This window comes from Pseudomonas sp. TE3786, assembly GCF_054057335.1.
In genome coordinates this window covers 1-56,163 of record NZ_JBSRZF010000009.1, presented here as the reverse complement: position 1 = coordinate 56,163, position 56,163 = coordinate 1, and the positions used below count along the sequence as shown (strand labels likewise).

The window sequence follows — 56,163 nt, the reverse complement described above, 5'->3', positions numbered from 1 at the left end:
CAAAGGCAAAGACGTTACCCGCTACAGCACCTTGATCGGTCGTCTGGGCCTGCGTCGCTAATAGCGAAGCTGCTAGAGGTTGGTTGTTTGTCGTTATTGATTGGGTATGCTCACGCAGCCCGGTGATTAACGGCAGGCTTCCAGCCTCAAGTTTTATCTGCACCACCGGTTTTGTCTGTTTCACCCTGGACAGTGCTCGGGTCCGATTCCCGAAGTTGCCCAAGAATTCTGCAAGAACACGATTTCCCCAAGGCAAAAAGAAGGTAAATACACCGTGAACCCGGTAATCAAGAAATTCCAGTTCGGTCAATCGACCGTCACCCTCGAGACTGGCCGCATTGCCCGTCAGGCCTCCGGCGCAGTATTGGTCACCGTTGACGACGACGTCAGCGTATTGGTGACCGTGGTTGGCGCCAAGCAAGCCGACCCAAGCAAAGGCTTCTTCCCGCTGTCCGTTCACTACCAAGAAAAAACCTACGCTGCCGGCAAGATCCCTGGCGGCTTCTTCAAGCGTGAAGCGCGTCCTTCGGAAAAAGAGACCCTGACTTCCCGCCTGATCGACCGTCCGATCCGTCCTCTGTTCCCTGAAGGTTTCCTGAACGAAGTTCAGGTGATCTGCACCGTTGTTTCCACCAGCAAGAAAACCGATCCGGACATCGCTGCCATGATCGGTACCTCGGCTGCCCTGGCTATCTCCGGTATTCCTTTCGAAGGCCCGATCGGCGCTGCCCGCGTGGCCTTCCACGAAAGCACCGGCTACCTGCTGAACCCGACTTACGAGCAACTCAAGGCTTCCAGCCTGGACATGGTCGTAGCCGGTACCAAAGACGCCGTGCTGATGGTTGAATCCGAAGCCAAAGAGCTGACCGAAGACCAGATGCTGGGTGCCGTACTGTTCGCCCACGACGAATTCCAATCGGTGATCAAAGCCGTTGGTGAACTGGCTGCCGAAGTTGGCAAACCGACCTGGGCCTGGGCACCTGCTGCCAAGAACACCGTGCTGCTGGACGCTATCCGCGCCGAGTTCGGCGAAGCCATCTCCCAGGCTTACACCATCACCATCAAGCACGAGCGTTATGGCCGTCTGGGCGAATTGAAAGACCAGATCGTTGCCAAGTTCGCCGTTGAAGGCGGCCCGTCCGCTGGTGAAGTGAAAGACGCTTTCGGCGAAATCGAATACCGCACCGTTCGCGAAAACATCGTTAACGGCAAGCCGCGTATCGATGGCCGTGACACCCGCACCGTTCGCCCGCTGGCGATCGAAGTGGGCGTGTTGGGCAAAACCCACGGTTCGGCTCTGTTCACCCGTGGTGAAACTCAGGCGCTGGTCGTTGCCACTCTGGGTACCGCCCGCGACGCACAGCTGCTGGACACCCTCGAAGGCGAGCGCAAAGACCCCTTCATGCTGCACTACAACTTCCCTCCGTACTCGGTGGGCGAGTGTGGTCGCATGGGCGCTACCGGTCGCCGCGAAATCGGCCACGGCCGTCTCGCTCGCCGTTCGGTTCAGGCCATGCTGCCTGCTGCTGACGTGTTCCCATACACCATTCGTGTCGTATCGGAAATCACCGAATCCAACGGTTCCAGCTCCATGGCTTCCGTGTGCGGCGCTTCCCTGGCCCTGATGGACGCTGGTGTGCCGATGAAGGCACCGGTTGCTGGTATCGCCATGGGTCTGGTTAAAGAAGGCGAGAAGTTCGCCATCCTTACCGACATCCTCGGTGACGAAGACCACCTCGGCGACATGGACTTCAAAGTGGCCGGTACCGCCAAAGGTGTTACCGCGCTGCAGATGGACATCAAGATCAACGGCATCACCGAAGAAATCATGGAGATCGCCCTGGGCCAAGCCCTGGAAGCTCGCCTGAACATCCTCGGTCAGATGAACCAGGTGATCTCGACTTCCCGTAGCGAACTGTCGGCCAACGCACCGACCATGATCGCCATGAAAATCGATCAGGACAAAATCCGCGACGTCATCGGCAAAGGTGGTGCAACCATCCGCGCTATCTGCGAAGAAACCAAGGCTTCGATCGATATCGAAGACGACGGCTCGATCAAGATCTTCGGTGAAACCAAGGAAGCGGCAGAGGCCGCGCGTCAGCGCGTGCTGGGCATCACCGCAGAAGCTGAAATCGGCAAGATCTACGTCGGCAAGGTTGAGCGCATCGTCGACTTCGGCGCATTCGTCAACATCCTGCCGGGCAAAGACGGTCTGGTGCACATCTCGATGCTGAGCGATGCCCGCGTTGAGAAAGTGACTGACATTCTCAAAGAAGGTCAGGAAGTCGAAGTGCTGGTACTGGACGTGGACAACCGCGGCCGTATCAAACTGTCGATCAAAGACGTAGCAGCGGCCAAGGCTTCGGGCGTTTAATCCCGGCTTTAATCGCAGCTTGAGAAGAGGGCCCCTTGCGGGCCCTCTTTTTTTGCCTGGAGAATAGCCACCTCACCGGCCAAGACCTTACACGCGACAAGGAAGCTGCACCCATGGAAAAGAGTCTTTGCCACTACCACCCGGCGCAGCCCGCCACCTGGCTGTGCCACTCCTGTCCGCGGCACTACGGAGATTGCTGCACTCCGCTGAATGACGATGCTCCGCAAGAGCCGCCAACCTGCCCGTTGTGCGCCAGTCGCCTGGAGTTTCTTGGCGCGGCCAACACGGCCCAGCCCTTCTGGGAACGCATCCCGCAATTCTTCAGCTACGGCCTGCAAAGCGGGCCCTTGGCCTTTAGTGCGCTGATGGCCCTGGCCAGTCTGTTTATGCCTTCATACCTGGTGCTGTGGTTTCTGCTGTTCAGCGTCGCCACCAAGTACTTCTACAGCGTGATCGAAGCCACCAGCGAGGCGCAGAAGGAAGCGCCGAGCCTGGCAAGCGCCTTCACCGGTTCCGGTTTCGGGCTGTTCTTCAAGCAGATGGTGGTGATTGTTATCAGCGCGGTGGCGCTGTGGATTGCCGCCGACTTCGATAGCGAGGCGCTGTACTGGCTGGTGAATATCGCAGTGCAGTTGGTGATGCCCGCCAGCATCATCCGTCTGGCGCTGGACAAGTCCCTGAGCGCCGCCCTGAGCCCCGATGAAGTGGGGCAGGTGATCAAGGCCATGGGCTGGCGCTACCTGATCCTCTGCGCCTTTCTGTTTATCCTCTGGCAGTCGCCCAACTGGGTGCTGGTGATGCTCTCCCACGGATTGCCCAAGGTGGTTCTGTTTCCCGTGGCGGCCTTCCTGTTTACCTATTTCACCGTGGTTATGAGCGCGATGATGGGCTACGCGGTATTCCAGTATCAGGGTGCTCTGGGTTATGCGATTGCCGAGGAAGGCAGCCACAACGGCTTCCCGGTTGTCGAGTACCAGCGTCGCCGGGCTCTGGCCGAAGCGGAAATTCGCATCAAGGAAGGCCAGAGTCAGCAGGCCCTGGAAACCCTGACGGTGGCGCTGGAGCGCACTCCCGACGACCTCAAGCTCAACGAGCGCTTTCACCAGTTGCTGTTCAACCTCAATGCCCGCGAACGCTGCCTGCGGCACCTGGCGCATTACCTGCCGCTGGCGGCGCGGGTAAATCCTGCCCTGGCGGCCACAGCGCTGCTCAATGCACGCAAGCTGCAGGCGGACTATATGCCTGACGATGCCGTCGCCTGCGAACGCACTGCCAGCGCTTTGCTTGACCGCCACAAGATCCGCGAGGGCCTGAGCCTGCTGCGCAACCTGCATCAGCGCTTCCCCGACTACCCGCATATTCCCCGCGCCTACCTGCTCGCAGCACGTGGATTTGCCGAAGGCTTGGGCCAGGTGGAACCTGCGCAGAAGCTGCTGGCGTTCGTGCGTGGTCGCTACCCGCAATCGCCGTTGCTGGCTGAAGTGGATGCGTTGCAAGCGATCCTGGAACGGATGGCCAGCAAAAGCTGACTGTTCATGCAGATTGCATGTGAGCGAAGCGGCGAACTTGCAATCTGCACGATGCAGTGGGATGACGGTAATTTATAACCTATTGATAAATAAAGAATAAATAATCTTATTCAGGTTGGCACAGGCCTTGCGATATCTCCTATGAAACCGCAGCCAGGACAGGTGGCGGAATTTTCGAATGAACTAGGAGTGAGACGTTATGAACAAGCCTTTCAATAAGTTGGTTATTGCAGCTGCCACTGCTGGCGCACTGAGCCTGAGCATGACGCCTCTGGCTTTCGCCGATACCACTCACACCCAGACTGGTCCGCTGATGATGGCTGCCAGTGAAACCGTGGATAACGCTGAAGAAGCCGTGACCGATACCTGGATCACCAGCAAGGTCAAATCCACTTTCGTTGCCGACAGCGCCCTTAGCGCTCTGGACATCAAGGTTGAAACCAACAAAGGCGTGGTTTCCCTGTCCGGTGTAGTGAAAAGCGATGCCGAGCGTGATCTGGCTGTCGCCAAAACCAAGGGCATCAAAGGCGTGAAGGCGGTTTCCGCCGACGGCCTGAAATCGGCTGACTAATCAGCTGACCGCCTGACAGCATTCCCTCAGCTGTCACCCTCGACCGGTGGCAGCCGATTGGCCCAGACAAAGGAGGACTTCCCATGAATTCCGACGTGATCAAAGGCAAGTGGAAACAGCTCAATGGCAAGATCAAGGAACGTTGGGGCGACCTGACGGACGACGACTTGGATGTCGCCGAAGGGCATAGCGAGTACCTGGCAGGGAAACTTCAGGAGCGCTATGGATGGACCAAGGAGAAAGCTCAGGAAGAGCTTCACGACTTTCGAAGTAAGTTGTGAACACAAATAAAAAGACCCCGGAGTTAACCCTCCGGGGTCTTTTTATTTGTGTTCACAACTCATCGGCTTCCGGGGCGTCGGCCATGCTGCGTTGAAAGCCGACTTTCGCCTTGCCTGACCTTAGCCCCGAAACCCTCGACGGCTACTATCGCAACGGCGGCGCGCCCCCTGTAGGAGCGGCTTCAGCCGCGATTGGCCGGGCCTGAAAACGCAATAGCATCGCGCTGAAGCCGCGCCTACGGGGGCGTTAGCGCGCAATGTGCTGTTGGTAAATCGCCAGCTGCTGGGTCTGTTCGGCGTCGGGGTAGACGGCGCGGAGGAATTCGTTGAGTTCGCTGACGCTGCGGCGGTCGTCTTGTTGGCCGAGCTGTTTGGCCAGTTGCAGGGTCAGGGTGGGCAGCTGGGGCGGGCGGTTGCGGGTTTGGATCAGTTTGCGCCACGCGCCCAACGCGCGGCCGCCGTCGCGGGCTTGGAGTAGCCGTTGCAGTAGGTGCATTTGCACAGCGGGGTGTTGCAGCAGGGTGAACTGTGCGCTGTCGTCGGCCAGGCGTTGCAGCAGGGGCTGGTTGGCGATGGCGTGGGGCAGGGCGAACACTTGCTTGAGCACGGCGCTGAGCAGCACTTTGTCGTCGCGGCTTTTCGCTACGGGGTAGAGGCGCTCCAGAAGCAATAGGCGGTTGGGGTAGCGGTTGAGCAGGTCGATGCCGCGGGTGGCGGCCTGTTCCAGGTTGAAGCTGCCGATCAGATTGTCGAGGGAAGCCACTTCACGTTTGAATGGCGCGTCTGGGTCTTCCTTGTTCAGGTAGGCTTCGTCGACCTTCAGGCCGCCAATCTGTTTGGGTAGCCACACCGCCAGAAAGCCTGCGCCCATGCCGCCGAGGTGGGCGTAGTAGTTGACGTGGTCATTGGCCAACAGCAGGCCATACAGCTCTTTGCCCATCCATATCGGCAGAATCCACAAAGCCGGCGCGCGGAAGTAGCCGAACATCGGCCCCAGCCAGTAGAAGAAGTTGATCCGTCGCAGGCCGTAGATGCCCAGGTACATGCCCATCAGCCCGGCAATCGCGCCGGAAGCGCCGATACCGGTGGCCCACACCGGGTCCATCACCCACCACAACAGGTGCGAGGCCAGACCGCTGAGCAGATACAGGCCGATGTACACGGCAGCGCCGAGGGCGCGTTCGAGGGCGAAGCCGAAGATAAACAGAAACAGCATATTGCCGGCCAGGTGGCCGAAGTCGGCGTGCAGAAACATTGCGCCGAACAGGCCCTGCACCGTGAACTTGGCCGGGATAAAACCGAAGCGGAAGTTGCTCAGTTTGTCCCGCGCGGCTTCGGCCTTGGCGCGGGCTGCCTGCCAGGCGGGGTCGTCCTGGTAAGCGGGGTTGTAGTGCAGGGTGTTTTCGAACTGCAGGTCGGTGAGGATATATCGCGCTAACAGCACCCGCGGCGCGGCGGTGAAGGCCTTGCGGTGTTCCTTGTCGAGTTCGTTGCGGTCGCCGTAGGACTGGATAAACAGCGCCTTCTCGCGGTCAAGCAAACCGCCATCCAGGTAGGTTTTGACCGCCACTTCTTCACGCGCGCTGTCGCCGCCCTGGTAGGCGAAATAGATCAGGGTGTTGAGCAGAATCAGCAGCAGGGTCAGGACCGGCGGTTTTTTCCAGTCCAGCGGGTGTTCGGCGGGGATGATCAGCACGCGTTATCTTCCTTGAGCGGCGCAGTTTGATGAACAAAACGTAGGTTGGGCTTCGCTGCGCTGAGCCCAACCTACGGATCAACCGCGCTTACTATCGACACGGACTAACCGCCCGCCTTCAAAGCGCAAAAAATACATCATCCCGCCTTCGCGTGGGCCGTATACCCATTCCTGCACTTCTACTTCTGAGGTGCGGTTGCCGGTGCGGCTTTCGACATAGCCAACCACGTTGCTGCTGTTGGGCTCGCCACACTTGGTTTGCACTTCGATCTGTCGATCGCCTTCGCTGGCGATACCCTTGTCGCAACGCAGCGAGGCCTGGCTTTCGGCGGCCAGAAACAACAGGGGGAGGCAGAGTAGATACGACTTTTTCATGGCTGGGCATCCTGTCCAGTTTGTTTATTGATGGGGTGGTTAGCCGCCCCGTTTGGAATCGATATCGACCAGGCGATTGCCCTCGAAACGCAGGTAGTAGTACATGCCGTTGCGCGGGCCATAGGCCCATTCTTCAACCAGCACTTCGCTGCGTTCGCCGTAGTAGCCGTACACCACTTTGTTGCCCACCACGCTGCGGCTTAACGGTGCGCCGCATTTGTTTTCCACTTCGAGGGTACGGTCGTCCATGCTGACCAGGTTGCTGCCACAGCGCAGCGTCGCGGAGGCGAATACGTTGCCGCAGAGGGTAAGGCCAAGCAGGAAGATGGCGTAAAACGAGGAGGCTTTCACGGAGGCTGTCCGCAAGGAGTTTAGGCCATAGGCTACACCCGTGTATCGTCTCTGTCACACCGCAGACCCTCGCCGGAGCCCCTGTGTAGAGGCACCCGGCAGTGTGCTTTATTCGCTGTCGAGGTTCAGCGGCGATGCCACGCGGCCGTTACTTTCGGGCTCGCCGAGGCTGACATCGACCATATAGATACGCTCGTCCGCCAAGCCACCTTTGCTCACCAGGTAATGCTTGATGGCAGCGGCGCGGGCCTGGGCCAGTTTGCGTAGCAGCACCTCGTTGTTGCTCCAGTGGGCGAGGATATCGCCACGCAGCTTGGCGCTGCGTTCGTCGTCGCCGAGGTCCTTCCATTCCGCCGGCGGCTGCTTTTTCAGACGGGTGCGGTAGATGCCTTCGAGCATCGGTGCCTGTTCATCTTCCGGCACTTCCAGCAGCGCGGCCTTGGCGGGCACCTTGTCACCACGACGTTGCAGCATCTTGTAGTAGATGTACTGGTATTCGCGGTGCAGACGCTGCTCGGCCAGCAATGGACCATCGGCTTTCGCCGCGCTCAGGCCTTCCACTTCCAGGCGCAGGTTGGGGCGTTGCTGGAGTGCCTCGGCCAGGGTGTTCAGGCCGCTCTCGGCGCTGCCATCCAGGGTGCTGGTGCCGGCGGCGAACTGCACCGTGCTGATATCCACATCCGAACCACCGGCAACCAGCCCGGCAATAAACTTGAACGGTGCCGACACCGCACGCAGTACCAGATTGCGCAGGGTCTGCCAGACAATCGGCATCACGCTGAATTGCGGGTTATTGAGATCGCCGGAGACCGGCAGCTCGAGCTGGATCTTGCCGTCGGTATCCTTGAGCAGCGCCACCGCCAGGCGGATCGGCAGATCGACGGCGTCTGGGCTGTCCACCTGCTCACCCAGTTGCAGTTTCTCCACCACGAGCTTGTTCTCGGCGTTCAACTGGCCCTTTTCGATGCGGTAATGCAGGTCCAGATTGATCCGCCCCTTGCGGATGCGGTAGCCGGCGAACTTGCCGGAGTAGGGCGTCAGGGTAGTCAGCTCGACATGCTTGAAGCTGGTGGTCAGGTCCAGGGCATCCAGCGGCTCGAACGGGTTGAGGCTGCCGACAATGCTGACCGGCGCATAACGATCGACCTTGCCCTTGATATCCACATTGGCCGCCTGCGGCTTGCGGTTGTCGAGGGTGCCGATCTGGCCGTTGAGCTGTTGAATGGCGGTGCCGAAGTTCGGCTTCAGGCTGAAGTCAGCGAAGTTGGCCGAGCCGTCATCGATGGCGATGCCGCCGATATGAATGCCTAGCGGTTTACCGGCAGGTGTCGGTTTGGCGTTCGGGGCGGCCGGCTGCGCGATGACCAGGTCACTGACGTTGGTGCTGCGGTCCTCGTTGATCATAAACCGCGCATACGGCTGGACCAGGCTGACCTTGTCGATCGACAGGCTGTCCCCATGCCGGTAATTGAGGCCGTCGAGGGTCAGTTGCTTCCACTTCACAAAGTCGCGGCTTTTCAGGGTGTCCAGCGTGTGTAGCTGATCGACCTGGGCACGCCCGGTGATGCTGAAGGCCAGCGGCTCGGTACTCTTCAGGTCGACCGCCAGGTCGCTGCCGAGCAGACCGCTACGCAGTTCCAGACGCACAAAGGGCTCCAGATAGGACTGCGCCACGCGCAGGTCGATGTCCTGGGTGGTGACCTTGAGCTGCGCATTGACCGGGTTGAGATTGACCTGTCCGCTGGCGGTGATCTTGCCCTGTTTGCCCAGGCCGGTATCGAGCTTGAGGCGGAAAGGTGAGCCGTTGAGGCTGTCGAACTGTTCCAGGTCCAGATTCAGCGGGCCGATATCCAGCGCCACCGGATCTTTCGGTACCCGGTCGGCCAGGTGAATGCGGTAGCCACGCAGCTGGGTGTCTTGCAGCAGCACCTGCCAGGGTTTGCCTGGCTCGGTGGGTGCAGGTGCTTGTTTTGCAGCGACGGCGTTCGGGTCGGTGGGCGGCGTCGGCGCGGGTGCCTCGGTGCCTTCAGGTTGCGTGGCAACCGGCGTGGGTGCGGGTTCGACTTTGGCGGAGGCGGGCTTGCTGGCAAACAGCTTTTGCCAATCCAGTTCGCCGTCTTTTTCTCGCGCGGCCCAGGCCTGCAGATTCTGGCTGCGGATCTTGCCGACGGTTACCAACTGCTTGGCCAGGTCCACTGAGGTTTCGCTGATTTCCAGGCGTTCCAGGCTTACCAGCGGACGATCGTCGACGGTCTTAATGGCAAACGGGGCGACGGTCATCGCGGTGTTGCTCAGCAGCAGTTGGGTGCCCTGGCTCAGGTCCAAGGTGTAATCGGTGCTCAGACTGAGCATGCCTTTTTCCAACACCAGCGGTACCGCATCACGCACATAGGGCCAGAAGGCTTTCATATTGCCGTCGGTGATTTTCAGCTGACCGCTGGAGGTGATGGGTGCCAGGCTGACCTTGCCGATCCAGTCCACCTGCCCGCCGTACGGCCCTTTGGCCACCAGACTCATATCGGCGTTGTCTTCGGGCAGGGTGCTGAGGTGCTTGAGTTCCAGGTTCAGCGAGTCATAGACGAACTGCACCGGTTCGCTGGGGCGCAGGTCGGCAAATTGCAGTGCACCCTCGATCAGCTCCAGGCGATCCAGGCGCAGCGGGAAGGGTTTGGCGTCGGGCTCTTTGGGTTCCGGTTTTTCCGGCAGCTTGAACAGTTGGGTCAGGTTGAGGGTGCCGTCCTTGCTGAACTGCACCGCCGTTTGCGACTTTTCCAACTCGACGTCGGCCAAGTGCAGCGCGCCGGTCCACAGGCTATCCAGTTGCAGGTTGGCGTAGAGCCGCTGGAAACCAAGCTGGTCGGCGGCGGGCTCACCGATATGCAGACCCCACGCCGAGACTTCCAGACTGAATGGGTTGAGCTCCAGACGCTCAAGTTTGGCCGGCACTGTGGCCATGGCCGCCAACTGTTGGTTGGCGATACGCAGGGCAATACCCGGCAAAATCAGAAAACCCAGCAGGCTGTATAAACCGAGGGCAATCAGCAGGGCGCCAACGGCGCGTTTCAATCCTTTGGGCATGACGACGCTTCAACTTTCCTGGCAAGAAGTGGCTTGGAGTATGGCACGCGTCTGAGGTTCGGCACGTGCGCCAAGTTTCCTTTGTCGGGCGTGAAGAGCATCGCGGTTAAAACCGCTCCTACGGGCTGCACAATCCGTAGGAGCGGTTTTAACCGCGATGCTTTTAGAACTGCAGAATCAGCGTCTTAAGGGGCGGCCGGCCATCGCTGGAAGGGAAGTCTGCGGCCGGCGGCATCACCTGCCATTCGCGCACCGGTCGGCCCAGCTTGTCGGCACAGCGCAGCACCTGCTCACGCCAATCTTCCATGGCGACCTTTGCCAGGTTGTTGCAGCAAATCAGCACGCCGTCGTCGGCGGTGCTGAGGATCGCCGGCTTGAGCAGGCTCTGGTAATCCCGCAGCAAATCGACGGTGCCGAAAGCGCTTTTGGCCCAGGCCGGCGGGTCGAGCAATACCAGGTCGTACTGGCGCTGATCCAGGCGTACATAGCTGGGCAGTTTCTGACCGCGGCGTTGGGTAATCGACAAGCCGGCCAGTTGGCGAATGGCTGGGAAGTAGTCGGACTGGATGAACTGCATTGGCGCGAGTTCGGGGTTAAGTGCGCCGTTTTCCTTACCCACTGCCAGATTGCCCTCGGCGAAATCCAGATTGCAGACTTCACTGGCACCCCCAGCTGCGGCACTCAGACCGACGCCACAGGTATAGGCAAACAGGTTGAGCACGCTTTTGCCGGCGCTATGCGCTTTGACCCAGCCGCGCGCGTTGCGCAGGTCAAGAAACAGCAGCGGGTCCTGCCCGGCATGGCGACCGCGCACCCGGTAGTTCAGGCCCCATTCGTGGCCGACCATATCGACCAACGCCGCAGGCTCGGCCTGGTACACCGCGTCGCTACGGTCGATGCGCGAATTGGTGCCGGAGCGGTCGTTGTAGACCAGCAGCAGGTCGAGGCTCAGTTCGGCATTGATCAGCGCATGGGCGGCCAGCAAGGCATCGCGTTCCAGGGCCGTGTGGAAACTTTGCACCAGCAACTGAGGGCCGTAACGGTCGATGGTCAGGCCGGAAGCGCCTTCCTGACTGCCATGGAACAGGCGGTAGCAGTCGGTGCCTTGGCCGTGCAGTTCAGCCAGAAGCGGCTGACGATTGGCGAGGGCGGCGCGCAGCGCCTGATCGAGAGAAGACATGCGCCGCGGCTCGGAAATTAAGGGGCGCGCAGTTTAACACCGAGGCGTTAACGGTGAACCCGTAGGAGCGGCTTTAGCCGCGATTGGCCCGCGAATGTGCGCGCAGTTTTCGCGGCTAAAGCCGCTCCTACGAGGTCAACAGCGTTACGCGCGTTCCAGGGCCAGCGCCACGCCTTGCCCACCACCGATGCACAAGGTGGCGAGGCCTTTCTTGGCGTCCCGCTTGATCATCTCGTGCAGCAAGGTCACCAGCACACGGCAGCCTGATGCGCCGATGGGGTGGCCGATGGCGATGGCCCCGCCGTTGACGTTGACCTTGCTCGCGTCCCAACCCAGTTCCTTGCCCACCGACAACGCTTGTGCAGCGAAGGCTTCGTTGGCTTCGATCAGGTCCAGTTGGTCGAGGGTCCAGCCGGCTTTTTCCAGGCAGCGTTTGGTCGCCGACACCGGGCCGATGCCCATGATCGCCGGGTCTACCCCAGCGTTGGCGTAGGCGGCGATTTTCGCCAGCACCGGCAGACCCAGGGCCTTGGCTTTGGCGGCGCTCATCAGCAGCACGGCGGCAGCGCCATCGTTGAGGCTGGAGGCATTGCCAGCTGTCACGCTGCCGTCTTTTTTGAAGGCGGGTTTCAGTTTGGCCAACGCCTCGGCCGTGGTGCCGGCACGCGGTTGTTCGTCAGTGGCGAAGGCAACCGGGTCGCCCTTGCGCTGCGGAATCAGGATCGGCGTAATCTCATCCTTGAAGCGCCCGCCTTCGATGGCGGCCACGGCTTTCTGCTGAGAGCCGGCGGCGAAAGCGTCCTGGGCTTCGCGGCTGATCTCGTACTTATCCACAAGATTCTCGGCGGTAATGCCCATGTGGTAGTCGTTAAAGGCATCCCACAGGCCATCGGTAATCATGCTGTCGATCACTTGCGAGTGGCCCATGCGCAAGCCGGTGCGAGCACCCGGCATTACGTACGGCGACAGGCTCATGTTTTCCTGGCCACCGGCGATGATCACCTCGGCGTCGCCACAACGAATGGCCTGGGCACCCAGGTGCAAGGCTTTCAGACCGGAGCCGCAAACTTTATTCAGGGTCAGCGCTGGCACTGCTACGGGCAGGCCGGCCTTGATCGCAGCTTGTCGCGCGGGGTTCTGGCCGGCACCAGCGGTGAGCACCTGGCCGAGGATCACTTCATCCACTTCAGCGCCATTCAGGCCGGTTTGTTCCAGCAGGGCGCGGATTACGGCAGCGCCCAAATCAACGGCAGGAATACCGGCCAACGAGCCCTGGAAACTGCCGACGGCGGTACGGGTGGCGGCAACGATTACGACGTCTTGCATGGCGCAGTTCCTCATCATGGACAGGGGCGCGGGCATGCCGCGGCGGGCGGTTATGGTGGCACAGGGCAGGGGCTGCGACCACACGCAGGGCTGACTGGTGGGTCAGCGCAGCGCCGGTAAACCCATGCGTTTGCGCGCCCGGTGATAGGCACCGCTACGCACCGCCCAACGCAGCAATGGCGCGCTGCGTCTGACCCCGCTGCGTATCAACAGGCGCTGGCGCTCGGACAATTCCAAGCCCAGCATTTCGGCCGCCCAGCGCGGTAACAGGTCGACACCCGCACGCATCATCAGAGCACCGAAAGGCTTGGCGACGGCGCTGGGTGCTGGTGCGTTGAACAGCACGTCCATGATCTCGGCGCTGCGCTCGTCGCAGAGCAACTGCGGGCGAATGCCCTCCAGGTAATCGGCCACTTCCTGGCAACTGCGCGGCACGTTGGTGGCACCGAGGCGTTCGGCGATCAAGGCGATTTCCGCGTAGTAACGGTCTTGCTCGCTGACCGGCAGATCCGGGTTGCAGTAACGCAAATGGGCAGCCAGAAAACTGCTGACTTCGGCCACATGCACCCAGGTCAGTAGCGCCGGGTCGCTGGCGGAATAGGGGCGGCCGTCTTTGGCAGTGCCGGTAACCTGCAGGTGAATGGTGCGCACCTTGTCGATCAGCCAGTTGGCGTCTTTGCTCGAGCCATAGGTGGTGCCAGAGATAAATTGCCCGGTGCGGCGCAGGCGCCCGAGCAGGTCTTGACGAAAATTCGAGTGGTCCCACACGCCGGCCAACGCCAAGGGATGCAGGGCTTGTAACAGCAGGGCGCTGATGCCGCCGATCATCATGCTGGTGAAGTCGCCATGCACACGCCAGCACACCGCGTCGGGGCCAAACAGGCCAGGGTCGCCAGGCGGTTGTTCAAAGTCGATCTGGCCCAATGCCAAGCCCGTAAGGCTGATGACCTGGCGTTCGATACGTTGGCGAAGAAATTCCATAACTCACTTCGTAAGCAGGCCCGGCGCGGGTGCAACGCCGGGCGTTGCAGTTAGCGGTTGAGGCGGTTGTCGATCAGGCTGTCGACTACGGACGGGTCGGCCAGGGTCGAGGTGTCGCCCAGGCTGTCCAGTTCATTGCAGGCGATCTTGCGCAGAATGCGCCGCATGATTTTCCCCGAGCGGGTTTTTGGCAAGCCCGGTGCCCATTGCAGGAGTTCGGGTTTGGCGAAGCTGCCGATCTCCTTGCTGACCATTGCCAGCAATTCCTTCTGCAGTTCGTCGCTGACCTCCACGCCCTGCATCAGGGTGACAAAGGCATAGATGCCTTGGCCTTTGAGGTCATGGGGATAACCGACCACCGCCGCTTCGGCCACGGCATCGTGCAGCACCAGAGCGCTTTCCACTTCGGCGGTGCCAATGCGGTGGCCGGAAACGTTGATCACGTCGTCGATGCGCCCGGTGATCCAGTAATCACCATCGGCATCACGGCGCGCGCCATCACCGGAGAAGTAGTAACCGGGGTAGGGCTTGAAGTAGGTATCGATCATCCGCTGGTGGTCGCCGTATACGCTACGGATCTGGCTAGGCCAGCTGGCTTTGATCACCAGCACGCCGGAGCCGGCACCTTGAATTTCCTTGCCCTGTTCATCCAGCAACGCCGGCTGCACGCCGAAGAAGGGTTGGGTCGCCGAGCCTGGTTTCAGCAGGGTGGCACCGGGCAGCGGGGTGAGCATGATGCCGCCGGTTTCGGTCTGCCACCAGGTATCGACGATGGGGCAGCGGCACTCGCCGACCACATTGAAATACCATTCCCAGGCTTCCGGGTTGATCGGCTCGCCGACGCTACCGAGCAGGCGCAGGCTGGCGCGCGAGGTTTTTTCCACCGGGCCTGCGCCTTCACGCATCAGGGCACGCAGCGCAGTGGGGGCGGTGTAGAAAATATTCACTTCGTGCTTGTCGATCACCTGCCAGAAGCGCGAGCTGTCCGGGTAGTTCGGCACGCCTTCGAACACCAGGGTGGTGGCACCATTGGCCAGCGGCCCGTAGACGATATAGCTGTGGCCGGTCACCCAGCCGACGTCGGCGGTGCACCAGTAGATATCGCCGTCGTGGTAGTCGAACACGTACTTGTGGCTCATCGCCGCCACCAGCAGGTAGCCGCCGGTGGTGTGCAGCACGCCCTTGGGTTTGCCGGTGGAGCCGGAGGTGTAGAGAATAAACAGCGGGTCTTCGGCGTCCATTGGCTCTGGCGGGCAGTCGCCTTCGGCGGCGCTTACCGCCTCGTGGTACCAGAGATCGCGGCCTTCTTTCCACGCCACCTCGCCCTCGGTGCGTTGCACGACCACCACGGTGGACACCGCCGGGCAACTTTCCAGGGCCTTGTCGACGTTCTTTTTCAGAGGGATGTATTTGCCGCCGCGCACGCCTTCGTCGGCGGTGATCACGGTGCGGCAGTCGGCATCCAGAATGCGGTCACGCAGGGCATCCGGGGAGAAGCCGCCGAACACCACCGAATGCACCGCGCCGATCCGTGCACAGGCGAGCATGGCGTAGGTCGCTTCCGGCACCATCGGCATATAGATGCACACCCGGTCGCCTTTCTGCACGCCACGGCTTTTCAGCACATTGGCCAGGCGGCTGACATGGTGATGGAGTTTTTTATAGGTGATATGCGCTGATTCGCTGGGGTTGTCGCCTTCCCAGATGATCGCCACCTGGTCGCCACGTTTCTCGAGGTGGCGGTCGATGCAGTTGTAGCTGACGTTGAGTTTGCCGTCCTTGAACCAGGTGGCGTGGCCAGTGCGCATATCGCCGTGGTACACGCTGCGCCAGGGCTGGAACCAATCGAGAAAGGCCTTGGCCTGCTCACCCCAGAATTGCTCGGGCTGCTCGATGGATTGCTGGTACAGACGCTGGTAAGCCGCGTTGTCGAGCCAGGCGCGCTCACGCACGGCATCGGCTACCGGGTGGTCGGAGATCTTGAACATGGCGGAGTCCTTGTTTTTGTATGGCCGCAGTGCGGGTAAGGGTGCACCCAAGCGCTTGTCCGGTTCAAGCGCGCAGCGCCCAGCCTGGTTTTTTGAGGCCGCTTTCCCGTCATTGGTTCAGGTCGCTGGGGTACTCCAACTGTTGCGCCACCAGCCTGGCAGTCGCCACGCCATAACGCTCGGCGATGGCGTTCAGACTGCCTTGTAACTGCTCGATGGCAGTGCCGTTGCTGGTGCCCAGCGGCACGCTATCGGCGGCACTGGTGCTGTCGGGTAACAGCAGCAAGCCATGGCGGGTACGCAGCGGCCCGGCCTGACCGGCGACGGCAACGACCTCACTGCGAAAGGTCCTCGACCAGGCATCGGCGCGCAGGGCCAGGGCAACTTCATCGACGTCGGGTTGCACGGCGATGCTCAGGCGCTCATGGCCCCATACGGCCAGCAGGTTGCCGGCGGCGGTCGCGTAGTCGCCGGTGTGCAGGGCAAAGGCGCTGCTGTCGTGGTGCGCGGACCAGTCGCGGATGCCCAACTGCGCCGCCACCGCCTTGGCCCGCGCCGGCCCGGCAAGCGCCTCGATCAGGGCCAGTGATACCGGCAACGCCGCAGTAACACCGGCCGTGGTGATGACCTTGCCGTCGCTGATGTAACGGCGGTCGCGCAGCCAGCGGGTGTCGGGGAATTCGTCCTGGCGCTGGCCCTCGGAATACCAATGCCCGGTCGCCTGTTTGCCGTGCAACAGGCCGGCATGGCCCAACACCAGAACACCGTCACACACGCCGACCACGGTGGCACCTTTGCGCGCCTGCGCTGCCACCCACTGCACCAGGCGGGCATCGTCGGCGTGGTGCACGGCGGGCACGATCAGGTAGTCGGCACCTTGCGGGTACTGGCGGTCGAAGTTTGCGGTGGTTTGCTCGGCCTGGATGCGCAGCGCCGGCATCATCTGCATCGGACCTTCGTCGAGGGCCACGCTCACTACGTCGGCGATGTCGGCTTGCTGGAGCACGCCATAGGGCACGACAAAATCCACCAGCTCGGTCATGCGGTTGTCGCCTATCACCGCAATCAGCGGGCGCTGACGCTGCCCTTGGTAGAAAGGGATTGGCTCCGGCGCGGCGGATGCGTGGAAGGCGGATAACAACAGGCAGGCTGCAATAAAACGGAACATGGGGCGGACTCCAGAAATGGCAGTGGTTGCAGTCTGTGCGCGCCGCCATTGGCGTATGTGACGTCGATGGTTGAAAATCTGCCAAGTGTTTTGCTTGGAGCGCGAGATGCCCGCCTTATCAGATGTCGCGACACCTGTTACCCGTACCGTGGTGCTGGTGGTGTTCGCGGATTTCCAGTTGCTCGATGCCACCGGCCCGGCCGAGGTGTTTGCCGCTGCACGTGAACCATTCTCTGCCTCGGTTGCGCCGCCGCCCTATGTGCTGCGTACGGTGTCGGTCAGTGGTGGGCTGGTGCGCTCATCCACCGGCCTGGAACTGCATAGCGAACCGTTACCCGATCCTGCCAGCCTGAGCGGATGCACGGTGTTGGTGGCCGGCGGCCATGGCGTGCAGCAGGCCATGGCCGCCGGCCACCTGGCGCGCTGGATAGCGCAGGTGGCGGTGGTGTGCGAGCGCTGCTGTTCGGTGTGTACCGGGGCTTTTCTGCTGGCGCAGGCCGGGGTGTTGGATGGGCGCCAAGTGGTGACCCACTGGCGTTACGCCGGGCTGCTGGCGCGGCTGTTTCCCAAGTTGCAGGTGCTCGATGACGCGCTGTATGTGCGCGATCAGCAGGTGTATAGCTCGGCCGGGGTTACGGCCGGTATCGACCTGTGCCTGAGCCTGGTGGAGGAAGACTGCGGCCGTGAGCTGTCGTTGCAGGTGGCCAAGGGGCTGGTGGTGTATCTGCGTCGGCCGGGCGGGCAACGCCAGTTCAGCGCCGAACTACTGATGCAGCAGGCACCGGCCAACAGCTTGTCCGAACGCCTGGCGCAGTGGCTGCGCGATCATCTGGCCGACACCCTCGACATCGAGGTCATGGCGCAGGCGCTGCTGGTGTCGCCGCGCACCCTGCACCGGCATTGCCAGGCTGAGCTGGGCCTGAGCCCGAGCAAGCTGGTGACGCAGTTGCGTCTGGAGCTGGCCTGCCGGCTGCTGGAGGCCGGAACGCCGTCGCTGAAACGGATTGCCCAGCGCAGCGGCTTTATCAGCGAGTACAACTTGCGGCGCGCCTTTGTGCAGGCGCTGGGGGTAACACCAGGCGACTATCGGCTGCGCTTTTGCCGCTAGGTAAATGACGGGCATAAAAAAGCCGGCCTGGTGTTAGCCGGCCGGCTCTTCAGCGCTGAGCAATCAGCCGCGGTGACGGGCGCGGAAGTAATCGATCAGGCCCTGGGTGGACGCATCTTCGGCCGGCTGTTCATTGCCACCGGTCAGGCGCTGATAAACGCCTTTGCCCAGCTCCTTGCCCAGCTCCACACCCCACTGGTCAAAGGCGTTGATGCCCCAGACCACGCTTTGCACAAATACTTTGTGCTCATACAGCGCCACCAGGGCACCGAGGCGACGGGGGCTGATGCGCTCCATGGCCAGGGTGTTGCTCGGGCGGTTGCCGGGAATGACTTTGTGCGGCGCGAGGCGCTCGACTTCCTCTTCCGGCAGGCCTTTGCTGCGCAGTTCGGCTTCGGCTTCTTCGCGGGTTTTACCCAGCATCAGTGCCTGGCTCTGCGACAGACAGTTGGCGTACAGCCATTGGTGGTGGTCGGCCACCGGGTTGAAGGTGACCACCGGCACGATAAAGTCGGCCGGGATCAGCTGGGTGCCTTGGTGCAGTAACTGGTGGTAGGCGTGCTGGCCGTTACAGCCCACGCCACCCCAGATCACCGGGCCGGTTTCGCAGGTCACGGCGCTGCCGTCCTGGCGTACGCTCTTGCCGTTGGATTCCATATCCAGCTGCTGCAGGTGCTTGGTGATATTTCGCAGGTAGTGGTCGTACGGCAGGATCGCGTGGCTTTGCGCGTCCCAGAAATTGCCGTACCAGACGCCGAGAAGGGCCAGCAGCACCGGCATATTGCGTTCGAACGGCGCGGTCTGGAAATGCTGGTCCATGCTGTAGGCACCGGACAGCAGCTCCTTGAAGTTGGCCATGCCGATGGCCAGGGCAATGGGCAGGCCGATGGCCGACCACAGCGAGTAGCGACCGCCTACCCAGTCCCACATCGGGAAGATGTTTTCTTCGCGGATACCGAAGGCCACGGCGGCCTCGCGGTTACTTGAAACGGCGATGAAGTGTTTATACAGATCGCCTTCCGAACCACCCTGGGCCAGGTACCAGCTGCGCGCGGCCTGCGCGTTCTTTAGAGTTTCCAGGGTGTTGAAGGATTTCGACGAGACGATAAACAGAGTGGTCTCGGCCTTCAGGCTTTCCGACAGCTCATGGAATTCACTGCCGTCGATGTTCGCCAGATAGTGGCAGCGCACGCCACGCTGGGCGTAGGGCAGCAGGGCTTCGGAGACCAGCTGCGGGCCGAGGAAGGAGCCACCGATACCGATGTTCACCACGTCGGTGATCGGCTTCTCGGTATAGCCACGCCACAGGCCGTTGTGAATGCGGGTGACCAACTCGGTCATCTGGTTGAGCACGCGGTGTACGTCGGGCATCACGTTGATGCCGTTTACCGACAGACGTTCGCCCACGGGGCGCCGCAGGGCGGTGTGCAGGGCCGGGCGGCCTTCGGAGGCGTTGACCAGGGTGCCGTTGACCATTTCGCCGATGGCCTCCTTGAGGCCGACTTCTTCGGCCAGGGCTACCAGCAGGTCGCGGGTTTCGGTGGTGATCAGGTTTTTCGAGTAGTCCAGGAACAGACCGCAACTGCTCAGCGAGAATTGGGCGAAGCGCTGGTCATCGGAGTTGAAGGCTTCGCGCATGCTGAAGTTCTGCATGGCTTCGCGGTGCTGGCGCAATGCTTGCCAAGCGGGCAAGGAGGTAACGTCGAGAGGGTGTTGGTAGTACGCCATAGCCTGCAAATTCCTTTCTGACTAACGTGAGAAACCTATGACCATTAAAAAGCCCGGACGGCTCCGGGCTTTCATCTTAGCGGGTAACGCCGCCATTGCCGTCACGTAGGGTCACAGCGGCTTTCATGCCAATTGCTGGCATCTGCGGCGACCTTCTGCAGCGGCGCATGATAGCGACCTCGTTACGCGACTTGAACAGGTATGGCATCGCTGGTGTGACTGAGTTCATTACCGGGTGCCATATACAGCATCTTCGGTTTGAAATTCAGCAGCTCGGCCTCGCTGTAATGGGCGTAGGCACAGATGATCACACGGTGGCCAACCTGGGCCTTGTGGGCCGCCGCACCGTTCACCGAAATGATGCGCGAGCCTTCCTCGCCACGGATGGCGTAGGTGGTGAAGCGTTCGCCGTTGTCGACGTTATAGATCTGAATCTGCTCGTACTCACGAATACCGGCGAGGTCCAGCCACTCGCCGTCGATGGCACAGGAGCCTTCGTAATCGAGTACCGCGTGGGTCACTTCGGCGCGGTGCAGTTTGGCCTTGAGCATAATGGCGTGCATGGCACTTGTTCCTTTCTATAGAGCCTTGGCAGGGCTTTCTTGTTAGGGCTGAGCTGCGTGCTTGCCGGCACCGCAGCTCAAAGGGTTCAGGTGCCTTCGGGCAGGTCGAAGGCGATATTGTCGATCAGGCGGGTGGTGCCGACGAAGACGGCAACCAGAATCACCAGATGACGATCTTCCTCGGTGGCAGGGCGCAGGTTGTCGGCGCGGCGCACTTCCAGGTAGTCCATACGAAAACCGGCGGCTTCTAGCTGTTGCTGACCCTGGGCAATCAACGCGGCGAAATCCCGGGCACCGGCCTTGATGACCGTGGCCAACTGTTGCAGGCACTGATAGATGGCGGGAACGCTGCTGCGTTGGGCCTCGTCGAGGTAGCCGTTGCGCGAAGACAGCGCCAGGCCATCGTCAGCCCGCACGGTGGGCTCGCCGATGATCTGGATGGGCATATTGAGGTCGCGCACCAGAGTGCGGATCACGGCCAGTTGCTGGTAGTCCTTCTGGCCGAAAACAGCGATATCCGGCTGGACCATCTGGAACAGCTTGGTTACCACGGTCGACACGCCATCGAAATGCCCAGGACGGCTGCCGCCACACAGGCCTTCGGAAACACCGGAGACATGCACGATGGTTTGCGCGGCCATGCCGTCGGGGTACATCTCTTCCACGCTGGGGGCGAACAGCAATTGGCAGCCGGCCTGGATCAGGCGTTCCTTGTCGGCCGCCAGGGTGCGCGGGTAGCTGGCCAGATCTTCTTTAGGACCGAACTGCAGCGGATTGACGAAAATGCTGGCGACCACAAAGTCGACGCGCTGGGCGGCTTTTTCCACCAGCGCGGCATGGCCGGCGTGCAGATTGCCCATGGTCGGCACCAGGCCGATATCTTTGCCCTCGGCACGCGCCTGGGCGACAGCGGCGCGTAGCTCGCGGACGGTGGTAACCGTGTTCATGCAGAGAATCCGTGTTCAACGCCGGGGAATGAGGAGTCTTTGACCGCCGCGACATAGGCGCTGATGGCACCGTCGATGCTGGTCTGGTCTTGCATAAAGTTCTTCACGAACTTCGGCGTGCGGCCCGTCAGGGACATACCGAGCATGTCGTGCAACACCAGTACCTGTCCGTCGGTGGCGTTACCGGCACCAATGCCGATGACCGGGATTTTCACCGCATCGGTGATTTCCGCAGCCAGTTCGCTGGGCACGCATTCCAGCAGCAGCATGGCGGCACCGGCTTGCTCCAGGGCCAGGGCATCGCTGCGCAGCTGGCGGGCCTGGGCCTCGTTACGGCCCTGCACTTTATAGCCGCCGAGCACATTCACCGATTGCGGCGTCAGGCCCATGTGGATGCAGGTAGGCACGCCGTTCTCAGCCAGGCGGCGAACGATATCAGTGAGGAACGCGCCGCCTTCGAGCTTGACCATATGGGCGCCGGCTTGCATCACGGTCGCGCTGTTGGTCAGGGCTTGTTCGAGGGTGGCGTAAGCCATGAAAGGCAGGTCGGTAACAATGAACGCACCTGCATTGCCGCGCTTTACGCAGGCGGTGTGGTAAGCCATATCGGCAGTGCTGACCGGCAGGGTGCTGTCATGGCCTTGCACGACCATGCCCAGGGAATCACCCACCAGCAGAACCTCCACGCCTGCCTTGGCGGCGGCGGAGGCGAAAGTGGCATCGTAGGCAGTGAGCATGACGATTTTCTCGCCTTTCTGATTCAGCTCTTGCAGGGTGCTCAGGGTAACGTCAGGCATCATATTGGTCCTCTTAGAGCCTCGCGCGCACCGGCGCGGGGCAACGGGACGCCTATAGTCGTGATGCGAAAGGGCGAAGTCAATTGCAGGTGTTACCGACTTGTTACTGGCGTTACCGCCAATGCGGCGCTTGTAGTTTTACTACCTGAACCCAGCAACCATGCCGGTTACAGCGAAGCGGGCAAGCGCTCCAGGCCTTCGAAGGGGCAGGCCAGTAGCAAGTCGGGCAGGCGACGACCATCGGCCAGGGTCAGTTCGGGGGCCAGTTCGGCCAGCGGGTAGAGGACGAACGGCCGTGCATGCATATGGTAGTGCGGCACTTGCAGGCGGGGTTCGTTGAGCAGGCGTTGGCCAAAGGCGAGGATATCCAGATCCAGCGTGCGTGGGCCCCAGCGTTCGGCTTTGCGTTCGCGGCCTTGTTCCAGTTCGATGGTCTGCAAGGCGTCGAGCAATTGCAGCGGTTCGAGGCTGGTATCCAGCGCTGCAACGGCATTCACATAGCGCGGCTGGTCGGCGGGGCCGAGGGGGTCGCTGCTATAGAAGGAGGACTGCTGCGCGAGGGTGGTGTGCGGCAACTGCGCCAGCGCCGCCAGGGCACCGCGCAGTTGTTGCAGAGGTTCGGCCAGGTTGCTGCCCAGGCCGATATACACGCGTTCCATCAGTCTTGCGCCGGGCTCGGCGTCGCACCGCGTTTGCGGTTGCCGCCACGCCGGCGTTTGCGCGGAGCGCTGCCGGTTTCGTCCGGGTTGGCCGCCAGTTCGCGAATCATCGCGCGGCGTTCGCTGTCGGTGCAGTCCTGGTAGTCCGTCCACCAGTCGCCCAGGCCATTGGTCTTCTCGCCGGCGCTTTCACGCAGCAGCAGAAAGTCGTAGCCGGCACGGAAGCGTGGATTTTCCAGGAGCAGGTCGGCGCGTTTGCCGCTGCGGCGTGGCAGGCGCTCCTGCATATCCCAGATTTCGCGAATCGGAATGGTGAAACGTTTTGGCACGGCAATGCGTTGGCATTGCTCGGCGATCAGCTCGTGGGCGGCTTCCTGCATCGCCGGAATCGGCGGCATGCCGCGGTCTTGCAGCTTGATCACGCGGGCCGGCAGCGCAGGCCAGAGCAGGGCGGCGAAGAGGAAGGCCGGGGTGACCGGCTTGCCGTCTTCAATACGCTGGTCGGTGTTGATCAGCGCCTGGCTGATCAGGTTGTAGGTGTACTCCGGGCTCTGCTTGAGCGCGGCGGCACTGGCCGGGAACAGCGGTTCGAACAGGTCGTACTCGAGCAGCAGCTCGAACACATGCTCGGCGTAGCCGGAGAGGAACAGCTTGAGCACTTCGTCGAACAGGCGCGCCGAAGGGATATCCCGCAGCATCTTGGCCAGGCGTGGAATCGGCTCGGCGCTATGGCTTTCGATCTCGAAATCGAGCTTGGCGGCGAAGCGCACCGCACGCAGCATGCGCACCGGGTCTTCGAGGTAACGTTTTTCCGGGTCGCCAATCAGGCGCACCTGGCGGTTGCGGATGTCGTGCATACCGCGGGCGTAGTCGAGGATGCGTTCGCCGGTAACGTCGAAGTACAGGGCATTGATAGTGAAGTCGCGGCGCTGGGCGTCGTCCTCCAGGCTGCCGTACACATTGTCACGCAGAATGCGCCCGCTCTCGTTGCGCGAAGACTGGTTGCTGTCTTCGTCTTCCTCGCTGACCGGGTGGTTGGCGCGGAAGGTGGCGACTTCAATGATCTCGCGGCCGAAATGCACATGGACCAGCTTGAAACGGCGGCCGATCACCCGCGCATTGCGGAACTCGGCGCGGACCTGTTCGGGGGTGGCGCTGGTGGCGACGTCGAAGTCTTTCGGTTCGATATCCAGCAGCAGGTCACGTACGCAACCGCCCACCAGATAGGCCTGGTAACCGGCATTCTGCAGACGCTCGACAATGCTTACCGCATAGCGACTGATATGCGCGCGGCGCAGCGGGTGCTGGTGACTGGTCACCACTTCGGGGGTGCTGCGCGGATGCTGCTTGGCGCGGCGCAAGGGGGAACGTAAGGACTGGAACAGCTTTTTCAGCATGGGATGCACTGTTTGACGGGATGACCGGCCAGAATTGGAAATGACCGCATGATGGCTGCGGATTCTAGCATTGTGTCGGGGGATGGTGTAGGACGCTTAGAAAGCGAGGTAAAGCAGGCTTTGCAAGGGGTGTAGCAGAAGGGGGGAGTTGCCGGAGGGTTGTAGCGAAAGCTACTGGGGGAGCCGAAGCTCCCCCCCAAGTAGGTGCGTGCTTTATTTTTATTATTATGTCGGGCTTGTTGTTTTTGTTTGTTGACCCGTTCCATCGGCCTAGTGGCTTCAGGAAAAACCCCCAATTCGGAGGTTAATAGACAACGGATTGCTTTGGATGCTGATGTAGCCATGATCATTCGATCCAACCAGTTCGGGCTCTGCCTAGTAGCAGTTTTGTTGTTCTCAGCCTGGTCGCGGGGCGAACCCCAAAAGCCATTCCTCTCCAAAAGAATCAGTTAGCTGCGCCTCCCGCGATTTTGTTTTTGTTGTGCTGGAGTCGGTACGTCTTATTTTTATTGTCTTTGGTGGTGCTTGTTATTGTTGTTGTACCAAACATATAGCAGGAGCCGTGCCAGTTTTTATGAATCCTTGTAAAACAAGGGCTTAGCTAAATTCACTGTGTCAGAACAGGCACAAAAAAGCCGGGTTTCCGTTACCGTAAGACCCGGCTTTTGTTACGCGATATTGAAGCGGTAACAAAGTGTGGCGAGTGGGCGCGCACATCGGTTGTTACCGTCACGCTGTCAACCCTCGAGCGCCGCGCCGGTTTTGCGCCGTGGAATGCCCAGGCGCTGACGACGCTCCCATAGACATTTGCGGCTGATGCCCAATTTGCGCGCCAGCTCGGTTTCGGTCATGTGGTCCTGGTGCTCGAGTACGAAATGCTGGAAGTAGTCTTCCAGGGACAGATCTTCGGTGGGCTCGTGGGCGTTGTTACTGGTGTGGGTGAGGGGGGCACCGAGGAAATCACCGTCCTCCAGATCGTCCAGCTCGACGTCGATGCCCAGTAGCTCTGCGGAAATATCCGAGCCCTCGCAGAGGATTACGGCACGCTCGATGGCGTTTTCCAGCTCACGCACGTTACCCGGCCAGGTGTAATGGCGGATCGCCTGTTCGGCATCTGCGGCAAAGCGCAGGTCGCTGCGGCCCATCTTGGCCGACTGGCGAGCCAGGAACAGGGCGGCGATTTCGCTGACATCCGCGCCACGTTCACGCAGCGCCGGAAGTTTCAGGGCGATTACGTGCAGGCGGTAGAACAGGTCTTCACGGAACTGGCCGGTTTTGGCCAAGGTTTTCAGGTCCCGGTGGGTTGCGGCGATCAGGCGCACGTCGACCTTCTGCGACTGCACCGAGCCGACGCGGCGAATCTCGCCTTCCTGCAGCACGCGTAGCAGGCGCGCCTGGGCTTCCAGTGGCAGCTCGCCGATTTCATCGAGAAACAGGGTGCCGCCATCGGCCGCTTCCACCAGGCCGGCTCGGCCGGCGCTGGCACCAGTGAACGCACCTTTTTCGTGGCCGAACAGTTCGGACTCGATCAGGGTTTCCGGAATGGCCGCGCAGTTCACCGAGATCATCGGCGCTTTGGCGCGTTTCGACAGGTTGTGCAGAGCACGCGCCACCAGTTCTTTACCGGTGCCGGACTCGCCTTGAATCAGCACGGTGGAGTCGGTGGGGGAGACTTTGCGGATCTTGCTGTACAGCTCCTGCATCGAGGGGCTGGAGCCGATGATACCGATCTCGCCGTTACTGTTACCGGCGGCGGCTTTGTCAGCAGCGCGGCTGCCATTGCTGGTGCTGGCTGCGGCGGTAGCGGGTTTGTTGTCCTGACGGTCGCGCAGAATGCGCGCCACGGCCTGGAGCATTTCGTCATGGTCGAAGGGTTTGGCGATGTAGTCCACCGCGCCCATCTTCATGGAGTCGACCGCTGAACGCAGGCTGGCGTAGCTGGTCATGATCAACACCGGTATGCCCTGGCCCAGCTTGATCAGCTCGGTACCCGGGGCCCCTGGCAGACGCAGATCGCTGACGATCAGGTCAAAGCTGGGGATGCTGAACCGTTCCTGAGCCTCTTGCACGGAGCCGGCTTCGCTAACTTCGTACTGGTTGCGCTCCAACAGGCGGCGCAGGGCGGAACGGATAATGGTCTCGTCTTCGACGATCAGAATATGTGGCATGAATTCAGCTCTCTCGACGATCTCTGGTCACTACGGACGTCGCTTCGACATGTCGCGGTAACGTTACCCGAATCCGGGTTCCGCGTTGTAGCTCCGGGTCTGCCGGGCTGTCGATGGTTATTTGCCCATAATGCTCTTCCACGATGGAATAGACCAGAGCGAGGCCCAGGCCGGTTCCCTCACCGGGGTCTTTGGTAGTAAAGAAGGGTTCGAACAGGCGGTCCATGATCGCTTTGGGAATACCGGTACCTTCGTCTTCGACGATCAGATCCACGGTCTGTTCGCTGGCCTCGCTCTTCACCCGGATGGCACCGCGCGGTGGCGAGGCATCACGGGCATTGGACAGCAGGTTGATCAGCACCTGGGCCAGCCGTTGCGGATCGCCGACGGCCCAGTGCTCCGGGTCGCACAGGTTGAAGAACTGCACTTCGATGCTGCGCCGGTTCAGGGCCAGCAACCCAATGGCGTCCTGCGCCACTTCGGCCAGGCACACCGGCTCTTCGGCCTGTTGTCTGGCTCCGGCGTGGGCAAAGCTCATCAGCGACTGCACGATGCGCGATACGCGTTTGGTCTGTTCGATGATCTGGCTGCTGATTTCCGCCAGCTCTGGGTCGGTTTCCCGTTCTTCGCGCAGGTTCTGCGCCAGGCAGGCGATGCCGGTGATCGGGTTGCCGATTTCGTGAGCCACCCCGGCGGCCAGGCGGCCAATGCTGGCCAGACGCTCGGAGTGCACCAGTTTGTCTTCGAGCATCTGGGTTTCGGTGAGGTCTTCGACCAGTAACACCAGGCCGGTGTTACCGGGAGCCAGTGGCTCATCGATGGCGGCTTTGTGCAGGTTCAGCCAGCGGATCTGCCCATCCAGGGCCAGGCGTTGTTTATGCTGGTGTTCGTCGGGCAGGTTGATAAAGCCTTCAAGCAATGCCTTCCACGGCTCGCCAATAGTAGACAGCCGCGAGCCGACCACCCGGTGGGCGACGATCCCGGTGAGGTCCTCCATGGCGCGGTTCCACATCAGGATTTCCTGGTCCTTGGCCAGCGAGCACACGCCCATCGGCAATTCCTGCAGGGTCTGGCGGTGGTAGCGGCGCAGGGCATCGAGCTCGGCAGCCAGGCCGGTGAGGCGCGAGTGGTAGTCTTCCAGGCGGTTTTCGATGAAGTGGATGTCTTCGGTCACATAGCTTTCACTGCCGGATTTATACGGCAGGAAGGTCTCGACGATGTCCTGTGCCACGCTTGGCCCCATCAGGCCGGAGAGGTTGGCTTCGATACGGTCGCGCAGACGGCGCAGGGCATACGGCCGGTTTTCATCGAAGGGCAGGTGCAGATCGCGCAACGCCTGTTCCACTTCCCGTTGCGCGGTCTTGGCACCCAGGGGTTTGGCCAGTTGGGTAGCGAACTCCTGCGGCGAGGTGGCCAACAGTTCGCGGCGCTGCGGGCGGCGCACATTGTCGACGGCGCAGGCCTCGGCGGCGCTTTCTTCTTCCGGGCTGGACTCGGTAAATAGCGACACCAGAGTAAACACCAGCACGTTGGCGGCCAGCGAAGCGATGGCTGCCAGGTGCCAGCTGGTGTCGTCGAGCACGTAGACAAAGTTGAACAGCGGAATGTAGATGCCCTGCACGTTACCGATCAGGGGTAACAGCATGCTCGCCATCCACACCGCGATCCCGACCAGCAGACCGGCGATAAAACCTTTGCGGTTGGCGGTCGGCCAGTACAGCACCGACAGCACGCCCGGCAGGAACTGCAAGGTGGCGACGAAGGCGACGATGCCCAGGTTGGCCAGGTCCTGCTCGGCACCGAGCAATAGATAGAAGCCGTAGCCGGCGGCGATGATCGCAATGATCAGGGCGCGGCGCGTCCACTTCAGCCAGCGGTAGATATTGCCCTGGGCCGGTGGTTGATACAGCGGTAACACCAGGTGATTGAGTGCCATGCCCGACAGCGCCAGGGTGGTGACGATGATCAGGCCGCTGGAGGCCGACAGCCCGCCGACATAGGCGAGCAGCGCCAGGGTGTCGTTGTTGACCGCGATGCCGATGCCGAGGGTGAAGTATTCCGGGTTGGTGGTGGCCCCCAGTTTCAGCCCGGCCCAGAGAATCAGTGGCACGGTCAGGCTGAGCAGCAACAGGAACAGCGGCAGGCCCCAGCTGGCGCTGACCATGGCCCGCGGGTTGAGGTTCTCGGTGAAGGTCATGTGGTACATGTGCGGCATGACGATGGCCGAGGCGAAGAAGATCAGCAGCAGCGTGCGCCACGGGCCTTCCTGCAATGGTGTGTGCAGCGCGGCCAGGGTCGCCTGGTTCTGCAATAGCCACACTTCCAGTTCATGGGGACCGCCGAATACGCCGTACAGGGCATATAGGGCGATGCCGCCGAGGGCGACCATTTTCACGACCGATTCGAAGGCAATGGCGAATACCAGCCCCTCGTTTTTGCCGCGGGTGGCGATATGCCGGGCACCGAACAGAATGGTAAACAGGGTGATCAGCGCGCAGTAACTCAGCGCCACCCGCTCGTGCACCGGTTCGCGGGTGAGAATGCCGATGGAGTCGGCCACCGCCTGGAATTGCAGGGCCAGCAGCGGTAACACACCAATCAGCATAAACAGCGTGGTCAGCGCGCCGGCCCAGGTGCTGCGAAAGCGGAAGGCAAACAGGTCGGCCAGGGACGACAGTTGATAGGTCCGGGTGATACGCAGGATCGGGTAGAGCAGCACTGGCGCCAACAAGAACGCGCCTGACACCCCGAGGTAGCTGGCAAGAAAGCCGAAGCCGTACTGATAGGCCAGGCCGACGGTGCCATAAAAGGCCCAGGCGCTGGCGTAGACGCCGAGGGACAAGGTGTAGGTCAGCGGGTGCGAGACGATCCAGCGCGGAATGATGCCGCGCTCGCTGATCCAGGCCACGCCGAACAGTACAAGAAGGTAGGCAGCGCTGATCAGGATCAGCTGACTCAGGCTAAAGCTCGTCAGCATCACGTCCGCTCTGCAAGATAAAGGTCACCACGATAAGGATCAGCCACAGCAGGTACGGGCGATACCAAGCCCCGGTCGGGTCGATCCACCAGTCCATGATGGCGGGGGAGAAGAGGTAAATCCCCACCACCAGAAGTAAGACCAATCGGTAGATGTACATGCCGTTTCTCGTGGTTGGCGAGCGGCGATGGTAACGGAATGGCAACAAGGGCTGGAAGCGTTGGCGAAGGTAATACCGCCAAATTGTGGGGCCTTCACGAGTCTGGATCCCTGCGCAGGCAGGGATCCAGAATGCTGGCTAGCGCAGCTGCGATTCAGCCAAGGTCAACGTGCGCGGAATCCGCGTCGCATCCCAATGCCGAACGCCCCAGGCCAGCAACTCAGCGGGCGTGGCGTCATCCAGCTCCGGCGCGACCGGCTGCCCTAGCGCCCGCAACGCGCGTAACAACAACTGCGCCGCCTCATGAGACTCCAGCGGCGGCGAGCGGTACGACTTGCCCAGCTTGTGCCCATCCGGCTGGATAATCAGCGGCACATGCAGATAACGCGGTTGCGGCAGGCCGAGCAGTTCCTGCAGGTACAGCTGGCGCGGGGTGGAGTCGAGCAGGTCGGCACCGCGGACGATATCGGTAACCCCCTGCCAGGCGTCATCCAACACCACCGCCAGTTGATAGGCGTACAACCCGTCGCGGCGGCGAATCACGAAGTCGCCCACCTCGCGGCCCAGGTGTTGGCGGTATTCGCCTTGTACGCGGTCGGTAAAGTGGTAGTCCAGTTCCGGCACGCGCAAGCGAATGGCCGCACCTTGCTGGTCATGCCCGGCATTGCGGCATAAACCCGGATACACACCTTGGTAGGCTTCCAGCTGTTTGCGCGAGCAGGTACAGGCATAGGCCAGGCCCTGGCTGAACAGGCGCTGCACCAGGTTTTCATAGGCGTCGTGACGCTCGCTCTGGCGCACCAGTTCGCCGTCCCATTGAAAACCGTAGCTTTCCAGGGTGTGCAGAATTGCGCTTTGAGCGCCGGCCACTTCGCGGGGTGGGTCGATATCTTCCATGCGCAGCAGCCAGGTGCCGCCGCAGGCTTTGGCGTCGAGGTAGGAGGCAAGCGCCGCCACCAGGGAACCGAAGTGCAGGTAGCCGCTGGGGGTCGGGGCAAAGCGCCCGATGTAGGCTTTGGTGGTCATACGCGAAGAAATAGGCATGGCAGAAATGAAGCGGGGCGCCTAAGCGCCCCGTTCTCAGATCAGGAACCGATCTGCTTTTCTTTGATTTCCGCCAGGGTTTTGCAATCGATGCAAAGCGTGGCGGTAGGGCGGGCTTCGAGACGGCGGATGCCGATTTCGACGCCGCAGGAATCGCACCAGCCGTAGTCGTTGTCTTCGATCAGTTGCAGGGTCTGGTCAATTTTCTTGATCAGCTTGCGTTCACGATCACGGGCACGCAGTTCCAGGCTGAATTCTTCTTCCTGGCTGGCACGGTCGGCTGGATCGGGGAAGTTGGCTGCTTCGTCCTGCATGTGATGCACAGTCCGATCGACTTCCTGCATCAGCTCAAGCTTCCACTTGCCAAGGATATTGGTGAAGTGCGCACGCATTGGCTCACTCATGTACTCCTCGCCCTTGGTTTCTTTGTAGGGTTCGAAGCCGCGGTTGAGCGGGTCGTTCTTTGCTTTTGCTTTGGTGGGCATGGATGACCGCCTCTTAATCTCTCTAATCCACTGCGCAGGATTACTGTCCATTGCCGTCATTTATGCCGGCCCTGCGGCTGCAAGCGGGCGAACTTACCAGATCGCCCTCGGGTATGCCACTCCCGGTTGTCATCGTGCTGCTGTTTAGCCAACTGGTTGGGTAGAATCGCCGCCTGAACCTATATAAAGGAAGGCCGATGACTTCGCTCTACAGTGCTCGCAGCCGCGCCATCGAGCCTTTTCATGTGATGGCGCTGCTGGCCCGGGCCAATCAATTGCAGGCCGACGGCCATGATGTGATCCACCTGGAGATAGGTGAGCCGGACTTCACCACCGCCGCGCCGATCATCGAAGCCGGTCAGGCAGCCTTGGCCAGCGGCCACACACGCTATACCGCGGCGCGTGGGTTACCGGCCCTGCGTGAGGCGATTGCGAGTTTCTACGCCCAACGTTACCGATTGAGCATAGACCCCGAACGCATCCTGATTACGCCCGGCGGATCGGGCGCATTGTTGTTGGCCACCGCCTTGTTGGTCGACCCTGGCAAGCACTGGTTGCTCGCCGATCCCGGCTACCCCTGCAACCGCCACTTCCTACGTCTGGTCGAGGGTGCCGCGCAGCTGGTGCCGGTCGGTCCGGAGGTGCGTTATCAGCTGACCCCGGAACTGGTCGACCGCCATTGGGACCGCGACAGCGTCGGCGCGCTGGTCGCTTCGCCGGCCAACCCCACGGGCACGCTGTTATCCCGCGACGAACTCAGCGGTCTGTCCAGGGCGCTGAAAGCCCATGGCGGTCACTTGGTGGTGGATGAGATCTACCACGGCCTGACGTATGGCACCGATGCCGCCAGCGTCTTGGAAGTGGACGACGACGCCTTTGTGCTGAACAGTTTCTCCAAGTACTTCGGCATGACCGGCTGGCGCCTGGGTTGGCTGGTGGCACCGCCGCAGGCGGTGGGCGAACTGGAGAAGCTGGCGCAGAACCTCTATATCAGTGCGCCGAGCATGGCCCAGCATGCGGCGCTGGCCTGTTTTGAGCCGGGCACCCTGGCGATTCTGGAAGAGCGTCGTGGCGAATTCGCCCGTCGTCGCGACTTCCTGCTGCCGGCCTTGCGTGAGCTGGGCTTTGGTATCGCCGTAGAGCCGGAAGGTGCCTTCTATTTATATGCAGACATCAGCGCCTTCGGCGGCGACGCCTTTGCCTTCTGTCAGCACTTTCTGGAAACCGAGCATGTGGCCTTTACCCCGGGTCTGGATTTCGGTCGCTATCAGGCCGGGCACCACGTGCGCTTTGCCTACACGCAAAGCCTGCCGCGTCTACAGGAAGCGGTGGAGCGTATTGCCCGTGGCCTGAAAACCTGGCGGCCCTGATGCAGTTCAATCCACCTTTGGAACAAGGCCGCCTGCTTCGCCGCTACAAACGCTTTCTCGCCGATATCGAAACCAGCAGCGGCGAACTGCTGACCATCCACTGCCCGAACACCGGCTCGATGTTCAACTGCATGGTCGAGGGCGGTGCGGTGTGGTTTAGCCGCTGCAGCGACCCGAAACGCAAACTGCCCGGCACCTGGGAGCTGGCGGAAACGCCGCAGGGTCGCTGGGCCTGCGTGAACACCGCACGAGCCAACCAGTTGGTGGAGGAAGCGCTGCGCGAAGGGGTGATCAGCGAGCTGGCCGGTTTCACCACGCTGAAGCGCGAAGTGCCCTACGGCGAAGAAAACAGCCGCATCGACTTTCGCCTGGAATACCCCGGTGGCCCGGCCTATGTCGAAGTGAAAAGCGTGACCCTGGGTTTTGACGGCACGGCAGTCGCCGCCTTTCCCGACGCCAAGACCCAGCGCGGTGCCAAGCATCTGCGTGAACTTGCCAGCCTGGCGCGTCAGGGTATTCGTGCGGTGCAGCTGTATTGCGTGAACCTTTCCGGTATCGACGCCGTGCGCCCGGCCGAGGAGATCGACGCGGCCTATGCGGCAGCGCTGCGTGAAGCGAAATTGGCGGGGGTGGAAGTGCTGGCGTATGGCGCGGAGCTGACGCCAACGGAGATTCGTCTGACCCGGCGGCTGTCTGTCGAGCTGTAATCCCTAGCCCGGCAAGGTGACCCAGATACCACTGCCATCTTCGCGGCAGGGCAGGGCGGTGAGCGAGTCGCCCTCGCAGGGCCCCGTTACACACTCTCCGGAGTCGATCAGAAATAACGCGCCATGCCGCGCGCACTGGATCAGGCTGCGGCTGCTGTCGAGAAATTCGTCCGCCTGCCATTCCAATGGCACGCCCTTGTGCGGGCAGCGGTTGAGATAGGCATACACCTGACCTGCTTTGCGCACGGCCAAGAGCTTTATCCCGCCCAATAAAAAGCCCCGGCTCTGACCTTCGGCCAGAAATTCCGGGGCGCAGAGAAACTGCATAGTCGCCTCCAGGTGAGCGGGGATTATCCCGCGCGCCTGGGATGGGCGATAGTCAGATTTCCCAGATGAAATTCACGGCGGCGTGACGGCCAGGCTGGGAGTAGCGGTCCAGGCCGGTGTTCAGTGAGCTCAGGCCTTGAACGTCGCCCCATTGCCAGTATTCCTTGTCACCGAGGTTGTACAGACCGGCATTTACCGAGAACTCTTGGGTGACTTGCCACCAGCCGTTCAGGTCGAGCAGACCGTAGCCGGAGGGTTCGTACTGATCAGGAGTGCCTTCTTCCTCAGCAGAACCGTTGTTAACGCGGTCCTTGGCTGCGACCAGCGTCCAGTTCAGGCTGCCACCAAACTTGCCGTTTGGCTCGGCATAGCCCAGACCGAATACACCTTTGAGCGGGTCTACGCTGTTGATCGGTTGGCCAGTTCCTTCATCCTTACCGCGAGCGTAGGCAACCGAGCCGATGGCTTTCCAGCCGCTTGGCAGCAAGCCCAGTTGATCCAGGAACAGCTCGCCTTTGGCCTCGGCACCACGAATGGTGACGCGGTCTCTGTTGACGTATTGGAAGTCGTACAGATAGCCGGCGACGGCGGACGGGGAGGTTTGCTGTTGGTCGATAAAGTCTTTGTAGCGGTTATAGAACAGGGCTGCGCCGAAGCTACCCACGCTGTATTTGCCACGCAGACCGAATTCATAGCTGTCGCTGGTTTCCGCTTTCAACTTGGTGTTGGCCAAGGTGCGGTAGAGGCCAGGGTTGGCAAACTCGCCGAACATTTCTACCGCTTGCGGCGCGCGGAAACCTGCGGCGTATTGGCCATAGACGCTGTGCTCGTCGTTTAGCTGGTAGGTCACGCCGAGTTTCGGGGAAACATGCTCGTCCTTGGTGTCGTCCGGATTGGCATCGGTCGCGCGGCTGTTCAGGTATTCCTGAGTCACGTGCGGCTTCATTTCGAAGCGGTCATAACGTAGGCCCGGCAGGATGCTCCAGCGGCCAACGGTCATGTCGTTCTGGGCGAACAGTGCGTATTCCTTGGTGGTTGGATCCGGGAAATCGCTAACCGGGAATACATCTCCGCCGAAGCCGACAGGAACGCTAGCGCCTGTGGCGCGGATGGTTTCGGCACCACGACGCAGGTCGCTGTTTTCCAGACGTTTGACATCGAAGCCGTAAATCAGCTGATGGTTTACCGGGCCAGTTGCGAAGGCTTTGTCGAATTTGGCGTTCAGTGCCCAGAGTTTCTCTTCGTAGCTGGAGTCACGGTAGCGGTCGCGCAAAGCGCTGGAAACAAAGCGTTCCTGTTCGGTGCGCTGGCGAATCTGGCTTTCCTGATAGTCCAGATGCCAGTCGACTTTATCCACCAACAGGCTGTTGAGCTCGAACGTGTGCTGCAGGCTGTAGCGCTCGCGGTCAGTACTGTCGATGGCGTCCGAGGTGCGGATGGTCGCCGTGTTGCTGTACTCGCTGAGTACCTCGGTGTCGGTGTCAACCGAGTAGCGTTCATAGGTCAACTGCAGGCGATCGTTAGCGTAGTAATTCCAGCCACCCTTGAGCAGCAGGTTCTCGGCGCTGTAATCCTGCGGGTTGGCTTCGCCACGGCTGGCACCGATACCGTCGTTGCCGCCGAAGGAGTCGACTTCCTGGCCATTGCGGTGGCCGATATGCACCACGCCATCCACATCGCCCAGACGGCCGGCGACAGTGGCACTGCGCATAAAGCTGTCATCGGAGCTGTCGAAGCCGGTTTTCAGGCGGGCGTAGGCGTCATCGCCTTCTTCCAGGTAGTCCGCCGCATCCTTGGTCAGGAAGCTTACGGCACCGCCGATGGCGTCGCTGCCGTACAGCGACGAGGCTGGGCCGCGGATGATTTCTACCTGCTTCATGGTGTCGGGATCGATGTAGTCGCGACGGGCTTCCATAAACGGTCCAAACGCGAACGCATCCGGAACCGCCACGCCGTCCACCTGCGTCAGCACACGGTTGCCACCGATACCGCGGATGGTGAAGCCCGACAGCCCGAAACGGCTGCCAGTCCCGCCGACCGAAACCCCTGGCTCATAACGCACCAGATCCTTGATGTCTTTGACGTTGTTCTGGTCGATGTCGCGCTCGGTCTGCACCGATACCGTGCTAGGCACCTCGTCGAGCTTTTGCTCGGTACGGGTCGCGGTCACGGTAACTGTGTCGAATTGTGTCGGAGTCTTTTCGGCGTTGTCAGCGGCGCAGGCCAGCGACGGCGAGAGCAATAGCAAGACCAGCCAAGGCTTGTGGGCGAAGGGCGGACGAAGGGGCATGGATCTACTCCTAGATCGTTAACGTCGGGTGGCTGCATTGGCCACCGGTTTGATATCGGGGCGGAACGTTAGCGATCTTGACATGCAAATGCAAACAATTATCAAATAGATTCAAGTTTGGTTGGTGTTGGCATCCAATGCTGCGTTTTTCGGCGTATTTCCTGGTTTCGCTGGTGCTGCACGCACTGGCGAGTTTGTTTCTGCGCGAGTCCGTCGTAGAGGCGGGGCGTGCTCAGGATTTGGCTAAACAGCCGGCGGTGATGCTGATCCAACTGCCGCCCGCGCCCGCGCCCGCTCCAGCAACCGTGGCAATGACACAACCGGTTGCCGTCGAGCCGGCCAAACCGGTGGTGGAACCGGTTGTTGCGCCAGCGCCGACGGTGGTCAAGCCGCTGCTCGTTGAGCGCAAGGTCGAGCCACGGCCGCTGGCGAAATTGACGCCGCAGAAAACCCAGCCGCAGAAAGCCACGCCGCCAAAACCGGTCGAGCCCAAAGCCGCTCCCGGCCCGGACTTGGCGAAAGTGGAGTTGCCGAGCGCAGCTACGTCCGCCGGCCAGACGGCACCGACGCCTGCGCCGGTGATGAAGGAAGTGTTCAGCCGCCAACCGAGTTATCTGCAACCGCCCACGCAGCCGCATTACCCGAACCTGGCCAAGCGCCGTAATCAGCAGGGCGTGGTGCTGGTGGAGGTGCGCCTGGATGAGCGTGGCCGGCAGCGGGCCTTGCAAATCGTGCGTTCTTCCGGGGTTGAAAGCCTGGACGAAGCCGCACTGGAGGCGGTGGCCGATTGGCAGTTCCGCCCGGAAACCGTGGACGGACGTGCTGTACCGAGCCGCGTGCAAATACCTATTGAGTTCGCCCTGACGGCGAGCCGTTGATTGTGATCGAGGAGTTGTCCATGACTAGCCAAATTCAGGCTGCAAACCCTAACGCCGCTACCAGCGACCTGTACCAGGCCTGGCAGACCCTGCGCGGCGAACAGCCAAAAATGCGTGCCCGCGATGCCGCTGCGCATCTGGCCGTAAGCGAAGGCGAACTGGTTGCCAGCCGCCTGGGCGTCGACACCGTGCGCCTCAACCCGGAGTGGGCCACGCTGCTGCCGGCCCTCGGCGAGCTGGGCTACATCATGGCCCTGACCCGTAACGAAGATTGCGTGCATGAGCGCAAAGGCTACTACCGCGACGTTACCGTTATGGCCAATGGGCAGATGGGCCTGGTGGTTTCCCCGGACATCGACCTGCGCCTGTTCCTCGGCGGTTGGGCCAGCGTGTTCGCCATCGCCGAAGAAACGGCCATAGGCACCCAGCGCAGCATCCAGGTGTTCGACCACCAGGGCGTCGCCGTACATAAAGTGTTCCTCACCGAAGACAGCACCGAAGCTGCTTGGGTGCCGCTGGTTGAACGTTTCCGCGCTGAAGAGCAAACGTCGGTTATGGAGCTGAAGCCAATGCCAGCCCCTGTAGTGGCCAAGCCGGACAGCGAAATCGACGTCGAGTCGCTGCGTGCCGGTTGGTCGACCCTGAAAGACACCCACCACTTTTTCGCCCTGCTGAAAAAGCACGAAACCACCCGCACCCAGGCCCTGCGTCTGGCCGGTCGTGAGTGGGCTGAACCGTTGGCTCCGGCGGAGCTGCAGAAGCTGATGGAAACCGCGGGCACTACCGAAGTGCCGTTGATGGTGTTTGTCGGCAACCGCCACTGCATCCAGATTCACAGCGGCCTGGTGAAAAACCTGCGCTGGATGGACACCTGGTTCAACGTGCTCGACCCCGAGTTCAACCTGCACCTCAAGAGCCACTCGGTGACCGAGTTGTGGCGCGTGCGCAAGCCCAGCAGCGACGGGGTGATCACCAGTTTCGAAGCCTTCGATGCCCACGGTGAACTGATCGTGCAACTGTTCGGCGCGCGCAAACCCGGCGTGCCGGAACTGACTGAATGGCGTGACCTGGCCGAGGCGGCTCCAGCACTGGAAGCCTGATCCCGTCGTCAGCTACCCCCGCAACCAGCCTGCACCTTCTATTTATAGGTACAGGCTGGTTTTTTACTGTTTACGCTTCCCCCAAGAATTAAAAGGAGCCTTTCATGCGTGTGACTGCCCGAGTTGCCAGCCTGTGCTGCGCTGTTCTCGTTAGCCAATCGGTACTTGCCGACGACGTCCGGCCGCAGCGCTGGGTGAGTGCCGGTGGTTCGATCACCGAATGGGTGGTCGCGCTGGGAGGCCAGAGCAAACTGGTGGGCGTGGATACCACCAGCCTGCATCCGCTTGAGTTGAAGCAACTGCCGAGTATTGGCTATCAACGCCAACTGGCCGCAGAGGGCATCTTGAGCCTGAAGCCGGACTTGCTGCTGGGCAGTGAGGAAATGGGCCCTCCGCCGGTGCTGGCGCAAGTCAAAAGCGCCGGGGTGACGATCGAGGCGTTGTCGACCAAAGCCGACGTGCCGACCCTGGAGCACAATCTTGCCCGTATCGGTGCGCTGCTTGGCGATGAGCCGCGTGCGGCGAAAACACTGGCCGACTACAAGCAGCGTCTGCACGCCCAGGCGCAATGGGTAAGCGCCGCCCAGGCTGGCAAACCTGCCCCCACTGTTTTGCTGCTGCTGTCCCATTCCGGCAGCAGCCCGATGGCCGCCGGCCAGGACACTATCGGTGCCTGGCTGATCACCCAGGCCGGTGGTCGCAGCATCACCACCCACACCAGCTACAAGGCGCTGTCCACCGAAGCCCTGCTGGCGCTGGACCCGGAAGTAATCATCTTCGCTGACCGCAGCATTGCCGGGCCGCAAGCCAAAGCGGCCTTGCTCAAGCAGAACCCGGCGCTGGCCGCCACACGCGCAGCGAAAAATGATCGCCTGTTGGCGCTTGATCCGACCTTGCTGGTGGGCGGTCTCGGCCCGCGCATTCCGGATGCACTGGCGGTGCTCGGTGCAGCCTTCTATCCTGCCGCGCAACCCCTGACTGCCGACGCTAAGCCGCAACCATGAATCCAGTTGTTCTTCCGCGCTCACTGTTTATTGCACTGGGCCTGTTGCTCGCGCTGGCGCTGCTGTTGTCGCTGGCGCTCGGCCCGGTCAGCCTGCCGTGGCTCGATACGTTGAAAGCCGCGATGCGGGTGTTTGGCGCGCCGATTGGCGGTGCCGAGCTGGACCAGGCCGAGCTGATTATTGGCCAGATCCGCATGCCGCGGACTTTGCTGGGTTTGGCGGTTGGTGCCGTGCTGGCGTTGTCCGGTGTGGCGATGCAGGGGCTGTTCCGTAACCCCTTGGCGGACCCCGGTCTGGTCGGTGTTTCCAGCGGTGCGGCGCTTGGCGCGGCGATTGCCATCGTCGGCGGCACCTCCCTGGGCGGCTTGCCGGACGCCATCGCCCCCTATCTGTTGTCGGCCAGCGCGTTCGCTGGCGGCTTGGTCGTGACGGCGTTGGTGTATCGCCTGGGCAGTCGTAACGGCCAGACCAGTGTGTCGACCATGCTTCTGGCCGGTATCGCGTTAACCGCATTAGCGGGTGCGGCGATTGGTCTGTTCACCTACCTGGCCGATGACGCCACCCTGCGTACGTTGACGTTCTGGAACCTCGGCAGCCTCAATGGTGCCAGCTATTCGCGCCTCTGGCCGCTGCTGGTGGTGACCGTGGCGGTCGGCCTGTGGCTGCCCAAACGCGCCAAGGCGCTGAATGCTCTGCTACTCGGCGAGTCGGAGGCGCGGCACCTGGGGTTTGATGTCGAGCGGGTCAAGCGCGAGCTGGTGTTCTGCACGGCCCTGGGCGTCGGTGCGGCGGTGGCGGCGGCCGGCATGATCGGTTTTATCGGTTTGGTGGTGCCGCACCTGGTGCGTCTGCTGGTAGGGCCGGACCATCGCGTGTTGCTGCCGGCTTCGGCGTTGGCGGGCGCTGCCTTGCTGCTGTTCGCTGATGTGGCGGCTCGCCTGATATTGGCGCCAGCGGAACTGCCAATCGGCATCGTCACGGCGCTGATCGGTGCGCCGTTCTTTCTATATCTGTTGCTGCGAGGTCGTGCCTGATGCTGCGTGCAGAAAATCTGGCCGTTCAGCGCGGCAGCAAGCTGGTGCTGAGCGGTATCGATCTGAGCCTGCAGCCGGGCGAAGTACTCGGCGTGCTGGGCCCCAATGGCGCGGGCAAAAGCACCTTGCTCGATGCCTTGAGTGGCGAGCTGAAACCGAGCGAGGGGCAGGTGACGCTCGACGGCAAGCTTTTGTCGGCTTGGGTCGGTCCCGAGCGCGCGCAGCGTCTGGCGATCCTGCCGCAGACCTCGACCCTGAACTTCGCTTTCCGTGTTGAGGATGTCGTTGGCATGGGCCGTCTGCCCCACGCCACCGGGCGTCTGCGTGATCAGGAAATCATCGCCGAGGCGTTAGGGGCTGCGGACGCAGGCCACTTGGCGGGCCGCAACTATTTGGAATTGTCCGGCGGTGAGCGCCAACGCGTGCACCTGGCGCGGGTACTGGCGCAGCTGTGGCCGGGCACTAGTGGGCAGACGTTGTTGCTCGATGAGCCCACGTCGATGCTTGACCCGCTGCACCAACACACCACCTTGCAGGCCACGCGCAATATCGCCGCCAGTGGCGTGGCGGTGCTGGTGATTCTGCATGACCTGAACCTGGCGGCGCGTTACTGCGACCGCGTGTTGTTGCTGCAGGGCGGCCGTCCCCATGCCCTGGGCACGCCCCACGAGGTGCTGCAGGCTGAGCCGCTGCAAGCGGTGTTCGATCTGGAAGTGCTGGTGCAGAACCATCCCGAGCGCGGACATCCGCTGATCATTGCCCGTTAAGGCCTGTTTTTAAGGATCTGCCATGCGTTTTGCTTTGCTGTTTTGTGTGTTTCTGACTGGCTGCCAAGCGCTGCCACCCCTGCCAATCTGGCAAGCGCCGAATGGTCGTGAACATGCCGATCTCGGTGTGATTCGCGATCTGAGTACCGGCGAGCAACTGACGCCCGAGCAGCTGGTTGAGCGTCTGGCACCTGCGGCTCGCGTGCTGGTGGGCGAACAGCACGACAATCCCGATCACCATGCTCTGGAGCTTTGGCTGCTGCAGGCGCTGGAGCAAAAGCGCGCGCAGGGCAGTGTGCTGATGGAAATGCTCACCCCGGACCAGCAGGCCAAGGTCGATCAGGCCCGGGGGCACGAGGTGACAGACCTGCCCGCCGCTTTGGCCTGGCAGAAGAACTGGGAATGGTCGATGTATGGGCCGATTGTGCGTCACGCCCTGTCGCAGCCCTATCCACTGCTGGCTGCCAACCTGGATCGCAGCGAGATCATGACGATCTACAAAGCCCGCCCCGTTTTGCAAGGCTCTGCCTCGACAGCGAAAAGCGTGCAGGAACCGCTGTTAGAGCAGATTCGCGAATCCCACTGCGGTTTGCTGCCGGAGGAGCAATTGCCAGCGATGCTGGCCGTGCAGCAGCAACGTGATCGGCGCATGGCCGAGCGTCTACTGGCCGCACCGCAGCCGGCGTTGTTGTTTGCTGGGGCCTTCCATGCGCGTCGCGACTTGGGTGTGCCGTTGCACCTTGGGGATCTGGGGGCCGGGCAGGGCACTATCAGCCTGGTATTGGCTGAGGTGGGTAAGCGGGTGCCGGCGAGCACGGCGGATTTCGTTTGGTACACCCCAGCACTGCCGGAGCAGGACCATTGCGCGGAGCTGCGCAAATAAGGTCGTTGTATACCGTTTCACTGAAACCCGCTTCGGCGGGTTTTTTATTGGCCGTGGGCGGCCCTTTTTCGCAGGCGCTTTTTTCCAGGTAAAAAAAGACCCGGCAAGAGCCGGGTCAAAAACCGTGATTAGCCTGATGAGGAGATAATCTGAAAAGTCCGACTGAAGGTCTCTCAGAATATCGACTGATCTCGCGACCAGTTGCGATAATAATAACAATTCTCATTTCTAAGTCAACACCCCTTCCTGATCTTTTTTCCGTCTGCCGAAAACGCCTGCTGCAGAAACACAAAACCCGGCACCAGGCCGGGTTTTGTAAGGGTTTGCGGCTCACTCGGCAGAGGGGAGACGCAGCTGCGTGACTTCCTTGTTCAGCAAGTCGATGCGGCGCGCCATGCTCTCGATCAGGCTGTGGGCGATGCGTGGATTGCTTTGGGTGAGGCTGAGGAACTGTTCTTTCGGGATCACCATCACGGTGCAAGGCTCGCTGGCCAATACGGTGGCGCTGCGCTTCTCGCGGGTGAAAACGGCCATGGCACCGAAGATTTCGTCCTTCTGTACATCGCCGACTTTATGCCCGTCGACATACGCCTCGGCATGCCCTTCGATGATGATAAATACGTGGTCGGCTTCGTCGCCCTGGTGAATCAGTTCTTCACCCGCAGCAAAGTGCTGGAAGCCGGTAGCCGGGCGGATCTCCGGTTGCTTCAGGCGCGCCAGGGCGTCCGAGAGCAGGGCGGTGTGGCCAATCAGGTACTGCACGAACAGTTCCAGGCGCACTTCGCTGGCGTAGATATGTTTGAACACTTCAGTGCGTGAGTAGGGCACCAGGCTCAGCGGCTCTTCGCTGCTGTAACGGCAGGTGGGGAACTCGATACCCTGGCGCAGGCCGAACAGATCGCCCTCCTGCAGGTAGAACAGCGGACGCTCATCGACCAACGCATGCAGCAAACCATTCTCGATGATAAACAACTGGTTGCCCGGCAGTTCCTGGGCCAGATCGTCAGTTCGCTCCAGGCGCAGTGTGGTGCCCGAAGGCGCAAGCCCTTCCAGCAGTTGCGTGGGGATGCCTTGCAGTCGGTTGATCAGCTGGTCGGCGTAGGCCGGTTGCTCCCCGAGTAGGTACATACAGTAATTCCTTGAACTGGCTGGGCTTACGAGAACGCACGAACGTCCCTGAAACAATAGTGCGCGCCTGCCCTGGCGTAAATCGTTGAGCGTGGAGGATGTGAGCTAGCTCTTATTGTTGGGTGGCATGGCGTCAAGTTGGCCATTCAACTCTGCTTTATGGGCCGGTGGCAACTCATTCCAATGTACATCCAGCAATGCGCCCTCAATGGCGTACAGCAAAACCTTGGAGGCTCTGAAACCACGGGCCTGCACAGCGCGATAGGCACCCACTGCCCCCAGGCGGCGTAGGTCGGTGGCGCTATGGATGCCGACGGCATGCAGCCATTGCGATGAGGTTTTCCCCAGGTTTTTCAGGTGTTGCAGTTCGTCGTTCATCGCGCCTCCTTGGCTGCCGTGCGTAGCCCGCAGTTACTTGTGCTGCGGGGACCCTGCAAGGAAGTGTAGCGGCCAGTTGATAAAACGTGGCTGTTTGATATCTCCCCAGGCTTGTTGCAGCTCCTCAGCCATTTCGCTGACCGGATCATGGCCATTTTTTCGCTCCCAGAGTTGGCAGGCCGACCAGGTACGCAAGTAGCCCAGCAGGTGGTCGAAATCCCATCGCGCCTGCATGGCGAATGCGGGCACGGCTACGCTTGGAAATGGCCGGGAAATATCGCTGTAACCCTCATCGATACTGGCACGCCCGCTAGGCCAGTAGCCGCCGAGGGTTTGCCAGTAAAAGGCATTGATCACGCGGTCGACCGTTTCATCAATACGCATCAGGCCATAGCACCAGGCGCAAAACAGGCCGCGTGGTTTCAGCAGGCGTTGCACCTCATCGAAAAAGCTCGGCGCGGCAAACCAGTGCAGCGCCTGGGCGACGATGATCAGATCCAGACTTTGGTTGGCCAAGGGTAACGCCTGAGCATCGGCAGCAAAGCGCTGGATGCCGGCGAGATCACTGCTGGCGGTAAGTTGCTCGAGGCTGGCATCGCAGGCCAGGACCTGCTGGAAATGCTCCAGCAGTGGCAGACTGGCCTGGCCGGAGCCGCAGGCGATATCCAGCGCCCGTTCGGTAGAGGGGCTGTTCGCTGCCAACCAGCTGAACAGTTCGGCGGGGTAGTGCGGACGGAAACTCGCATAAGCACCGGCACGAGCGCCGAACAGCTGGGAGATTTCACTCATTTGTCACTCGGCCGGTAGCGCATTCGGGTGCCGAAATTCAATGACATCAGAATTTCATCGGCGCTCAGCTCAACGGGGAAATACGCTCCGGATATCTGCGCGTGGGCAATGCTCGCGCCTTCCATCTGTGTGCTGCGCAGATCCAGGCCGCGCAGGTCGGCACCGCGGAAATAGCCGTTGGTGAAGTTGACGCCGTCAGCATCCAACTGGCGCAGGTCGAGGCCACGAAAGTCGCCATCGGTGAGGTTGGTATCGCCACCTTGGGCTTTCAGTGCGTTGAAGCCGGTTATGTCTTCGTTATGCAGCAGGGTGTAAAGCGGGCTATCCAGTTGCAGCGGCTTGGTCATGGCGGGTTTCCGGTGAGAGGTTCACCGGCAGTATAGGAAGCCGTGTCCAGCTCTGCTCGCTGGCTGGACGCGGCCTTTGCAGAGGCGCTTAGAGGCCAGGCAGGCGCTGACGGATGCGCTCGATCAGGGAGTCCAGGCTGGCGCTTTCATGGGTGTCTACCCGTTTGGTGTGCGCAAGCTCTTCGGCATCCAGCGGTTCGCGGCTGGCTTGTTGCGCCTGCACCACTTCCAGGGTTGCATCGGAAGGGTCCTGAGCGGCGGCCTGGCGCTGTGCCAACCAGCTGGCGATGACGGCCTCGGGTGCCTGGCAATCCAGAATCAGGAACGGTGCCCCGGTTTCCTGGGCGACATCCCTGGCCGCATGACGCTGGGCATGTTTGAGGTACGTGGCGTCGATCACCACCGGGAAGCCGGCGTGCAACGCGGCGTCAGCCAGTTGGTGCAGGCGTTGGTAGGTGGCGACGCTGGCGTCCTGGCTGTAGATGCCGGCAGTCAGTTGGCCTTGGTCAGTGCTTTTCTGCTCACCGAACAGCCGCTTGCGCTCAACATCCGAGCGCAGGCGGATAGCGCCGAGGGCCTCCACCAGGCGCATGGCAACATGGCTTTTACCCACCGCCGAAACGCCGTGGGTGATTGCCAGCAAGCGCGAAGGAATGGCGCTGTAGCTTTCCGCCAGGGTGGCGTAGCTGCGGTACTGACGCAGGATCACTGCGCGTTGCACCGGGTTTTCTTCCTGGCCGAGGCGGAACAGGCCGACCTTGCCGCGCACCATGGCGCGGTAGGCTTTGAAGAAATTGAGAATTTCCAGGGCGTCGTAGTCGCCGGTCTGCTCCAGCCAGCCGCTGATAAAACGTCGAGCCAGTGGTTTGAGGTTGCGGTCTTCAAGGTCCATGGCCAGGAACGCGGCATCGGCGGTCACATCGGTCAGGCGGAACGGTTCGTTGAACTCGATGCAGTCGAACAGCACCACCTTGCCGTCCAGAATGGTCGCGTTGCCCAAGTGAATGTCGCCGTGGCATTCGCGGATAAAACCTTCAATGCGGCGACGTTCGAACAGCGGCTGCAGGCGCTCGAAGCTGGCTTCGGCCCAGGCTTGCAGGGCGTCCAGTTGCACCAGGTCGGCTTTCTCGGACAGCATCGGGCGGATCTGTTCGAAGTTTTGTGTCACCGGCGCCATGATGGCCGCGGCGCTGGCCAGCGGGTGCTCGGGGGCAACCCGTGGCGCGTTGAGATGGAAGTGCGCGATCTGGCTGGCCAGTGCGTCGATATGGTCGGTGGTCAGTTCGCCACGGTTCTGCACTTCGGCCAGCAACTGGCTTTGTGGGAACTGACGCATCTTCAAGGCGTATTCGAATACCGCGCCGCTGCCGTTCAATTCTGGCGCTTCGGCGCTGCCAGTGATCGGCAGTACCTCAAGGTACAGGCCTTCGGTCAGGCGCTGGTTGAGGCGCAGCTCTTCGTTGCAGAAGTGCTTGCGGTCATCGAGGCCGGTGAAGTCGAGAAAACCGAAATTCACCGGCTTTTTGATTTTGTAGGCGAAGGGACCGGTCAACACCACCCAGGAAATGTGCGTTTCAATGACCTGGAAACTCTCCACCGGATGGGGGTAGAGGGCCGGGTTCTGCAGGGCAGCAATCAGGGTTTGGCTCACGGTCTTTCCTTGAATAACGGGCAGGATTCAGGTCGCCATTATGGCGGCTGTGAGCAAGTGTGCAAACCGCTGGCAGGCGTCTGTCTGGCCTAGGCAAAGTGCGTATAATGCGCCGCCATGACACGTACCCGATCTTCTCGCCCCTCTCGTTCGCGCCCTAAATCCCGTTCTGGTGGCATGCGCCCCTGGCTGGGCTGGCTGCTCAAACTCAGTCTTGTCGGCCTGGTGGTGGTGGCGGGTTTCGCTGTCTACCTGGATGCCGTGGTGCAGGAGAAATTCTCCGGCAAGCGCTGGACCATCCCCGCCAAGGTGTATGCCCGGCCGCTGGAGTTGTTTGTTGGTCAGAAGCTGGCCAAGGACGATTTCCTCACCGAGCTCGACGCCCTCGGTTACCGCCGCGAAACCACAGTGACCGGCCCTGGTGCGGCGGTGGTGGGTGGCAATACCATCGACCTGAATACCCGCGGCTTCCAGTTCTATGAAGGTGCCGAGCCCGCCCAACGCATTCGAGTCAAATTTTCCGGTGATTACGTAGCCGGGCTGAACCAGGCCAGCGGCCAGGATCTGGCGGTCGCGCGCCTGGAGCCGCTGCTGATTGGCGGCCTGTATCCGGCGCACAACGAAGACCGCATTCTGATCAAGCTCGACCAGGTGCCGCCTTACCTGGTGGAAACCCTGGTCGCAGTGGAAGACCGCGAGTTTTTCCACCATTTCGGTGTGTCGCCAAAATCCATCGCCCGAGCCTTCTGGGTCAACGCCAGCGCCGGCCAGATGCGCCAAGGCGGCAGTACCCTGACCCAGCAGTTGGTGAAGAACTTCTTCCTGACCAGCGAGCGCAGTCTGACCCGTAAGGCCACCGAAGCAATGATGGCGGTGCTGCTGGAGGTGCATTACAGCAAGCAGGAAATCCTCGAGGCCTACCTCAACGAAGTGTTCCTGGGGCAAGACGGTCAACGTGCGGTGCACGGCTTTGGCCTGGCCAGTCAATACTTTTTCAGTCAGCCCTTGGCTGAGCTGAAGCTGCATCAAGTGGCCTTGCTGGTCGGGATGGTGAAAGGTCCGACCTTCTACAACCCACGCCGCAATCCTGATCGGGCCCTCGAGCGCCGCAACCTGGTGCTCGACCTGTTGGCCGCGCAGAACGTGGTGACGGTAGAGCAGGCTGAAGCTGCGAAGAAAATGCCCCTGGGCGTGACCAAGCGCGGCAGCATGGCGGACAGTTCCTACCCAGCCTTCCTCGATCTGGTCAAACGCCAGCTGCGTCAGGACTACCGCGACGAAGACTTGACCGAAGAAGGCCTGCGGATTTTCACCAGCTTCGACCCGATTCTGCAGCAGAAAGCCGAAACTGCTCTGCGCACCACTTTGACGGGCTTCAAAGGCCGCAAGGGGGTGGATGAAGTGGAGGCGGCAATGGTGGTAACCAATCCGGAAAGCGGTGAGATCCAGGCCATGCTGGGCAGTCGCCAGCCGCGCTTCGCCGGCTTCAACCGGGCGCTGGATGCCGTGCGGCCAATCGGTTCGCTGGTTAAACCGGCGGTTTATCTGACGGCCCTCGAACGTCCAAGTCAGTACACCCTGACCAGTTGGCTGGAAGACGAGCCGTTCTCGGTGAAAGGCAAGGATGGTCAGGTCTGGACCCCGCAAAACTACGATCGCAAGGCCCACGGCACCATCTACCTGTACCAGGGCCTGGCGAACTCCTACAACTTGTCGACCGCCAAACTCGGCCTTGAGCTGGGCGTGCCCAACGTGCTGAAAACCCTTGAGCGCCTGGGTGTGTCGCGTGAGTTCCCAGCATTTCCATCGATGCTGCTGGGGGCGGGTGCGCTCAGCCCGATCGAAGTGGCCGGGATGTACCAGACCATCGCCAATGGCGGATTCAACACTCCGCTTCGCGGTATTCGCAGCGTGTTGACGGCCGAAGGGGAACCTCTCAAGCGCTATCCGTTCCAGATTCAGCAGCGCTTCGATCCCGGTGCCATCTACCTGGTGCAGAACGCCATGCAGCGAGTGATGCGCGAAGGCACTGGGCGTTCGGTTTATAGCCAGTTGCCGTCCTCGCTCAACCTGGCTGGCAAGACCGGTACCAGTAACGACTCGCGTGACAGCTGGTTCGCGGGTTTCAGCCAGGACCTGCTGGCCGTGGTGTGGATGGGCCGTGATGACAATGGCGGCACGCCATTCACCGGTGCCACCGGGGCGCTGCAGGTATGGACCGGGTTTATGAAGCAGGCTGACCCGCTGCCGTTGAACATGCCACTGCCGGATAACGTGGTGCAGGTGTGGGTCGATGCCAACAACGGTCAGGGCTCCGATGCGAGCTGCCCGAATGCCGTGCAGATGCCGTATATTCGCGGCAGCGAGCCGGCAGCCGGCTCCGCATGTGGTGGGCAGGCGCCTGCCGGTGAAGTGATGGACTGGGTGCGCGGTTGGATGAATTAAGTGATGAGGTGCTCAGTGAATAAGTGGTTGATTCCCGTATTAATGGCCACCAGCGTGCTGACCGGTTGTGCCAGCGTTCAGCGCGGCTCGATTCCCGTCGTCGACTCCGGTGCGCCGCTCTCCAATGATCGTCCTCCGGCCAATGGTCGTGCCTCCACCGGCGGCTACGCCCAAGCACCGGCTCAGTCGCAAAGCCAGGCGGTGCCGCAGGATTCCGGCGTGGTGGTGATGGTGCCGGGTCAAGGTAAGGTGGCGACGCCTATTCAGACCTATCCGGCCGGTGGCTCGGCAGTGGGTAGTTCGCCCATTACCCCGGGCGGTATTACCCCCGGGCCGATCACTACGGGGCCGATTACACCGGGAGCCGCCAGCACCTATAACGCGCCGACGGCGCCGAGCGGTATTCCGTCGGCGGGCGGTCTGGCTGCCGATGAGCAACTGGACGGCCCGGTGCTGGCCCTGTTGACCACCGCGCAGCAACAGCAGAGCAGCGGTGATCTGAATGGCGCTTCGTCGAGTCTGGAGCGTGCCCAGCGTATTGCCCCCAGCGAACCACAGGTGCTTTACCGCCTGGCGCAAGTGCGTCTGGCCCAGGGCGACGCCGCTCAGGCGGAACAGGTGGCACAGCGCGGTCTGACCTATGCCAGCGGCCGTCCCACCTTGCAGGCCAGCCTTTGGGGGCTGATTGCCCAGGCTCGGGAAAAACAAGGCAATGCCTCCGGTGCCGCACAGGCGCGCCAACGGGCTCAGGTAAACCTTTGATGGATCGGCGTCTGCCCGCGCTGGCCGATCATCTGCTGCTGATCGAGCGCGAGTTGCGCGCACAGGGCTGGTGGTCGGCAACCCCGCCTTCGGCCGAGGCGCTGGCCAGTGTCGAGCCATTCTGCGTCGATAGCCTGGCGTTCGAGGAGTGGCTGCAGTGGATCTTTGTGCCGCGTATGAAGCTGATCATCGAAAGCGGGCAACCGTTGCCATCGGTGTCCGGCATTCGGCCGATGGCGGAAATGGTCTACAGCGCCAACCTCGGCAAGGCCAAGGGGCTGTTGGTGTTGCTGGGGGAGTTTGACGGCTTGATTGGCGCCGCCAAGGCCTGAATTAGCTGGATGAAGCGACGCGCAACGCCAGGTTGCGCGCTTCGATCACTTGCAGTTTTCGGCGATACCTTTCTGGCTTTCGGCGATTCTGGTCTGGCGTTCTTCTTCCGTAAGGCGACGGGTTTCGCCATTCACTTCGGCCGACAGGCGCGGGTTGTTCTGCAACTGGGCCAGATTTGTCCGAGTGCCTTCGCAGTACTTCTGCCTCTGCTCTTCGCGCTCAGCGACTTCTTTCTTGACCTTCTCATCGATGGCCTTTTGCGCCGGATCGTCGGCCGAACCCGACGTTGGCAGGGTAGGGAGCGGCTGTGGGGCCGGCTTGGGTTGGGCGACACCGGTATTGATCGGGGTGGCGTCCTGACCTTGCGGCGGTTGGGCACCGAAGTGGGTATTACCCTGTGCATCGACCCATTTAAAAACCTGGCTGGCCGAGGCGGTGGCGCTCAAGGCAAGCAGCAGGCTGCCGGTGATAATCATGCGTCGCATGCTGTGTCCTTCTGATTAGCGGCGGAACTTGCTGCTAACTATAACCAAATCCAGCCACTCGTCACCCTGCGCCATGTCACAGCTGCAAATCGAAGAAAGCACAACGGATGACTTGACTTGAGTGCCCTGAATCCGAACAATTCGACGTTCGCTGTAGTGGAGTCGGCCGCAAGCAGGCTTTAGCTCAGCAGACATGAGGCGCATACCCGTGCCGACCTGTTACACCCGCAACGCGTTACCTCGCGCTGGGTGGGAAAACCCCGAAACACTTAGGGGCGTTCCCAATACTTGCTCAAGTAGTAGCTGGCGTAGTCGGCGACCACCGTCGCTCATGCTCTGCTTGGCGGTAAACCTATTCGGACCCGTTCGTTTGTGAGCGGTTCTCTAAGCGTTTTAGAGGTGAACAACGTGGAGCTTTTATCTGGCGCTGAAATGGTCGTCCGCTTTTTGCGTGACGAAGGCGTTAAGAATATCTACGGGTACCCAGGTGGTGCTCTTCTGCATATTTACGATGCCCTGTTCAAAGAACCGGAAGTGAATCACATCCTGGTTCGTCACGAGCAAGCCGCAACCCATATGGCTGACGGTTACGCTCGAGCAACCGGCAAGGCTGGTGTCGTACTGGTGACCTCGGGTCCTGGTGCGACCAACGCCATTACCGGTATCGCTACGGCCTACATGGACTCGATCCCCATGGTCATTCTGTCCGGCCAGGTGCCGAGCACCATGGTGGGCACCGATGCGTTCCAGGAAACCGACATGATCGGTATCTCCCGGCCGATCGTGAAGCACAGCTTTATGATCAAGCACGCTTCGGAAATCCCGGAAGTCATGAAGAAGGCTTTCTATATCGCTCAGTCCGGCCGCCCAGGCCCGGTTGTGGTCGATATCCCGAAAGACATGACCAACCCGGCTGAAAAGTTCGAATACGTCTACCCGAAGAAAGCCAAGCTGCGCTCTTACAGCCCTGCCGTACGTGGCCATTCCGGGCAGATTCGCAAAGCGGCCGAAATGCTGCTGGCCGCCAAGCGCCCGGTTCTGTACTCCGGTGGTGGCGTGATCATGGGCAATGCCGCCGAGCCGCTCACCGAGCTGGCGAAAATGCTCAATCTGCCAGTGACCAACACCCTGATGGGCCTGGGTGGTTTCCCAGGTACCGATCGCCAGTTTGTCGGCATGCTGGGTATGCACGGCAGCTACACCGCCAACCTGGCGATGCACCATGCGGACGTGATTCTCGCCGTCGGCGCGCGCTTCGATGACCGTGTTATCAACGGTGCCTCGAAGTTCTGCCCGAACGCCAAGATCATCCATATCGATATCGACCCGGCTTCTATCTCCAAGACCATCAAGGCCGACGTGCCTATCGTTGGCCCGGTGGATAGCGTGCTGACCGAGATGGTCGCAATCCTCAAGGAAATCGGCGAAACCCCGAACAAAGATGCGGTGGCCAGCTGGTGGAAACAGGTTGATGAGTGGCGTGCCGGTGGCGATCTGTTCCCCTACGAAAAGGGTGACGGTTCCATCATCAAGCCACAGACCGTGATCGAGACCCTGAGTGAAGTAACTGGCGGCAACGCCTTTGTGACTTCCGACGTGGGTCAGCATCAAATGTTCGCTGCACAGTACTACCGCTTCAACAAGCCTAACCGTTGGATCAACTCCGGCGGCCTGGGCACCATGGGTTTCGGTTTCCCGGCGGCCATGGGCGTCAAGCTGAGCTTCCCGGATGACGACGTTGCCTGCGTAACCGGCGAAGGCAGCATTCAGATGAACATTCAGGAACTGTCCACCTGCCTGCAGTACGGCTTGCCGGTGAAGATCGTCAACCTGAACAACGGTGTACTGGGCATGGTTCGCCAGTGGCAGGACATGAGCTACAGCGGTCGTCACTCGCACTCCTACATGGAGTCGTTGCCAGATTTCGTCAAATTGGTCGAAGCTTATGGCCACGTGGGTATGAAGATCACCGATCTGAAAGACCTGAAGCCGAAGATGGCCGAAGCGTTCGCGATGAAAGATCGTCTGGTGTTCCTCGATATCCAGGTCGATACCAGCGAGCACGTTTATCCGATGCAGATCAAAGACGGCTCCATGCGTGACATGTGGCTCAGCAAGACGGAGCGGACATAATCATGCGACATATCATCTCTCTGCTTCTGGAAAACGAACCGGGCGCGTTGTCCCGTGTTGTGGGGCTGTTCTCCCAGCGTAACTACAACATCGAAAGCCTGACCGTAGCGCCAACCGAAGACCCGACTCTGTCGCGTCTGACCTTGACCACCGTTGGCCATGATGAAGTGATCGAGCAGATCACCAAAAACCTCAACAAGCTGATCGAAGTGGTCAAGCTGGTGAATCTGTCGGAAAGCGCCCATATCGAGCGCGAGCTGATGTTGGTAAAAGTCAAAGCGACAGGCGCTCAGCGTGCCGAGATCAAACGTACTACCGATATTTTCCGTGGCCAGATCGTGGATGTGACCAGCAGCGTCTACACCATCCAGCTCGCGGGAACCAGCGACAAGCTGGACAGTTTCATCCAGGCTGTGGGCACTAGCTCGATTCTGGAAACTGTCCGCAGTGGCGTCACCGGCATCGCCCGGGGCGACAAAGTTCTGAGCATCTAACTCATTTAGCGCGAGGCCCCAGCGGGCCTCAGAAATCAGGGGAAATTCATGAAAGTTTTTTACGATAAAGATTGCGACCTTTCGATCATCCAGGGCAAAAAAGTAGCCATCATCGGTTACGGCTCCCAGGGCCACGCTCAGGCATGCAACCTGAAAGACTCCGGCGTAGACGTAACCGTCGGCCTGCGTCCAGGTTCCGCTACCCGCGCCAAGGCTGAAGCTCACGGTCTGAAAGTGGCTGACGTGCCTGCTGCCGTTGCCGCTGCTGACCTGGTCATGATCCTGACCCCAGACGAGTTCCAGTCCCAGCTGTACAAAAACGAAGTCGAGCCGAACATCAAGAAGGGCGCCACCCTGGCCTTCTCCCACGGCTTCGCGATTCACTACAACCAAGTCGTACCGCGCGCTGACCTCGACGTGATCATGATCGCGCCGAAGGCTCCGGGCCACACCGTACGTACCGAGTTCGTAAAAGGCGGCGGTATTCCTGACCTGATCGCTGTCTACCAGGATGCTTCCGGCAACGCCAAAAACGTTGCTCTGTCCTACGCTTCGGGCGTTGGCGGTGGCCGTACCGGTATCATCGAAACCACCTTCAAAGACGAAACCGAAACCGACCTGTTCGGCGAGCAAGCTGTTCTGTGCGGCGGTACCGTTGAGCTGGTCAAAGCTGGCTTCGAAACGCTGGTTGAAGCTGGCTACGCGCCAGAAATGGCCTACTTCGAGTGCCTGCACGAGCTGAAGCTGATCGTTGACCTCATGTACGAAGGCGGTATCGCCAACATGAACTACTCGATCTCCAACAACGCCGAGTACGGCGAGTACGTGACCGGTCCGGAAGTGATCAACGCCGAATCCCGTCAAGCTATGCGCAACGCTCTGAAGCGCATCCAGGACGGCGAATACGCCAAGATGTTCATCAGCGAAGGTGCCACCAACTACCCATCGATGACCGCCAAGCGCCGTAACAACGCCGCCCACGGTATCGAGATCATTGGTGAGCAGTTGCGTTCCATGATGCCGTGGATCGCAGCCAACAAGATCGTCGACAAAGCCAAGAACTAAGGCTGTCGATATCTAGAAAGAACGCGGCTACGGCCGCGTTTTTTCGTTCTAGGCTAAGGCTTCTGGTATAAAGCCTCAGTGCCCAGAGGTGCTGGGTCGGGCTGAACCCCGGACTGGCCTACTGGTCGAAAACTTTCCAAACCGTTGCAAGGTGTTGTTCATGAACGAACGTCCCGAGGAGCCGGCTAACGGCTCCGATGCAGAGAGCCTGCTGCCAATCGATGAACATGTTGAAGAGGGTCATGACGCCGAAGGGCGCAAAGTCCGGCACCGCGGTATCTATCTGCTGCCTAACCTGTTCACCACGGCCAACCTGTTCGCCGGCTTTTACTCGATCATCAATGCCATTAACGGCAACTTCTATGTGGCAGCGGCAACAGTGTTTGTTGCCATGGTGCTCGATAGTCTCGATGGCCGGGTTGCCCGTCTGACCAATACCCAGAGTGCATTCGGCGCCGAGTACGACTCGTTGTCCGATATGGTCGCCTTCGGTGTGGCACCAGCGATTCTCGCTTTCGAGTGGGCGTTGGGCAGCATGGGCAAGGTTGGTTGGATGGTGGCATTCATCTATGTGGCGGGTGCTGCACTGCGTTTGGCGCGGTTCAATACCCAGATCGGTACCGTCGATAAGCGCTTTTTTATCGGTCTTGCCAGCCCGGCTGCAGCTGGCGTGGTGGCGGGTACAGTATGGGCGTTCAGCGATTTCGGTATTCAGGGCTCGAACATGTCGTTTGTGGTGGCCTTGCTGGTCGCTGCAGCCGGTATGTTGATGGTCAGCAATATCAAGTACCACAGCTTCAAGGATCTCGATCTGAAAGGTCGCGTGCCGTTCGTGGCAATTCTTGCTGTGGTGTTGGTGTTCGCCGTGGTGTTCAGCGATCCGCCGCGCATTCTGCTGCTTATATTCCTCGCCTATGCTGCGTCTGGTCCTGTGCAATACCTGTTGCGCCTGCGTCGCCGTAAAACTGCCGAGTGATGTAATTTCCCCCAGGCTCCGCGGTCTATTGGCGCATCAGTCACTGATAGTCGCGGAGTTCTTATGCTGATCAAAAAACCTTCTGCTTCCGCGTCGCGTGAAAACGACGTCACTCCTGAGTCGATTTACCTCTCTCGTCGTTCATTCTTTGCTGCCGCTGGTGGCGTTGCCGCTGTGTTGGCGTTGCCTCAAGCGGTTCAGGCGGATGCATCGCTCTATGCGGGTGTCGAGCCGGCGCAAGCGCCTGGGTGGTTCGCGGATAAATTGAAGGCGGCGAAATGGCAGGCCGTTACGGCGGGCAATGAAAGCCTCACGCCCTATAAAGACGCCACTCACTACAACAACTTCTACGAGTTCGGGCCTGACAAAGGCGATCCGGCGCGTCTGGCTGGAGCGTTCAAGTCCGAACCCTGGACTGTGATGGTGGATGGTGAGGTGGGTAAGCCGGGCCGTTATTCGGTCGAAGATCTGTTCAAAGAGCAGCAGCTTGAGGAGCGCATCTATCGTCTGCGCTGCGTGGAGGCGTGGTCGATGGTGATTCCCTGGTTGGGGTTTTCTCTGGGGGACGTGCTCAAGCGTTTCGAGCCGACGGCGAACGCTAAGTACGTGCGCTTCGAAACCATCGTCGATCGCGAAGAGATGGAAGGGCAGAGCTCCAGCTTCTCGTTGATCGACTGGCCTTATATAGAAGGCTTGCGCTTGGATGAGGCGATGCATCCGTTGGCGATTCTCGCCGTTGGTATGTATGGCCGCGTACTCCCGGCGCAGAACGGCGCGCCGTTGCGGTTAGTGGTGCCATGGAAGTACGGGTTCAAGAGCATCAAGTCGATCGTGCGGATCACGCTGACGGCCGAGCAACCGAAAAACACCTGGCAAGCACTTGCGCCTGATGAGTACGGCTTCTATGCCAATGTGAATCCGACGGTCGATCACCCGCGCTGGACCCAGGCCCATGAGCGGCGGTTACCCAGCGGTCTGTTCAGCCCGAACGTGATGCCAACTCGGTTATTCAATGGCTATGACGAAGTCGCCGGGCTTTACAGCAACTTGGATCTGCGGACGAATTACTGATGCGATATCGGCTTTGGCGTGTAGCGGTCTTTTGTGTTGTGCCCATTCTTCCTTTGTTCTGGCTGTACCAGGCCTGGGCGTTCGCCCTGGGTCCCGATCCAGGCAAAGCGCTGGTCGATCGCTTGGGTTTGGCGGCATTGGCGTTGCTTTTGATCACCTTGGCGATGACGCCTCTGCAGCGGCTTGGGGGCTGGGGTGGGTGGCTGGCCGTACGGCGACAGTTGGGCCTTTGGTGTTTTACCTATGTGGTGCTGCATCTATCGGCTTATGCGGTATTTGTTCTCGGCCTGGATGGTGGGCAGTTGCTGATCGACTTGCGTAAACGACCTTATATCTTCGTCGGAGCGCTGGCCTTTCTAGGGTTGCTTGCTTTGGCGCTGACTTCCAATCGCTGGAGCATGCGTAGGCTAGGTCGGCGCTGGAAGGTGCTGCACCGCCTAGTCTATGTCGTACTGGCGTTGGTGTTGCTGCACATGCTCTGGGTCGTGCGGGCAGATATAGAAGAGTGGCTAATTTATGCCGTGATTGGCTCGTTCCTTATGGCGTTGCGCATTCCTGGAGTTCTGGCGCGCCTGAACCGCTTGATTAGTGGCTTTAGGGTTAAATCGCAAAAGTTGTCGCAATAATGCCTTGACGGGTTTTTGTGGGTGCTTATAATGCGCACCACTTCCGGCGCGGAAGGCTCTTAAAACTTCAAGTTAATCAATAAGTTAGCTGGAAATTAAGGGTTGCAAAGCAGAGTGATCTGCGTAGAATGCGCCGGGCTGGCAGGGTTGAGGTTTGGCCCTGTTAGTCGATCGGATGAGTTGATC

The 56,163-nt window shown here is 60.9% G+C and carries 51 protein-coding genes (1 of these 51 only partly in view); 23 read left to right on the top strand and 28 right to left on the bottom strand.

Annotated features, from left to right (window positions below; all coding sequences use genetic code 11):
* The 5 genes from rpsO to ACVW0Y_RS12025 form a co-directional block, all read left to right on the top strand.
* Positions 1-61, top strand: the 3' end of a protein-coding gene (rpsO, locus tag ACVW0Y_RS12045) for a 30S ribosomal protein S15 (RefSeq protein WP_010447232.1). The gene continues 209 nt to the left of window position 1, outside the view; only the last 61 of its 270 coding nucleotides appear in the window; its start codon lies off the left edge, out of view; its stop codon occupies positions 59-61.
* Between the two features lie 213 nt (positions 62-274).
* Complete coding sequence (gene pnp / locus ACVW0Y_RS12040; RefSeq protein WP_457438548.1) at positions 275-2,377, top strand: polyribonucleotide nucleotidyltransferase; 2,103 nt, start codon at positions 275-277, stop codon at positions 2,375-2,377.
* A gap of 113 nt (positions 2,378-2,490) precedes the next feature.
* Positions 2,491-3,906: a hypothetical protein gene (locus ACVW0Y_RS12035; protein WP_457438547.1), complete on the top strand. Its 1,416-nt coding sequence runs from the start codon at positions 2,491-2,493 to the stop codon at positions 3,904-3,906.
* A 199-nt stretch (positions 3,907-4,105) separates the two neighbouring features.
* Positions 4,106-4,477: a BON domain-containing protein gene (locus ACVW0Y_RS12030; RefSeq protein WP_457438545.1), complete on the top strand. Its 372-nt coding sequence runs from the start codon at positions 4,106-4,108 to the stop codon at positions 4,475-4,477.
* An 83-nt stretch (positions 4,478-4,560) separates the two neighbouring features.
* Positions 4,561-4,758 (top strand): CsbD family protein, encoded by a 198-nt coding sequence (locus ACVW0Y_RS12025; protein ID WP_457438544.1) that lies wholly within the window; start codon positions 4,561-4,563, stop codon positions 4,756-4,758.
* A 247-nt stretch (positions 4,759-5,005) separates the two neighbouring features.
* Here the strand turns inward: ACVW0Y_RS12025 and ACVW0Y_RS12020 are convergent, their stop codons facing one another.
* The 9 genes from ACVW0Y_RS12020 to ACVW0Y_RS11980 form a co-directional block, all read right to left on the bottom strand.
* Entirely contained in the window at positions 5,006-6,454 is a 1,449-nt protein-coding gene (locus tag ACVW0Y_RS12020) for a rhomboid family intramembrane serine protease (RefSeq protein WP_457438543.1), read from the bottom strand.
* Between the two features lie 78 nt (positions 6,455-6,532).
* Positions 6,533-6,829, bottom strand: a complete 297-nt coding sequence (locus ACVW0Y_RS12015; RefSeq protein WP_457438541.1) for a DUF2845 domain-containing protein — start codon at positions 6,827-6,829, stop codon at positions 6,533-6,535.
* A 39-nt stretch (positions 6,830-6,868) separates the two neighbouring features.
* Positions 6,869-7,180, bottom strand: a complete 312-nt coding sequence (locus tag ACVW0Y_RS12010; protein ID WP_457438540.1) for a DUF2845 domain-containing protein — start codon at positions 7,178-7,180, stop codon at positions 6,869-6,871.
* Between the two features lie 108 nt (positions 7,181-7,288).
* Positions 7,289-10,258, bottom strand: coding sequence for a DUF748 domain-containing protein (locus ACVW0Y_RS12005; protein ID WP_457438538.1), 2,970 nt, complete (start codon positions 10,256-10,258; stop codon positions 7,289-7,291).
* A 163-nt stretch (positions 10,259-10,421) separates the two neighbouring features.
* On the bottom strand, positions 10,422-11,438 hold the full coding sequence (locus ACVW0Y_RS12000; protein ID WP_457438536.1) for a class I SAM-dependent rRNA methyltransferase: 1,017 nt from the start codon (positions 11,436-11,438) through the stop codon (positions 10,422-10,424).
* Between the two features lie 144 nt (positions 11,439-11,582).
* Complete coding sequence (locus ACVW0Y_RS11995; RefSeq protein WP_457438534.1) at positions 11,583-12,764, bottom strand: acetyl-CoA C-acetyltransferase; 1,182 nt, start codon at positions 12,762-12,764, stop codon at positions 11,583-11,585.
* Positions 12,765-12,866: 102 nt separating this feature from the next.
* Positions 12,867-13,745, bottom strand: a complete 879-nt coding sequence (locus tag ACVW0Y_RS11990; RefSeq protein ID WP_457438532.1) for an oxygenase MpaB family protein — start codon at positions 13,743-13,745, stop codon at positions 12,867-12,869.
* Positions 13,746-13,795: 50 nt separating this feature from the next.
* Positions 13,796-15,733, bottom strand: a complete 1,938-nt coding sequence (gene acs / locus ACVW0Y_RS11985; RefSeq protein ID WP_457438531.1) for an acetate--CoA ligase — start codon at positions 15,731-15,733, stop codon at positions 13,796-13,798.
* Positions 15,734-15,842: 109 nt separating this feature from the next.
* Entirely contained in the window at positions 15,843-16,901 is a 1,059-nt protein-coding gene (locus tag ACVW0Y_RS11980) for a DJ-1/PfpI family protein (protein ID WP_457438529.1), read from the bottom strand.
* 106 nt (positions 16,902-17,007) lie between these two features.
* Here ACVW0Y_RS11980 and ACVW0Y_RS11975 point away from each other — a divergent pair, with 106 nt between their 5' ends.
* Complete coding sequence (locus ACVW0Y_RS11975; protein WP_457438528.1) at positions 17,008-18,009, top strand: GlxA family transcriptional regulator; 1,002 nt, start codon at positions 17,008-17,010, stop codon at positions 18,007-18,009.
* Positions 18,010-18,072: 63 nt separating this feature from the next.
* Here ACVW0Y_RS11975 and pgi read toward each other — a convergent pair whose 3' ends face one another.
* The 11 genes from pgi to dksA all read right to left on the bottom strand — a co-directional run bounded on the left by pgi (position 18,073) and on the right by dksA (position 30,934).
* Positions 18,073-19,737, bottom strand: coding sequence for a glucose-6-phosphate isomerase (gene pgi, locus ACVW0Y_RS11970; protein ID WP_457438526.1), 1,665 nt, complete (start codon positions 19,735-19,737; stop codon positions 18,073-18,075).
* A 182-nt stretch (positions 19,738-19,919) separates the two neighbouring features.
* A complete protein-coding gene (gene panD / locus ACVW0Y_RS11965; RefSeq protein WP_110616950.1) occupies positions 19,920-20,300 on the bottom strand; it encodes an aspartate 1-decarboxylase in 381 nt (126 codons plus the stop codon).
* Positions 20,301-20,386: 86 nt separating this feature from the next.
* Positions 20,387-21,247 (bottom strand): pantoate--beta-alanine ligase, encoded by an 861-nt coding sequence (gene panC, locus ACVW0Y_RS11960; RefSeq protein ID WP_457438525.1) that lies wholly within the window; start codon positions 21,245-21,247, stop codon positions 20,387-20,389.
* Positions 21,244-22,044 carry a 3-methyl-2-oxobutanoate hydroxymethyltransferase gene (gene panB / locus ACVW0Y_RS11955; protein ID WP_457438524.1) on the bottom strand — a complete coding sequence of 267 codons (801 nt, stop codon included), beginning with the start codon at positions 22,042-22,044 and terminating at the stop codon, positions 21,244-21,246. Before panB ends, panC begins: the two co-directional genes overlap by 4 nt.
* A 167-nt stretch (positions 22,045-22,211) precedes the next feature.
* Positions 22,212-22,703: a 2-amino-4-hydroxy-6-hydroxymethyldihydropteridine diphosphokinase gene (gene folK / locus ACVW0Y_RS11950; protein WP_457438523.1), complete on the bottom strand. Its 492-nt coding sequence runs from the start codon at positions 22,701-22,703 to the stop codon at positions 22,212-22,214.
* Positions 22,703-24,100 carry a polynucleotide adenylyltransferase PcnB gene (locus ACVW0Y_RS11945; protein ID WP_271198132.1) on the bottom strand — a complete coding sequence of 466 codons (1,398 nt, stop codon included), beginning with the start codon at positions 24,098-24,100 and terminating at the stop codon, positions 22,703-22,705. The genes folK and ACVW0Y_RS11945 overlap by 1 nt, the downstream gene beginning before the upstream one ends.
* A 737-nt stretch (positions 24,101-24,837) precedes the next feature.
* Positions 24,838-26,268 (bottom strand): sigma-54-dependent transcriptional regulator, encoded by a 1,431-nt coding sequence (locus tag ACVW0Y_RS11940; protein WP_457438521.1) that lies wholly within the window; start codon positions 26,266-26,268, stop codon positions 24,838-24,840.
* A gap of 4 nt (positions 26,269-26,272) precedes the next feature.
* On the bottom strand, positions 26,273-29,245 hold the full coding sequence (locus ACVW0Y_RS11935; RefSeq protein ID WP_457438519.1) for a sensor histidine kinase: 2,973 nt from the start codon (positions 29,243-29,245) through the stop codon (positions 26,273-26,275).
* Positions 29,229-29,405 (bottom strand): hypothetical protein, encoded by a 177-nt coding sequence (locus ACVW0Y_RS11930; RefSeq protein ID WP_108100001.1) that lies wholly within the window; start codon positions 29,403-29,405, stop codon positions 29,229-29,231. Before ACVW0Y_RS11930 ends, ACVW0Y_RS11935 begins: the two co-directional genes overlap by 17 nt.
* A gap of 138 nt (positions 29,406-29,543) precedes the next feature.
* On the bottom strand, positions 29,544-30,431 hold the full coding sequence (gene gluQRS / locus ACVW0Y_RS11925; protein WP_457438695.1) for a tRNA glutamyl-Q(34) synthetase GluQRS: 888 nt from the start codon (positions 30,429-30,431) through the stop codon (positions 29,544-29,546).
* A gap of 59 nt (positions 30,432-30,490) precedes the next feature.
* The gene (gene dksA / locus ACVW0Y_RS11920; RefSeq protein WP_457438518.1) at positions 30,491-30,934 is read right to left on the bottom strand and encodes an RNA polymerase-binding protein DksA; all 444 of its coding nucleotides are present in this window, start codon (positions 30,932-30,934) and stop codon (positions 30,491-30,493) included.
* Between the two features lie 197 nt (positions 30,935-31,131).
* Between dksA and ACVW0Y_RS11915 the strand changes: the two genes are divergently transcribed.
* Complete coding sequence (locus ACVW0Y_RS11915; RefSeq protein WP_457438516.1) at positions 31,132-32,304, top strand: pyridoxal phosphate-dependent aminotransferase; 1,173 nt, start codon at positions 31,132-31,134, stop codon at positions 32,302-32,304.
* Positions 32,304-33,011, top strand: coding sequence for a DNA/RNA nuclease SfsA (sfsA, locus tag ACVW0Y_RS11910; protein WP_457438515.1), 708 nt, complete (start codon positions 32,304-32,306; stop codon positions 33,009-33,011). The genes ACVW0Y_RS11915 and sfsA overlap by 1 nt, the downstream gene beginning before the upstream one ends.
* A 3-nt stretch (positions 33,012-33,014) precedes the next feature.
* Here the strand turns inward: sfsA and ACVW0Y_RS11905 are convergent, their stop codons facing one another.
* Both ACVW0Y_RS11905 and ACVW0Y_RS11900 read right to left on the bottom strand, forming a co-directional pair.
* Positions 33,015-33,338, bottom strand: a complete 324-nt coding sequence (locus ACVW0Y_RS11905) for a Rieske (2Fe-2S) protein (RefSeq protein WP_457438514.1) — start codon at positions 33,336-33,338, stop codon at positions 33,015-33,017.
* A gap of 52 nt (positions 33,339-33,390) precedes the next feature.
* Positions 33,391-35,628 carry a TonB-dependent hemoglobin/transferrin/lactoferrin family receptor gene (locus tag ACVW0Y_RS11900; RefSeq protein WP_457438513.1) on the bottom strand — a complete coding sequence of 746 codons (2,238 nt, stop codon included), beginning with the start codon at positions 35,626-35,628 and terminating at the stop codon, positions 33,391-33,393.
* A gap of 137 nt (positions 35,629-35,765) precedes the next feature.
* Here ACVW0Y_RS11900 and ACVW0Y_RS11895 point away from each other — a divergent pair, with 137 nt between their 5' ends.
* The 6 genes from ACVW0Y_RS11895 to ACVW0Y_RS11870 all read left to right on the top strand — a co-directional run bounded on the left by ACVW0Y_RS11895 (position 35,766) and on the right by ACVW0Y_RS11870 (position 41,294).
* A complete protein-coding gene (locus ACVW0Y_RS11895) occupies positions 35,766-36,506 on the top strand; it encodes a TonB family protein (RefSeq protein WP_457438512.1) in 741 nt (246 codons plus the stop codon).
* Positions 36,507-36,526: 20 nt separating this feature from the next.
* Positions 36,527-37,606, top strand: coding sequence for a hemin-degrading factor (locus ACVW0Y_RS11890; RefSeq protein WP_457438511.1), 1,080 nt, complete (start codon positions 36,527-36,529; stop codon positions 37,604-37,606).
* Between the two features lie 104 nt (positions 37,607-37,710).
* The gene (locus tag ACVW0Y_RS11885; RefSeq protein ID WP_457438509.1) at positions 37,711-38,610 is read left to right on the top strand and encodes a heme/hemin ABC transporter substrate-binding protein; all 900 of its coding nucleotides are present in this window, start codon (positions 37,711-37,713) and stop codon (positions 38,608-38,610) included.
* Positions 38,607-39,644, top strand: a complete 1,038-nt coding sequence (locus tag ACVW0Y_RS11880; protein ID WP_457438508.1) for a FecCD family ABC transporter permease — start codon at positions 38,607-38,609, stop codon at positions 39,642-39,644. The genes ACVW0Y_RS11885 and ACVW0Y_RS11880 overlap by 4 nt, the downstream gene beginning before the upstream one ends.
* Complete coding sequence (locus tag ACVW0Y_RS11875; protein ID WP_457438506.1) at positions 39,644-40,411, top strand: heme ABC transporter ATP-binding protein; 768 nt, start codon at positions 39,644-39,646, stop codon at positions 40,409-40,411. The genes ACVW0Y_RS11880 and ACVW0Y_RS11875 overlap by 1 nt, the downstream gene beginning before the upstream one ends.
* 22 nt (positions 40,412-40,433) lie before the next feature.
* Entirely contained in the window at positions 40,434-41,294 is an 861-nt protein-coding gene (locus ACVW0Y_RS11870; protein ID WP_457438505.1) for a ChaN family lipoprotein, read from the top strand.
* 330 nt (positions 41,295-41,624) lie between these two features.
* On the opposite strand, the gene ACVW0Y_RS11865 is transcribed toward ACVW0Y_RS11870, so the two are convergent.
* The 5 genes from ACVW0Y_RS11865 to ACVW0Y_RS11845 form a co-directional block, all read right to left on the bottom strand.
* Entirely contained in the window at positions 41,625-42,422 is a 798-nt protein-coding gene (locus ACVW0Y_RS11865; RefSeq protein WP_457438503.1) for a Crp/Fnr family transcriptional regulator, read from the bottom strand.
* Between the two features lie 105 nt (positions 42,423-42,527).
* Entirely contained in the window at positions 42,528-42,800 is a 273-nt protein-coding gene (locus ACVW0Y_RS11860) for a TfoX/Sxy family protein (protein ID WP_108099972.1), read from the bottom strand.
* A gap of 33 nt (positions 42,801-42,833) precedes the next feature.
* The gene (locus ACVW0Y_RS11855; RefSeq protein WP_457438502.1) at positions 42,834-43,589 is read right to left on the bottom strand and encodes a class I SAM-dependent methyltransferase; all 756 of its coding nucleotides are present in this window, start codon (positions 43,587-43,589) and stop codon (positions 42,834-42,836) included.
* A complete protein-coding gene (locus ACVW0Y_RS11850; RefSeq protein ID WP_457438501.1) occupies positions 43,586-43,936 on the bottom strand; it encodes a pentapeptide repeat-containing protein in 351 nt (116 codons plus the stop codon). The genes ACVW0Y_RS11855 and ACVW0Y_RS11850 overlap by 4 nt, the downstream gene beginning before the upstream one ends.
* A gap of 88 nt (positions 43,937-44,024) precedes the next feature.
* Positions 44,025-45,587, bottom strand: a complete 1,563-nt coding sequence (locus ACVW0Y_RS11845; RefSeq protein WP_457438500.1) for a bifunctional aminoglycoside phosphotransferase/ATP-binding protein — start codon at positions 45,585-45,587, stop codon at positions 44,025-44,027.
* Positions 45,588-45,704: 117 nt separating this feature from the next.
* Between ACVW0Y_RS11845 and mrcB the strand changes: the two genes are divergently transcribed.
* The 3 genes from mrcB to ACVW0Y_RS11830 are packed head-to-tail and all read left to right on the top strand — an operon-like array spanning position 45,705 to position 49,126.
* Positions 45,705-48,032, top strand: a complete 2,328-nt coding sequence (gene mrcB, locus ACVW0Y_RS11840; RefSeq protein ID WP_457438499.1) for a penicillin-binding protein 1B — start codon at positions 45,705-45,707, stop codon at positions 48,030-48,032.
* 15 nt (positions 48,033-48,047) lie between these two features.
* Positions 48,048-48,794: a tetratricopeptide repeat protein gene (locus tag ACVW0Y_RS11835; RefSeq protein ID WP_457438498.1), complete on the top strand. Its 747-nt coding sequence runs from the start codon at positions 48,048-48,050 to the stop codon at positions 48,792-48,794.
* Positions 48,794-49,126, top strand: a complete 333-nt coding sequence (locus ACVW0Y_RS11830; RefSeq protein WP_457438496.1) for a YqcC family protein — start codon at positions 48,794-48,796, stop codon at positions 49,124-49,126. The genes ACVW0Y_RS11835 and ACVW0Y_RS11830 overlap by 1 nt, the downstream gene beginning before the upstream one ends.
* A 45-nt stretch (positions 49,127-49,171) precedes the next feature.
* Here the strand turns inward: ACVW0Y_RS11830 and ACVW0Y_RS11825 are convergent, their stop codons facing one another.
* Positions 49,172-49,612, bottom strand: coding sequence for a DUF4124 domain-containing protein (locus ACVW0Y_RS11825; RefSeq protein ID WP_457438495.1), 441 nt, complete (start codon positions 49,610-49,612; stop codon positions 49,172-49,174).
* 408 nt (positions 49,613-50,020) lie between these two features.
* On the opposite strand from ACVW0Y_RS11825, the gene ACVW0Y_RS11820 reads away from it, so the two are divergent.
* The 6 genes from ACVW0Y_RS11820 to msrQ all read left to right on the top strand — a co-directional run bounded on the left by ACVW0Y_RS11820 (position 50,021) and on the right by msrQ (position 55,977).
* On the top strand, positions 50,021-51,745 hold the full coding sequence (locus ACVW0Y_RS11820; RefSeq protein ID WP_457438493.1) for an acetolactate synthase 3 large subunit: 1,725 nt from the start codon (positions 50,021-50,023) through the stop codon (positions 51,743-51,745).
* A 2-nt stretch (positions 51,746-51,747) separates the two neighbouring features.
* Positions 51,748-52,239 (top strand): acetolactate synthase small subunit, encoded by a 492-nt coding sequence (ilvN, locus tag ACVW0Y_RS11815; RefSeq protein ID WP_108099957.1) that lies wholly within the window; start codon positions 51,748-51,750, stop codon positions 52,237-52,239.
* Between the two features lie 48 nt (positions 52,240-52,287).
* Entirely contained in the window at positions 52,288-53,304 is a 1,017-nt protein-coding gene (gene ilvC / locus ACVW0Y_RS11810; protein ID WP_108099955.1) for a ketol-acid reductoisomerase, read from the top strand.
* A 160-nt stretch (positions 53,305-53,464) separates the two neighbouring features.
* Positions 53,465-54,280: a CDP-diacylglycerol--serine O-phosphatidyltransferase gene (pssA, locus tag ACVW0Y_RS11805; protein ID WP_457438490.1), complete on the top strand. Its 816-nt coding sequence runs from the start codon at positions 53,465-53,467 to the stop codon at positions 54,278-54,280.
* 63 nt (positions 54,281-54,343) lie between these two features.
* Positions 54,344-55,351 carry a protein-methionine-sulfoxide reductase catalytic subunit MsrP gene (gene msrP / locus ACVW0Y_RS11800; protein ID WP_457438489.1) on the top strand — a complete coding sequence of 336 codons (1,008 nt, stop codon included), beginning with the start codon at positions 54,344-54,346 and terminating at the stop codon, positions 55,349-55,351.
* Positions 55,351-55,977 (top strand): protein-methionine-sulfoxide reductase heme-binding subunit MsrQ, encoded by a 627-nt coding sequence (gene msrQ, locus ACVW0Y_RS11795; protein ID WP_457438488.1) that lies wholly within the window; start codon positions 55,351-55,353, stop codon positions 55,975-55,977. Before msrP ends, msrQ begins: the two co-directional genes overlap by 1 nt.
* The last annotated feature ends 186 nt before the right edge of the window (positions 55,978-56,163 follow it).

What these genes read in the sequence shown, in the direction of transcription:
- ACVW0Y_RS12035 (WP_457438547.1), top strand. Translation starts at nt 2,491, where the DNA reads ATGGAAAAGAGTCTTTGCCACTACCACCCGGCGCAGCCCGCCACCTGG.
- ACVW0Y_RS12030 (WP_457438545.1), top strand. Translation starts at nt 4,106, where the DNA reads ATGAACAAGCCTTTCAATAAGTTGGTTATTGCAGCTGCCACTGCTGGC.
- ACVW0Y_RS12025 (WP_457438544.1), top strand. Translation starts at nt 4,561, where the DNA reads ATGAATTCCGACGTGATCAAAGGCAAGTGGAAACAGCTCAATGGCAAG.
- ACVW0Y_RS12015 (WP_457438541.1), bottom strand. Translation starts at nt 6,829, where the DNA reads ATGAAAAAGTCGTATCTACTCTGCCTCCCCCTGTTGTTTCTGGCCGCC.
- ACVW0Y_RS12005 (WP_457438538.1), bottom strand. Translation starts at nt 10,258, where the DNA reads ATGCCCAAAGGATTGAAACGCGCCGTTGGCGCCCTGCTGATTGCCCTC.
- ACVW0Y_RS12000 (WP_457438536.1), bottom strand. Translation starts at nt 11,438, where the DNA reads ATGTCTTCTCTCGATCAGGCGCTGCGCGCCGCCCTCGCCAATCGTCAG.
- ACVW0Y_RS11995 (WP_457438534.1), bottom strand. Translation starts at nt 12,764, where the DNA reads ATGCAAGACGTCGTAATCGTTGCCGCCACCCGTACCGCCGTCGGCAGT.
- ACVW0Y_RS11990 (WP_457438532.1), bottom strand. Translation starts at nt 13,745, where the DNA reads ATGGAATTTCTTCGCCAACGTATCGAACGCCAGGTCATCAGCCTTACG.
- acs (WP_457438531.1), bottom strand. Translation starts at nt 15,733, where the DNA reads ATGTTCAAGATCTCCGACCACCCGGTAGCCGATGCCGTGCGTGAGCGC.
- ACVW0Y_RS11980 (WP_457438529.1), bottom strand. Translation starts at nt 16,901, where the DNA reads ATGTTCCGTTTTATTGCAGCCTGCCTGTTGTTATCCGCCTTCCACGCA.
- ACVW0Y_RS11975 (WP_457438528.1), top strand. Translation starts at nt 17,008, where the DNA reads ATGCCCGCCTTATCAGATGTCGCGACACCTGTTACCCGTACCGTGGTG.
- pgi (WP_457438526.1), bottom strand. Translation starts at nt 19,737, where the DNA reads ATGGCGTACTACCAACACCCTCTCGACGTTACCTCCTTGCCCGCTTGG.
- panD (WP_110616950.1), bottom strand. Translation starts at nt 20,300, where the DNA reads ATGCACGCCATTATGCTCAAGGCCAAACTGCACCGCGCCGAAGTGACC.
- panC (WP_457438525.1), bottom strand. Translation starts at nt 21,247, where the DNA reads ATGAACACGGTTACCACCGTCCGCGAGCTACGCGCCGCTGTCGCCCAG.
- panB (WP_457438524.1), bottom strand. Translation starts at nt 22,044, where the DNA reads ATGCCTGACGTTACCCTGAGCACCCTGCAAGAGCTGAATCAGAAAGGC.
- folK (WP_457438523.1), bottom strand. Translation starts at nt 22,703, where the DNA reads ATGGAACGCGTGTATATCGGCCTGGGCAGCAACCTGGCCGAACCTCTG.
- ACVW0Y_RS11945 (WP_271198132.1), bottom strand. Translation starts at nt 24,100, where the DNA reads ATGCTGAAAAAGCTGTTCCAGTCCTTACGTTCCCCCTTGCGCCGCGCC.
- ACVW0Y_RS11940 (WP_457438521.1), bottom strand. Translation starts at nt 26,268, where the DNA reads ATGCCACATATTCTGATCGTCGAAGACGAGACCATTATCCGTTCCGCC.
- ACVW0Y_RS11935 (WP_457438519.1), bottom strand. Translation starts at nt 29,245, where the DNA reads ATGCTGACGAGCTTTAGCCTGAGTCAGCTGATCCTGATCAGCGCTGCC.
- ACVW0Y_RS11930 (WP_108100001.1), bottom strand. Translation starts at nt 29,405, where the DNA reads ATGTACATCTACCGATTGGTCTTACTTCTGGTGGTGGGGATTTACCTC.
- gluQRS (WP_457438695.1), bottom strand. Translation starts at nt 30,431, where the DNA reads ATGACCACCAAAGCCTACATCGGGCGCTTTGCCCCGACCCCCAGCGGC.
- dksA (WP_457438518.1), bottom strand. Translation starts at nt 30,934, where the DNA reads ATGCCCACCAAAGCAAAAGCAAAGAACGACCCGCTCAACCGCGGCTTC.
- ACVW0Y_RS11915 (WP_457438516.1), top strand. Translation starts at nt 31,132, where the DNA reads ATGACTTCGCTCTACAGTGCTCGCAGCCGCGCCATCGAGCCTTTTCAT.
- sfsA (WP_457438515.1), top strand. Translation starts at nt 32,304, where the DNA reads ATGCAGTTCAATCCACCTTTGGAACAAGGCCGCCTGCTTCGCCGCTAC.
- ACVW0Y_RS11905 (WP_457438514.1), bottom strand. Translation starts at nt 33,338, where the DNA reads ATGCAGTTTCTCTGCGCCCCGGAATTTCTGGCCGAAGGTCAGAGCCGG.
- ACVW0Y_RS11900 (WP_457438513.1), bottom strand. Translation starts at nt 35,628, where the DNA reads ATGCCCCTTCGTCCGCCCTTCGCCCACAAGCCTTGGCTGGTCTTGCTA.
- ACVW0Y_RS11895 (WP_457438512.1), top strand. Translation starts at nt 35,766, where the DNA reads ATGCTGCGTTTTTCGGCGTATTTCCTGGTTTCGCTGGTGCTGCACGCA.
- ACVW0Y_RS11890 (WP_457438511.1), top strand. Translation starts at nt 36,527, where the DNA reads ATGACTAGCCAAATTCAGGCTGCAAACCCTAACGCCGCTACCAGCGAC.
- ACVW0Y_RS11885 (WP_457438509.1), top strand. Translation starts at nt 37,711, where the DNA reads ATGCGTGTGACTGCCCGAGTTGCCAGCCTGTGCTGCGCTGTTCTCGTT.
- ACVW0Y_RS11880 (WP_457438508.1), top strand. Translation starts at nt 38,607, where the DNA reads ATGAATCCAGTTGTTCTTCCGCGCTCACTGTTTATTGCACTGGGCCTG.
- ACVW0Y_RS11875 (WP_457438506.1), top strand. Translation starts at nt 39,644, where the DNA reads ATGCTGCGTGCAGAAAATCTGGCCGTTCAGCGCGGCAGCAAGCTGGTG.
- ACVW0Y_RS11870 (WP_457438505.1), top strand. Translation starts at nt 40,434, where the DNA reads ATGCGTTTTGCTTTGCTGTTTTGTGTGTTTCTGACTGGCTGCCAAGCG.
- ACVW0Y_RS11865 (WP_457438503.1), bottom strand. Translation starts at nt 42,422, where the DNA reads ATGTACCTACTCGGGGAGCAACCGGCCTACGCCGACCAGCTGATCAAC.
- ACVW0Y_RS11860 (WP_108099972.1), bottom strand. Translation starts at nt 42,800, where the DNA reads ATGAACGACGAACTGCAACACCTGAAAAACCTGGGGAAAACCTCATCG.
- ACVW0Y_RS11855 (WP_457438502.1), bottom strand. Translation starts at nt 43,589, where the DNA reads ATGAGTGAAATCTCCCAGCTGTTCGGCGCTCGTGCCGGTGCTTATGCG.
- ACVW0Y_RS11850 (WP_457438501.1), bottom strand. Translation starts at nt 43,936, where the DNA reads ATGACCAAGCCGCTGCAACTGGATAGCCCGCTTTACACCCTGCTGCAT.
- mrcB (WP_457438499.1), top strand. Translation starts at nt 45,705, where the DNA reads ATGACACGTACCCGATCTTCTCGCCCCTCTCGTTCGCGCCCTAAATCC.
- ACVW0Y_RS11830 (WP_457438496.1), top strand. Translation starts at nt 48,794, where the DNA reads ATGGATCGGCGTCTGCCCGCGCTGGCCGATCATCTGCTGCTGATCGAG.
- ACVW0Y_RS11825 (WP_457438495.1), bottom strand. Translation starts at nt 49,612, where the DNA reads ATGCGACGCATGATTATCACCGGCAGCCTGCTGCTTGCCTTGAGCGCC.
- ilvN (WP_108099957.1), top strand. Translation starts at nt 51,748, where the DNA reads ATGCGACATATCATCTCTCTGCTTCTGGAAAACGAACCGGGCGCGTTG.
- ilvC (WP_108099955.1), top strand. Translation starts at nt 52,288, where the DNA reads ATGAAAGTTTTTTACGATAAAGATTGCGACCTTTCGATCATCCAGGGC.
- pssA (WP_457438490.1), top strand. Translation starts at nt 53,465, where the DNA reads ATGAACGAACGTCCCGAGGAGCCGGCTAACGGCTCCGATGCAGAGAGC.
- msrP (WP_457438489.1), top strand. Translation starts at nt 54,344, where the DNA reads ATGCTGATCAAAAAACCTTCTGCTTCCGCGTCGCGTGAAAACGACGTC.
- msrQ (WP_457438488.1), top strand. Translation starts at nt 55,351, where the DNA reads ATGCGATATCGGCTTTGGCGTGTAGCGGTCTTTTGTGTTGTGCCCATT.